This is a genomic window from Streptomyces sp. NPDC028991, from assembly GCF_055564775.1.
Window position 1 is genome coordinate 57672 of record NZ_JBVHVP010000003.1, and the last position, 57671, is coordinate 115342.

Here is a 57671-nt window from a genome sequence, read left to right on the forward strand (position 1 = left end):
TGGCGCGGTCCTCGGGGTCGAGCGTCTTGGTCACGGTGTCGGCGAGCACCACCGCTATCCGGCGGTAGCCGCCCGACAGCAGGTACTTGGCGCCGACGTCGAGGGCGAAGGTGCCGCCGGGGCAGCCGCCGCTGTTGATGTCGAACGCCGGGGTGCCGGTGAGGCCGAGTTTGCGGGCAATGGCCACCGCGGCGGCGGGCAGCATGTGGTCCGGGGTGAAGGTGCCGCAGATCAGCAGGTCGATGGAGTCGGGGCGGACTCCCGCCCGGTCGCAGGCGTCGCGCAGGGCGGCGGTGCCCAGATCCGAGGTCTGCTCGCCGGGAGCGGACCAGCGCCGCTCCCTGATGCCGATGTGCTCCTCGATCCAGGCGTCCGTGGTGTCCAGCGTCCGTTCCAGGTCGGCGTTGGTCACCACGCGCTCGGGCACGTATCCCCCGATGGCCCGGATGCCTGCCCCGTAGGGGGTGTGGGTGGTCGTTGTCATGAGACGGAGATCCCTTCCGGTCGGCTGTGCCCGCACGCAGCCGGGGCCGTCAGGGCGCCGCACCGCCGTGTGGCGCCGGGCGGCGCGGGCCGGGACGGGCGGCCTCCCGCCCGTCCCGCCATCGCCCGCTGCCACGTGTCCGGCCGGGTACGGGCGGGCCGGGTGCAGGCCGGGCCCGGTCGGCTGTTGGCGGCCAGTCTGTGCGGCGCCGGCCCGCGCCACCTCCGGGGCCGACCCCAGCACGACCCCAGCGCGCCCGCGCGGTTCGGGACGGGATCCCCCGTTCAGGACAGTCGGGCCATCCGGCTCTCGTCGTACCGCTCGCGCCAGGTCTCGATCAGCGCGTTCATCTCCCGGCGCATGAAGGTGTAGAAGTCCTGCATCTCGTCGAGGCGGTGACCGGCGGGGCTGTCGACGTCCGTGACCTTCAGTCCCTCGGACGCCGCCTCCATCATGACCGCGAAGACGGCGTTCTGGTTGCCCAGCAGGGTCGCCCAGGCGTTCTCCCGGAACCGGTAGTGGTCGCGGCGGCTGCCGGGGGCGGGGACCCGCTCGATCATGTTGATCAGTATGAGCTGCTTGACGGCGCCGGAGACGGCGCCGGAGCTGATCCGGAGTTCCTCGCACAGGTCCCCGGCGGTCATCGTCTTCTGCTGGCTGAAAAGGAGCGCTGTCATCACCCGCGCCATGGTCTTCTGCATGCCTCCCTGGGAGAGCGACAGGGCCAGCTTCTCCGCGATGGCACGCAGCTCGGTCTCTGACTCGTTGTGCTCCAAAGCGTGCTCCTTGTGCCGGATTTCGGTGGATGAGTGGGGAGGGCGACGTCTCTCAGTGTAACGACAGCTCTCAAATCTCTCTGTGTTTACAGATCTCTGAATGCTTAGTAACGTCAGGATCATGACGAACGCGATCGAGCTTCGGCAGCTCACCAAGACCTACGGCACCCGGCGGGGCTTAACGGGTCTCACGCTGGATGTGCGGGCCGGAGAGGTCTTCGGATTTCTCGGGCCGAACGGCGCCGGCAAGACCACCACGATCAGGCTGCTGCTCGACCTGATCCGTCCCACGTCGGGCTCCGCCACCGTCCTCGGCCTCGATCCGCTCGCCGACGGTGTCGAGCTGCGCCGCCGTGTCGGCTATCTGGCCGGTGACTTCGTCTGCGACGGCCGTCAGAACGTCCGCCGCTATCTGCGCTTCCTCGGCGCGCTGCGCGGCGGGGTGCCCGAGGAGCGCATCGACGGCCTCGCCGAGCGGCTCGGCCTGGACCAGTCCACCAGCATCAGGAAGCTGTCCAAGGGCAACCGGCAGAAGGTCGGCCTGGTCCAGGCCCTGATGCACACCCCCGAGGTGCTGATCCTGGACGAACCCACCTCGGGACTCGATCCGCTGGCCCAGCAGACCTTCCTCACCCTGGTCTCCGAGGCCGCGGCGAACGGACAGACCGTCTTCATGTCCAGCCACATCATGAGCGAGGTGGAGGCCGTAGCCGACCGCGTCGGCATCATCCGCGACGGCGCCCTGGTCGCCCTGGACACCGTGGCCCACCTGCGCGCCGACGCCGTCCGCGACATCCACGTCACCTTCGCCGCGCCCGTGCCCGCCGACGCCTTCGCGCAGGTGCCCGGCGCCGACGGGCTGCGCCTGGACACCGAGGGCACGGCCCTCAGCGGCCGGCTCTCCGGCAGCCCCGACAGCCTGATCAAGGCCCTCGGCCTGCACACCGTCACCGGTCTGCGCGTGACCGAACCGGCCCTCGACGACCTCTTCCACGCCTACTACGAGGGCACCGACGCCAGCGCCCGCCCCGACGCGGTCCAGGCAGCCTCCTGATCCCGAGCACCACCCCCCGCAGACCAGGCTCCCCCTCAGTAGGACCGGAAGGACCGCCCGTCATGCGCACCGCCACCGCCATCTACCACAAGTCGCTCAGCGACAGCCGCCGCAGCCTCCTCGGCTGGGTGATCGGCTGCGCCTTCATCGGCATGGCCTACGCGAGCGCGTATCCCAGCCAGAAGAACAACCTCGGCAACATCCCGGACAACCTGCGCGACGCCATGAACATCGACAACTCGGCCGCCGGTTATCTCAACGCCGCCGAGTTCGGCCTGGTGCTCCCGCTGCTGCTGCTGATCTACGCCATCTCGGCCGGGCACCGCGCCACCGCCGGCGACGAGGAGTCCGGGCAGCTCGACCTGCTGCTCGCCCACCCCATCACCCGCGACCGGCTGATGCTCCAGCGCTTCGCCAACCTGGTCACCGGCGCCTTCGCCATCTCGTTCGTGGTCTGGCTGGTCCTGCTGGCCGTACGCGGCAGCGCGGAACTCACCAGCATCAGCCCGGCGCAGTTCCTCGCCCAGTGCCTGGCGCTGGCCCTGCTCGCCAGCACGTTCGGCGCCGTCGCGATGGCCCTCGGCGCGGCCACCGGCCGCCGCAGTGTCGTACTGGCCGGTTCCGCCGCCGTCGCCGTCATCACCTACGCCCTCAGCACCCTCGCCGAGCCGATCGACGCGGAGTGGCTCGCCTACCTGTCGCCCTTCCACTACTACATCGGCGGCGAGCCGCTGCGGAACGGCTTCCAGTGGGGCGACTACGGCGTCCTGGTGCTGCTGTCCGCCGTGTGCCTGGCCGTCGGCCTGAACCGGCTCAATCACCGCGACATCAACAGCTGACGCGGCTGACCGCGGCCCATGCCCGACGAGGGGCGCACCGGACGATCCGGTGCGCTCCTCGCCCTCTGCGCGTACCCGGCCGCCGATGGCCGGGCGGCGACGCGGGTCAACGGTCGTAGTACCAAGCCATCGGGGAGTCGGCGGCTCCGGCTGAGGCCGCGGCGCGGGCCGCGCTGGGGACACGGCCCGCGGGCGGTGCGGTGCGCGGGACCGGGGCGGGTGGGGTGGCGGGTCCGGCGAACCGGGCGCGCAGGGCGTCGAGGCGGGGCAGGGCGTCGAGCACGGTGGCGAAGGGCAGGCCGAAGTCGACCATGCAGGCGATCTCGTCGACACCGGTGTCCCGCGCCCGGCGGACCACGGCCGCGCACTTCTCCTCGGTGCCGAGCAGGGAGCGGCGTTCGTAGAAGTCCTCGGCGACCACCCTGGCGAGCTCCTCCTTCTCGGCCGGGGTCATGGCCTTCGCGGCGGCGTCGTTGCTCTTCTGGGTGAGGAAGGTGTCGATGTAGCGGCGTACGGGATCGGCGACCAGGGCCCGCACCTCCTCCTCTTCGTCGCCGACGTAGGTGTGCATGCCTACGGTCACGATGCCGGTGCGAGGGTCGTGGCCCGCCTCCGCACGGGCCTTGCGGTAGGCGGCGATGTTTCCTTCGAGGCGCTCCCAGCTGTCCACCAGGGCGAGGACGTTGGTGCCGAGTTCGCCGGCGGTGACCCAGGTCGCCGGGTTGGAGGAGTGCACGATCCACAGGGGCAGTTCGGCGCGGTGCGGGCGCGGATAGGTACGCACCGGCAACATCCGCCCGCCGGGGCCGGGGAACTCGACGGCCTCCCCGGCCCACAGTCTGCGCAGTACGGGGATGGTGGCGAAGGCGACTTCGCGGCGCCGTTCGAAGTTGTCGGGGTAGAAGACGAAGTCGCCGCTGTGCCAGCCGGTGGCCACGCACAGCCCGGTGCGGCCGCCGGAGAGCTGGTCGACCAGCGCCCACTCCTCGGCGACCCGCACCGGGTGGTGGTGCGGCAGGACGACGCTGCCCGCGCGCAGTTCGAGCCGTTCGGTGGCGACGGCGAGGGCCGCGCTGAGGACGGACGGGTTGGGGAAACTGCCGCCGAACTCCTGGAAGTGCCGTTCCGGTGTCCAGATCGCCTTGAAGCCGAGCGGGTCGATGGCCCGGGCGACGTCGAGGATGAAGCGGTAGCGGTCGCGGAACGGTCTGTCGTCGTTGGCCGCGAAGAAGTAGACGCTGAATTCCATGGTGCCCTCCCGGTCGCTCACTGGATCAGGTCGCCGGCCTCGGGTGCGGGGGGTCCGCCCAGTGCCGGGGTCATCAGCCGGGCCATGGTCCGCAGCCCCGCGTCGTGGACGATGGTGAAGTGGTCGGCGTCCACGTCGTGCACGCGCAGCGGCTTGCCGACGAACCGCCCGAAGCCGTTGGTGCGGTCGCCGTCGAGGCGCCGCATCGCGGGCAGCCCGGCCGGGTTCCGGGCGCCGACGAAGCCCTGGGTGGCATGGAAGAAGGTGACGTCGGCGGGTTCCGGCAGCGGCTGCGGCACGTACTCGGTGAGCAGCCTGACGTTCTGGTTGAAGGCGTCGTTGGTGCGCCGCAGCAGCGTCAGGACGTTGTCGGGGGCGAGTTTCGCCGCCGCCTTGTCGACGACGTGCCGGGCGATCAGCCGCAGTTGTTCGTCGATGTCCTTGCCGAGCAGCGACTCCAGGCTGACCAGTTCGGTGATGTTCCACCGGTGGCAGTAGGCGTTGCCGAGCATCATCAGCGGCAGGCTCTCCGACTCGTCGTCGGTGAGCGAGGACCAGTCGACACCGGCCCAGGCGGGCGTCGTCGGCATGATGCCGTCGGCGATGACGAGGGAGTGGACGCGTTCGCCGTGGTGCATCAGCTGGCGGGCGACCTCGTAGGCGACGACCCCGCCGAACGACGAACCGGCCAGGGTGAAGGGGCCGCCGGGGTGGTCGGCGCGGATCGCGGCGGTGTACGCGGCGCACATCTCCTGGAAGGTGCCGAAGCGGTGCAGCCGGGAGTCGAGGTCGATCTGCTCGACCCCGAGCAGCGGGTACTCGGCGCCGAGGTAGCGCGACAGGTACAGGCCGTAGCTGACGTCGCCGTACATGTGGTGCATCCAGTACGACCGCTGCCGGTGCCCGGCCCGGTTGATGCCGGTGATGAACTTCCGCCCCTCGCGGGCCGCTTCGGGCTCCGGCCGCCGCAGCCTGCGCAGGTCGACCGCCGCACCCGCGGAGACCAGGTAGTCGGGCCGGCTCGGCAGGTCGAGGGTCCGCGGCGGCACGTCCAGCCAGCGCGCCCAGTCACCGGTCGTGGGCCGGCCGTCCAGCAGCGCCCGTACGACGGTGACGCGGGCCGGTCCGGACAGCGGCCGTGGGGTGTACGACGCGAGGGCGGTGTGCAGCGCGGTGCGGTGGGCGTGGGCCTCGCGCAGCCATTCGGCGAGCATCGCCTCGCCCATCGGCGGGGCGGCGTGGGTGGTGAGCACCCGGGCCGCCTCGGCGTGGCCGCCGTCTCCCACGCCGTCCGGGACGTCCCCGTCGAGCCACCGGTAGCCGCCCCAGACGGTGCCGAACGCGCCGGTAAGCGCGTCGAGGCCGGAGGGGACGGGGTCGCCGGGCTCGGGGGCGCCGATGAGGAGGAGTTCGTCGACCCGGTGTCCCTGTTCGAGGAGCCTGCGGGCCGTCTCGAAGGCGAGGACCGCACCGCAGCCCTGGCCCGCCAGGCGGTAGGGGCCCTCGGGCCGGCCGGCGAGGACCGCGGCCGTGGCGGCGTCCGCCAGTTCGGCGATCGAGGACAGCGGGGACAGGCCGGTGCGGAAGCCGGGCGGTTCGACGCCGAGGACGGGGCCGTCGTCGGCGAGAGCCGTCTGCACATGGGTCAGCCAGCTCAGCTCGCCGGTGTCACCGGGCATGCAGTGCACGGGGACGCCGGCGCCGTCGGGGACGAAGGGGACGACGCGGGCTGTCGGACGCTCGGCGGCCGGTTCCGGCACGGCAGTGGCGGCGGAATCCGGCACGGCAGTGGCGGCGGAATCCGGCACGGTGGAGGCGGCGGGTTGCGGGCTCAGGGTGGCGATGTGTGCCACCAGGCGCTCCAGCGTGGACTGTTCGAAGATCGCCGCCATCGGGATCTCCTCACCGAACCGCGCCTGGACCCGCTGCATTATTCGCAGCGCGACGATCGAGTCGATCCCGTACGCCGCGAAGTCCTTGGCGGGGTCGATCTCCTCCGGCGCCAGCCCCACCCCCTGCGCCACCAGCTCTCTGACGTGCAGGGCCAGTTCGGAGGTGTCGTCGACAGGTGCCGGCTCCGGCGGTGCGGGCTCCTGCGCCCGGGGGGTCCCGGGTGCGGTGGCGGTGTCCTGCGGACGCTGCGGCGCGGCCTCGGGCAGCCAGTACCGTTCCTCGGCGAACGGGTACGTCGGCAGCGGCACCCGCCGTCCGGTCGGGCCCTCGAGCCGGGACCAGTCGGTCTCCTTGTTCCGGACCCATCGGATGGCCAGCTCCCGCAGCGGGCCGACGCCTTCCGGTTCGCGTGGCCCGGAGCCCGCGGCCCAGGCGCGCAGCCGGGCCACCAGCTCGGGCAGCGTGTCCGCGATCACCGCCAGCCGCTCGGTGAGAGCCGGCCGCCCCACGCGCAGGGTGTACGCCACGTCGGCGGGACGGCACGCGCCGCGCTCCAGGCTTTCGGCCAGGAGTTCCGCGTACCGGCGCAGCCGCTCCTCGGTGAGGGCGCTCAGCACGAACAGCTGAGGGCCCGCGGCGTCGGCGCCGGACCGGTCGGGCTCGGCAGGCTCGAATTCCTCGACGACCACATGGGCGTTGACGCCGCCGAAGCCGAAGGAACTCACCCCGGCCCGGCGCGGCGGCTCGCCGCCGGCCCGGCCGGCCGGGCGGTGCCACGGCCGGGCCTCGTCGACAAGGTGGAACGGGGTGCCGGTGAGGTCGATGAGCGGGTTGACGCGTTCCAGGTGCAGCGACGGCGGCAGGGTGCGGTGCTGGAGCGCCTTGATCACCTTGACCAGGCCCGCGATCCCGGCCGCGGTCTCCAGGTGCCCGACGTTGGTCTTCACGCTGCCGAGGGCGCAGTAGCCGGTGCGGCCGTCGCCGCCCAGTTCGTGGAAGGCGTCGACGAGGCCGTTCACCTCGATCGGGTCGCCCAGGGCGGTGCCGGTGCCATGGGCCTCGACGAAGGTGACGGTGTCGGCGGTGACTCCGGCGGCGCGGTGGGCGCGCACGATGACGTCGGTCTGCGCCTGCGGGTTGGGCGCGGTCAGGGAGTTGGCGCGGCCGCCGTGGTTGACGGCGGTGCCCCGGATGAGGGCGTGGACGTGGTCGCCGTCGGCGAGGGCGCGGCCGAGCGGCTTGAGGAGCAGGGCGGCGACGCCCTCGCCGCGCACGTAGCCGTCGGCGCGGTGGTCGAAGGTCTTGCAGCGGCCGTCGGGAGAGAGCATCCCGGACTTGCCGAAGGCGAGATAGCCGGTCGGGGACAGGATGACGTTCACTCCGCCCGCCACGGCGGCCTCGCACTCCCCCGCGCGGATCGCCTGCACGGCCCGGTGCACGGCGGTCAGCGAGCTGGAGCACGCGGTGTCGACGGGCTCGCTGGGGCCGTGCAGTCCGAGCAGGAAGGAGACCCGGTTGGCCAGGACACTGTGCGCGTTGCCGGTGGCGGCCTGCCCGTCGATCTCGACGCCGCGGCCGATCAGCATCTGCGCGTACTCGGAGGAGCCGACGCCGACGAACACTCCGGTGCGGCTGCCCTCGAGGGAGGCCGGGTCGTGGCCCGCGTCCTCGATGGCGTGCCAGACGGTCTGGAGGAACAGCCGGTGCTGCGGGTCCATCGTGCGGGCCTCGCGCGGGGAGATCCGGAAGAAGTCCGCGTCGAAGCGGTCCACGCCCTCCAGGAACCCGCCCCGACGGGACGGCACCCGGTGCGGGTCCTGGCCCGGGGCGCCGTGGATGTCCCGCCAGTCGAAGCGGTCCTCCGGCACGTCACCGACCAGGTCCCGGCCCGCGACGAGATTCTCCCAGTAGGCGTCCAGGTCCGGGGAGCCCGGGAAGCGGCCCGCCATGCCGACCACGGCGATGGGCTCGGCGGCCGGCTCCCCGGCGGGGCGCGCCGGGGCGGCGGCGGCGACCGGTTCGGGTGCCGGCGGCACCGGCACCCGTGCGGCGAGGGCCGCCACGAGCGAGGCGACGTCGGTGTGCGCGTACAGCTCGGGAGCGAGTACGCCCACGCCGAGCCGGTCGCCGAGCACCGCCGCGAGTTCGGTGAGCGTGACGGAATCGAAGCCGAAGTCGCTCAGGTGCTCCTCGGGGCCGACCTCCTCGGTGGGCAGGCCGAGGACGCCGCTGATGGCAGCGGCGACGATGTCGTACACGTCGCCGGTGGGGGCGGTGGCCGGTGCGGCTTCGGGTACCGGGGCCGTGATCGGCTCGGCCTCGGACTCAGCCTCCGGCTCGGGCAGCCAGTACCGGTCGCGGGCGAACGGGTAGCCCGGCAGGGAGACGACGCGACCGGTGCCGTCGAGGTCCCGCCAGTCCACGTCCTCGCCGTCCGTCCAGCGCCTGGCGGCGGCCGCCCACTCGGGCGGCAGCGCCGCCAGGTCGGGAGCGGATGCTGGGCCGCCGCCGGCCAACGCGTCGAGCCCGTCGGCCAGTTCGGGCAGATCACCCGCGACCAATACCGTGCGCGTCCGCAGCGGCTCGCGCCCCACCCGCAAGGTGTGGGCCACGTCGTCGAGGGCGGCGTCGGCGCCCGGGCCGCGCAGGAAGTCCCGCAAGCGGGCCGCCAGCCGGGCCAGTTCGCCGGGCCTGCGGGCGCTGAGAGGGACGAGCCGTGGTCCACCGGTGTCCTGGGCGGGTTCGGTCGGCCGAGGCGGGGCCGCCACGATCAACTGGGCGTTGGCGCCGCCCACCCCGAAGGAGCTGACGACCGCGTGCCCCGCCGGGTGGCCGTCGTCGCCGGGCCAGGGCTCGGTCCGGCGGACGAGGGCGAGCGGGGAGCCGTCCGCCGAGAACGCCGGAACGGGGGTGGTGACGTCGAGGGTCGGGGCGAGCCGGCCGGTCCGGAGCTGGAGCAGCACCTTGGTGAGCTGGGCCATGCCGGACGCGGCCTCCAGATGGCCGATGCCGGGCTTGAGGGAGCCGACGCGCACGGGGCCGCGCCCGGCGTCCCGGTGGCCGAAGACCTCGCGCAGGGCCTCGGCCTCGACCGCGTCGCCCACCGGAGCGCCGGTCGCGGCGGCCTCGACGTACCGGATGTCGTCGGGGCCGAGGCGGGCTCGGCGCAGGGCGCGGCGCAGCAGTGCGGCCTGCGCACCGGCGTCGGGGGTGGTGTAGGTGTCGTCGCCGGCGTTGTGGTTGACGGCCGAGCCGACGATCAGGGCGTGCACGCGGTCCCCCGCCCGCAGCGCCTCGGGCAGCGGTTTGAGGACTACGACGCCGACGCCCTCACCGGTCACCATGCCGTCGCCGTCCCGGTCGAAGGCGCGCGCGTGGCCGTCGCCGGAGAGCATCCGGGCGCGCGCCAGCTCCTCGTGGTGGGCCGGGTGCAGGATCAGGTTGACGCCGCCGACCACCGCCGCCCCGCAGTCGCCCCGGTGCAGGGACTCGCAGGCCAGGTGGAGGGCGGTGAGCGAGGACGAGCAGGCGGTGTCCACGGTGACGCTGGGGCCGGAGAAGCCGAAGCAGTGCGAGAGGCGGTTGGCCAGCGACCAGTGCGCGGAGCGGGCGTCGGGCCGCTCGCCCCGGGCGCGGCGGTCGGCCGCCAGCGCCTGGTAGGGGGTGTGCATGGCGCCGGTGAAGACTCCCACCCCGGTCCCGGACGCGTGGACCGCGTCGGCCTCCAGGCGGGCCCTGGTCGCTCCCGCGTCCTCCAGCGCGGTCCAGGCCGTCTGGAGCAGCTGCCGTTCCTGGGGGTCCATGGTGGCGGCCTCGCGGGGCGAGATGCGGAACAGCAGCGGGTCGAAGCGGTCGACGTCGGTGAGGAAGGCGCCCCAGCGGATGCCGGACGCGGCGCCCTGCGCGTCCGCGTCCCAGCGGTCGGCCGGGATCTCGCCGATCGCGCGCCGCCCGTCGCGCAGGTTGTCCCAGAAGGTCCACAGGTCGTCGGCGCCGGGGTAGCGCCCGGCGACACCGACGACGGCGATGGGCACCTCGTCCGGCGGCTCCTGCCCGGGCTGGTCCGCCGCCCGCCGCACGACCGGCGCGGCGGACGCGGCGGACGCCTCGGACGCCTCGGACGCCTCGGACGCGGGCACGGTGACGCCCTTCGCGAGCACCAGGTCCGCCACCTCGGTCAGGGTGAGGCCGGTGAGTGGTTCGTCGAGGACGACACGCTGTCCGAGGTCCTTGCTCAGCGCCTCGGTGGCCTCCATGACCACCAGCGAGTCGACGCCGTAGTCCAACAGCGGGGTGTGCGCCTCCAGTTCGCCGGCGTCGAGCCTGAGGCTCGCGGCGAAGCGGGTGCGCAGGCGGTCGACGAGCCAGGTGCGGCCGTCGTGGTCCTGGTCGGCCGGCATGGTCGGGGCCTCCGTTACGGCGGTGACGGGCGCGGGTTCCGGCTCCGGTGCCGGAGCGGCACCGGCTTCCGGGTGGGCGTCCTGGGGGCGGATGGTGCCGCGTTCGGCGAGTACGAGGCTCTGGTCGGTGTGCGCGCCGGCGTCCTCGGTGGCGGCCAGCGCCCGTACGTCGCGCAGCCCGGCCTCGGCGAGCAGCGCGCGCCAGTCGTCGGCCGCGAAGAGCGGTGAGTGCGGCAGCCGCAGCGCGCCGTCGCCGTACAGCCACCAGCCGTCCGTGAGGCCGAAGACGAGGGTGACGGCGTCCAGGACGGCGGTCGACTCGGTGACGGCGAGCAGGGCGCCGGGGCGCATCAGGGACGCGACGTGGTGGAGGGTGGCGCGGATGTCACCGGTGGCGTGCAGGACGTTGGCGGCGACGACGATGTCGTACCGCTCCCCGGCGAAGCCCTGCTCGGCGGGGTCCGCGGCGATGTCGAGGGTGCGGAAGACGGCCTCGGGGTGGTCGGGTCCGAGCCGTTCGGCGGTCTGGCGGACGAGGGCGGGTGAGATGTCGGTGCAGACGTAGGCGGGTGCTCCTCCTTCGCACCGCCGGAGGGCGGCGAGGAGGGGGCGGGTGGTGCCGCCGGTGCCCGCTCCGATCTCCAGGACGCTGAGGGGGCGGCCGGGTTCGCGTCCGCGCAGCTCCGTCGCCCGGCGGGCGACCGCGGCGGCGCACATCGCGTTGAAGTGCCGGGAGCGCGGGTCGTCGTGGTAGAGGGCGGCGATCCGGTGCTGGGAGCCGCCGGGGAAGAGGACCTCCAGTCCCCGGCGGCGGTCGGTGAGGACGTCGGGCAGGGCCGCCGCGCAGTCGGCGATCAGTTCCACCGTGGGCGCGCAATGCGGGTGGTCGGCGACGAGCCGCTCGGTCAGCCTGGTGCGGTCGTCCGCGCCGGTCGCGGAGTACGGGTCGGTGGGGAAGCTGAGGCGGCCGTCGTCGTCCCGGAGGAGACCGGGGCCGCGCAGCATGTCGAGCAGGGCGTCGAAGAGGCGCCGTCGCCCGGGGGCGACGCCCAGGTCCGCCGCGAGGGCGGACGGCGTGCGGGCGGCGTCGGCGGGGCGGGGGGCGCCCATCCGGTGGAGGGCGGCGAGGACCTCCCGGCGGGCGAGGTCGTCCAGGCGGGCGAGGTAGCCGGACGGTACGCAGGAGTCGCGCCGGACCTCGGTGGCGCCCGCCACGGCCGCCCGTACCGCCTGTCCGTCGCCGGGGGCGTCGAGGGTGTCGGCGGGGGTGTCGGTGACGCCTTCGAGTGCCTGGTCGCCGGTGGTCTTCAGGACGGTGGCCTGGGTGAGCGGGGCGCCCAGTACGCGGCGGAACGCCTCGACACCCTCCTCGTCGGTGAGACCGGCCACGCCGAGGCGGGCCACCCGGCGCCGGTAGTCCTCGGAGGCGACGGAGCCGCTGTCCCCCCACAGGCCCCAGTTGAAGAGTCTGACGGGCAGTCGGGTGCGGGCGGCCAGATGGTGGGCGTAGGCGTCCTGGAAGGTGGAGGCCGCGCTGTAGTTGCCCTGTCCGGCGTTGGCCCGGTGGGAGACCGCGGACGAGAACAGCGCGAAGAAGTCGAGTGGTTCGCCCGCCAGGGCCTCGGCGAGGACGACGGTGCCGTGGGTCTTTGCGTGCAGGGCGGCGCGGAAGGTCGCCTCGTCCATGCGGTGCAGCAGGCCGTCGGCGAGGGTGAAGGCGGCGTGCACTGCTCCGTCGACGGAGCCGAAGCGGGCGCGGACCCGAGTGAGGAGCGCGCCGACGGCGTCGCGGTCGGTGATGTCGGCCTGTTCGTAGACGGCTTCGCCGCCCGCGTCGCGCAGCTCGGACAGCAGGGTGTCGGGCAGTTCGCCGAGGGGACGGCGGCCGACGAGGACGAGGCGGGCTGCGTACTCGCGGGCGAGGTACCGGGCCACCGCCCGCCCCAGGCCACCCGCGCCGCCCACCAGAAGACAGGTACCGCCGTGCCGGAGCGGCAGCCCGGTGTCCGGGACGTCGGGGAGGGTGACGGGGCGCAGTGTCCTGCCGAGGCGGATACGGCCGCGCAGGGCGACCTCGCGCACCGGGAGTTCACCGGGTTCGGCCGCCACGGCGGCGGCCAGCCGGTCCGGTTCGGCGCCACCGCGCGTCAGTGCGCGGCGGTCCAGGTCGAGACAGCTCACGGTGACGAACGGCAGCTCGCGGGCGAGGCACTTGGCGAGGCCGATCAGCGCGGCGGCGTACGGGTTGCGGGCCGGGACGGCCTCGTCGGTCTGCTGGCTGTCGCTGGTGACGACGGACAGCCGCAGCCCTTCGGGGCGCCGGGCGGCGAGCCGTCCCGCGAGCCGGAACAGGGCGAGGCAGCCCTGGTCGAGGGCGGTGTCGAGGTGGGCGAGGTCGTGGCTGCCGTAGAGGCGGTCGTCGATCCCGCCGAGGAAGTGCAGCACGCTGTCGTCGTCCAGGGCTTCGACGGCGGGGCCGAGGTCCCGGTACGCGTCCGCGGTGTCGAGGCGCAGCACGCGGGTGCGGGGCGAGCGCGCGGCCAGGGCCTGGCCGAGGCCGAAGTCGCGGGCGGTGGTGAGGATCAGGGTGTGGCCGGTGTGCGGGGCCGGCGCGGGGACGGGGGCGTCGAGGACCTCCCAGGCGGTGCGCAGATGGCGGACCGCGGCGGACTCGGGGCGCGCGGCGGGACGGGCCACGCGCAGGTCGTGGATGGCCGCCACGGGTACGCCGTCCGTGTCCGTCAGCGTCGCATCGGCGCGGGCGGTGCCGCGTTCGGGGTCGTGGTCCAGCAGCCGCACGTGCACATGCCGGGCGTCCCCGACGCGCCCGGTCAGCTCCACGCGGGTCACGGACGCCGGGAGGAACGGCGCCGCGCCCTCGGCCGGTTCGGGGAGCACCCCGTGCAGGGCGTGCAGGGCGCCGTCCAGGGTGCCCGCGTCCACCGCCCAGTCGGGCGCGGACGTACCGGGCGCCGGCGTCAGCTCGCCGAGGGCCTCTCCGCCGGGGCCGCTGTGGACGGCCGCGAGCCGCCGGAAGAGGGGGCCGTAGGCGAGGCCGCCGTTCTGGGCGCGGTCGGTGTAGAAGGCGGGGCCGTCGTGGCGGGTGGTGCAGCGGGCGCGGATCGCGTCGAGGTCGAGGGCGGGGGGCTGTTCGGCCGGGTCGGAGCCGGGATGGAGGGTGCCGGTGGAGCAGGGACGCCCGTCCCGGACGCCGATCGCGTAGTCGAGCCCGCCGTCCGCGGCGGCGGTGAGGGCGACGCGGACCGTGGTGCCGCCGTCGGGTATCTCGACGGGGGTCCGCCACCGTACGTCGGTGATCTCCCGTACCCCGCCGCGCCCCAGCCTCTCGGCGGCGGTGGCGGCCAGCTGGAGCTGGGCCACTCCCGCGAGCAGGGCGCGCCCCTGGACGAGGTGGTCGGCCACGATCCGGTCGTCCCGCGCGAGGGCGGCCTCGTGGACCAGTCCGTCGAGGGCCGGTACGACGCGGTCGAGGGACCCGGGCGGGGCGGGGCGCGCGGTGCCGCCGGGGTCGAGGGGCGGGGTGGTGGCGACCCAGTGGCGGTCGCCGGCGAACGGGTAGGTGGGCAGCGGCACGCGCCTGGCGCCGTCGAAGGCGCCGGCCCAGTCGACGGAGGCGCCCCGGGTCCACAGCCGGGCGAGCGCGCCGAGGTCGCGGGCGGCGAGCAGTGGGGCGGTGCGGACCGGACCGGCGGGGGGCCCGGCGGCGGGGTCGACGCGCCCGGTGACCAGTCCCGGGGCGGCGCCGGTGGCGAGGAACTCGCCCAGCCTGTCGCGGAGTTCGGCCCGGGTGCGGGCGGTCACGGCGAGTCTGCTGTCCAGTTCGTCGCGGCCGGTGGCCAGGGTGTGGGCGAGGTCGCGCAGGATGGGCCCGGGGCCGGGCTCGAGGTGCCGGTGCAGCCGTCGTACGACTTCGCGCAGCCGTTCCTCGGTCTTCGCGGACAGGACGACCAGCTGTTCGGTGTCCGCCCCGGCCGCCGGGCCGGGGTGTGGGGTGTCCGGGGGTTCCTCCAGGATGACATGGCCGTTGGCGCCCCCCGCGCCGAAGGAGCTGACGGCGGCGCGGCGCGGGAGGTCCGGGCGCAGTCGCTCCCAGGGGGCGGGGTGGCGTTGCAGCACGAACGGCGACGCCGAGAAGTCGATCTTCGGGTTGGGTTCGTCGGCGTGCAGGGTGGGCGCGAGCCTCCGGTGGGCGAACTGGAGCAGCACCTTGGTGATGCCCGCGACGCCCGCCGCCGACTCGGCGTGCCCGATGTTGGACTTGGCGGAGCCGATCGCGCAGTAGCCGACGCGGTCGGTGTGCTCGGCGAAGGCCCGCCGCAGTCCCTCGATCTCGATGGGGTCGCCGAGCGCGGTGCCGGTGCCGTGCGCCTCGACGTAGCCGATGGTGTCGGCGGTGACCCCGGCGCCGCGCAGGGCGGCCGAGATGACCTGGGCGTGGGAGCGGGGCGAGGGAACGGTGTAGCCGTTGGTGCGGCCGCCGTGGTTGAGGCTGGTGGCGAGGATGACGCCGTGGATGTGGTCGCCGTCGGCGCGGGCCGCGGACAGGGGTTTGAGGACCAGCGCGCCCGCGCCCTCGCTGGGCACGAACCCGTCGCCGCCGGCGCCGAACGCGCGGCAGCGGCCGTCGGTGGACAGCAGCCGCATGTCCGCGAGCACACCGTACTTGATGGGGTGGGTCTGGATGTGCGCGCCGCCGGCGATCGCCATCGCGCACTCGCCGCGCCGCAGCGACTCCACGGCCAGGTGCAGCGCGGTCAGCGAGGACGAGCAGGCGGTGTCGACGACGAGGCTGGGGCCGTGGGCGTCGAGGAGGTAGGAGAGCCGGTTGGCGATGGAGAAGTCCATCGAGAGGGCGATGACCCGGTGGCCGCGGCCCCACTCCTCGGCGCCGATCAGCTTGTAGGAGGTGGCGGTGGCGCCGACGAACACGCCCACGGCGTGCTGCTCGCCGCGCCGGGTGCGCTCGTGCAGCAGCCGCCGTGAGTAGCCCGCGTCCTCCAGCGCCGACCAGGCCACTTCGAGGAAGACCCGTTCGGTGGGGTCGGCGCGCTCGGCGTCGCGGGGCGAGATGTTGAAGTAGCGGGCGTCGAACCGGTCGGCGTCTTCGATGAACCCGCCCCACTTGGCGTACACCGTGCCCACGCCGCGCTCGCCGGGGTCGTGGTAGCGAGAGTGGTCCCAGCGGTCGGCCGGGACCTCGGTGATGGCGTCCTCGCCGTCGCGCAGGGTGCGCCAGAAGGCGTCGAGGTCGCGGCCACCGGGGTAGCGTCCGGCGACGCCGACGACGGCGACGGGTTCGCCGGCCGGGGCCGTCGCCGGGGTGCTGGGACGGCGGTCCGGCGCGGTCCGCCCGGAGGTCCGTGCGACGGCCGTGTCCGGAGCGAGCAGGCCGCGCAGTGTCACGCCGTGCTCCGCCGCGAGGTGGTGGGCGAGTTCGCCGACCGTTCGGTACTCGAAGAGGAGGGTGGCGGGCAGCGGGCCGAGCCGGTCCTCCAGGACGGTGTGGATCTTCTTGATGAGGACGGAGTCGACGCCGACGGTGGACAGTTCCTGGTCGGCGCGGAGCCGGCCTTCGGGCAGCCGGAGGAGGTCGCCTACGAGGGCGAGCAGGTACCGCTCGACGGCCGGTTCGAAGTCGTCGCCGCCGGTGGAGGGCTCCCGGCGGCTCTCCTCCGCACGCTCGGCCAGGTGCCGGGCCACATGGGCGCGGACGCGTTTCGCGTCGCCGTGCACCGCGTACACCTCGGGCCGCCGCGCCGCGAGCGCGGTGCCGATGGTGTCCAGGAGGGCGTCGGCGGGCAGCGCCGTCATGCCCTGGAGGTCGTGGACGGCCCGCTTGTCCCGCTCGCTCAGGTCCATGCCGCCGCCCTCGGTCAGCGGCAGCGCGAGCGCGACGGTGGCGCCGGGCCGGCCGGCGTCCGCCGCACGTGCGGCGGCGAGGGCGCCGAGGGCGCGGTTGGCGGCGGCGTAGTCGCTCTGTCCGGGGCCGCCCGTGTAGGCGGCGACGGAGGAGAGCAGCACGAACGACTCCAGCGGTTCGGCCGCGGTGGCCTCGTCGAGCACGGCGGCGCCGGTGATCTTCGGCGCGAGCACCCGGCGTACCGTCTCCGGCTCCTTGTTGACCAGATACGCGTCCTCGTTGACGCCCGCCGCGTGCAGCACGCCGGTCAGCGGCCCGAACTCCTCGTGGGCCCGCGCCACGGCACGCCGCACGTCGGCGCGCCGGGTGACGTCGCCCTGGACGTACACGGCCGCGCCGCCCGCCTCGCGCAACCGGTCGAGGAGCCGGTCGACGCGCGCCGTCGGCGCCGAGCGGCCGAGCAGGACCAGACGCGCCGCGTGCCGGCGGGCGAGGAGCAGGGCGGCCTGGGCGCCGACGCCGCCCGCGCCGCCGGTGACGAGGTGGACGCCACCGTCGCGCCACGGAAGGCCGGCGGTGGGCTCGATGGGGGTGAGCGTCCTGGTGGCCCGCCCGCCGGGCCCGTGGCGGACCTGGCGGGAACCCGGGGCGGGCAGGGCCAGTTCGACAGCGGCGAGTTCGAGGTGCGTACGGCCGCTGCCGTCCCCGGCGGGGTCGACGCTGTGTACGGCGACGGCGTGGACGCGGCGGACCTCCTGGGCGGCGATCTGGCACAGCCCTCCCAGGGCGTCGGCCGTCACCCGCTGCCCGGCCCCGGCCGTGAGCACGGCGAGCGCGACCGGCTGCCGGGAATCGTCCTCGACGACCGTCCTCAGCAGCGCGAACGCGGCGTCGAGGGCGGCAGCGCCGGACGCCTCGCGGACGTCGAGCACGACTCCGGGACCACCGCTGACCGCACGCCAGGCGCCCCGCCAGTCCACGGGGGCGTCCGCCGGGATCACGAGCCGGCCGGAGTCGTCCGGGTCCCGGGCGTCGGTGCCCGGGCGCAGGACGAGGACGCGGACGTCGGCCGGACCCGTGTGCGGGATCGGCGCGGGCGCCGTCCAGGTGGCCTCGTACCAGACGGTGGCCGGCTTCTCCGCGGTGACGCGGCGCAGCAGCGCCGCGGCCTGCCGGGCATCCAGTTCGCCCCGGCTCACCCGTGCCAGGATCTCTCGTTTGGCCTCTTGCAGACCGGTTCTCATCAATGGCCCCCGTCCCCGAGAACAAGCATGTCGTCGACCTCTTCGACCGACCTGGCGCCGTCGCGCAGGTCGTTGAGCAGTTGCAGCAGTTCCTCGTCGTCGTCCGGCGGGGCCGTGGCCCCCGGTGGCTCGTCGGCCCAGTGGCGGGTGGGCTCGAACGGGTAGCCGGGCAGCGAGACACGGCGGGGTGCCGGGTCCGTGCCGTCCGGGTGCCGGTCGGGCAGGCCGCCGCCCGCCACCCAGTGCCGGGCCAGCGCCTCGGGACCCGCCATGGGCGGTGGGCTCGACGCGGGGGGTGCGGTCGCCTCGCCGTGGAAGACACCGGGGCGGTCGAAGGCACCGTCCGCGCAGGAGCGCAGCCGGTCCAGCAGTTCGCCGGTGCCGGCGACCAGCAGGGCGAGCCGCCACGGCATCGGGTCCCGGCCCACCCGCAGGGTGAACGCCAGGTCGTCGAGGGGCAGATCGGGCTCGTCGTCCGCACGGCGTGCGGTCAGCCGGGCGGCGAGCCGGGCCGCCGTGGCGCGCAGCGCGGGCTCGGTGCGGGCCGACAGGACGATCAGCCGGGGACCGCCGGTGGCCGGCCGTGCGGGGCGCGGCGGCGGTATCGACTCTTCCAGCACCACGTGCGCGTTGGTGCCGCCGAAACCGAGCGAGGTGACGCCCGCCCGGCGCGGGATCTCCGCGCCGGTGTCGTCGGTGAGCCGGGGCCACGGGCGGCGCTCCGCGACCACCTCGAACGGGCTGCCTGCCAGCTCCAGCAGCGGGTTCGGCGCGCCGAAGTTGATGCTCGGGGGGAGTTCGCCGTGGCGCATGGCGAGCAGCGTCTTGACGGTGCCGATGAGTCCTGCGGCGGCCTCCAGGTGCCCGGCGTTGGACTTGACGCTGCCCAGACCGCACCAGGGCGGCACGGGTTCGTTCTCGGGGCGGCCCAGGAGGTCGGCGTAGGCCTTGCGCAGCGCGCGGACCTCGATCGGGTCGCCGACGTGGGTGGCGGTGCCGTGCGCCTCGATGTAGGTGACGGTGCGCGGGTCCACACCGGCCCGCCGGTGGACCGCCGCGATCAGCTCGGCCTGGGCGACCGGGTTGGGCACGGTCATCGAGGTCACCCGGCCGCCGTGGCCCACTCCGCTGCCGCGGATCACGCCGTGCACGGTGTCGCCGTCGGCCAGTGCCCGGGACAACGGCTTGAGGTAGAGCGCGCCGACGCCCTCGCCGCGCACCATGCCGTTCGCCGCGCTGTCGAACGGGCGGCACACGCCGTCCGGCGACATGACGCCGAGCTGGCCGAGCGCCACGAACAGCCGCGCGCTCAGGTTGAGGTGGACGCCGCCGACGATGGCCCCGCCGCACTCGCCGTCCTGGATGGCCCGGACGGCGCGGTGCAGCGCGCTGAGCGAGCTGGAGCAGGCGGTGTCCACCGTCTCGCTCGGGCCGTGCAGGCCCAGCTGGTAGGAGATCCGGTTGGACAGGATGCAGTGGCCGACGCCGAGGCTGGCGTGCGCCTCGCGGTCGCGGCCGATGCGGATGAGGTGCTCGTCGTAGTCGTGCGAGGTGGCGCCGACGAAGACGCCGGTGTCGGTGCCGTTCAGGCCGCCCGGGCGGTGCCCCGCGTCCTCCACGGCCCACCAGGCGCAGTGCAGCAGGAGCCGCTGCTGGGGGTCCATGAGCCCGGCCTCGAGCGGCGAGATGCCGAAGAACTCCGCGTCGAACTCGTCGACGCCGTCGATGAAGGCGCCCCAGCGGGTGTCGGTCTTGCCGGGTTCGCGCCGCGGGTCGCCGTAGACGGGCCGCCAGTCGAAGCGGTCCGGCGGGATCTCGGTGACGAGGTCGGCGCCCTCGCGCAGCCGCCGCCACAGGGTGTCGCAGTCGGGGGCGCCCGGGAAGATCCCGGCCATGCCGACGACGGCCACCGGATCGTCGTCGGGGGCGGGCGCAGGGGCGGGGGCGGGCCCAGGGGCGGGGGCGGCCACAGGGGCGGGGGCGGGCACAGGGGCGGGGGCGGGCACAGGGGCGGGGGCGGGCACAGGGGCGGGGGCGGGCACAGGGGCGGGGGCGGGCTGCTCCTGCTGCCCGGGTTCTGGGGAGGCGGACACGGTCGCCGTCACCGCCGCACAGGCGGCGGGCGTGTTCTCCAGCAGATAGGCGGCCAGTTCCGCCACCGTCCGGCACTCGTACAGCAGCACCTTCGGCAGGGCCCCGAACGTGCCCTCCATCGTGCGGACCATCTGGATGGCCCCGAGGGAGTCGAGACCGTACGTCGCGAAGGGGGTGGTGTCGTCGACCGTCTCGGCCGGGATGGACAGGAACTCCGCGAACTCCTGGCGCAGATGGCGTGCCAGCGCCGCGGGCGTGTCCTCCGTGACGGGAGCCGGGGGTGCGGCGGGTGCGGCGGGTGCGGTGGCGGGTGACGTCGTCGACGTGCGCTCCACGGTCTCGACGTCCGTACCGGACGTGCCCGGGGCCGCCCGGCCCACCAGCACGCACTGGTCGGCCTCGGACTCGTCGACGTCGGCTGCGCCGAACACCCACACCGGTTCGAAGCCGCCCGTGGCCAGCACGCGCCGCCAGCCCGCCGCGTCCAGCAGCGGAGAGCCGGGCAGCCGTCCGTCCTGGGGCGGCTGCCAGCCGGGCACCATGCCGAACATCAGGGTCAGATAGTCCAGGGCCCGGGTCAGCTCGTTGAGGGCGAACAGGCCGCCGGCGGCGAGCAATCGGCGGATCCGGACGACCGAGTCGGCCACGACACGGGTCACATGGACGACGTTGGTGGCCACCACGGCATCGAAGGAGCCGGGTTCGAAGCCCTGCCCGGCCGGGTCCGCCTCCAGGTCGAACGCGGCGTACCGCACCGCCGTACGGGCTCCGGCGAGGCGCTTGCGGGCGACGCGGAAGAACGCGGGCGACACATCGGTGAAGTAGTAGGTCACGGTGTCCTCGGGCAGGCCGAGGGCGTCGAGCCGGCGCAGGACGCGCTCGGTGGTGGCGCCCGAGCCCGCGCCGATCTCCAGGACCCGCAACGGCTCACCGGGGCGGCGGGCGTGCTGTTCGCGCAGGTGCGTCGCCACGGCGCGGGCGATCAGGTCGTTGAAGTGGTTGGCGATGCCGGTGTTGCCGTAGACACGGGCGATGCCCTGGTCGTCGCCGTCACCGGGGAAGTACAGCTCCAGCGGGTTCACGCGGTCGGCGAGGACGTCGGGGAGCCGGCCGGACCAGGCCACGACCAGGTCGACGTGGGGTTCGATCTCCGGGACGGCGCCGGCGAGTGCACGCATCCGGGCGGTCAGGCGGGCCTGTTCGGCCTCCTCCCCGTCGGCGGGTGGCTCGCAGGTGCGCAGGGCGCGCTCCAGGAACTCGGTGAAGTGCTCGTGCCCGGGCGCGATCTCCGTCCCGTCGGCGAGGCGGTCGTCCGCGTCGTACCTGCCCCGGCCGGTGTGGGCGCGCAGGACGGAGGCGGCGAGCGCGCGCCCCAGGTCGCTGAACTCGACGAGGGCGTCGAGGACGCGCGCGCCACGGTAGCCGCTCTCCGCGACCTGGGCGGCCAGTTCCGCGGCGAGGGGTTCGGTGGCGTCCGCCTGCGGGGACGGCGGCTGTGGGCCGGCCGGGGGTTCGCGCAGCCAGAAGCGCCGGGGTTCGAACGGGTAGGTGGGCAGCGGCACGCGGGGCTCCGGGCGGCCGTCGGGGCCGGTCGGCCAGTCGACCGCCTCGCCGTCCGTCCAGCGCCGGGCGAGCCGGGCCGGGTCGTCGGCGGGCCGCGCGTCGTGGGCGGGCCGCGCGTCATGGGCGGGCCGCGCGTCATGGGCGGGCCGCGCGTCATGGGCGGCGGCGCCCGTCATGTCGTACACCCGGCCCGCGCCGTCCGTCTCGTCGGCCGCGAGCAGGGCTTCGAGGCCGCGGACCAGTCCGGCGCGGTCGTCGGCGATCACCGCGGCGCGTACGGCGGCGGCCTCGCGGCCGTGCTGCAAGGTGGCCGCGATCCCGGTCGTGGGCAGACCGCAGCCGGGGCCGAGGACGTCCAGGTACCGCCGTGCCAGGGCACGCAGCCGGTCCGGGGTCCGGGCGGAGAGCGGGAACACCAGGGAGCCGTCGGCGGAGCGTGCCGCCTGCCGCACGGGGGGCTCTTCCATGACGACATGGGCGTAGGAGCCGCCGAAGCCGAAGGAGCTGACGCCCGCGCGGCGCGGCACGCCGGGCGGCGGGTTCCAGGGCACAGGTTCCCGGTTGACGTACAGCGGGCCCTCTTCGAGGCGGCAGTAGGGGTTCGCTTCGTCGAACGACGGCATCGCCGGGATCAGGCCGTGCCGCATGGACAGCACGGTCTTGACGACGCCCACCAGGCCCGCCGCGCCCTCGGTGTGCCCGAGGTGGGACTTGGCGCTGCCGAGCACGATGCGCGGCTCGCCGTCGCTGTCGCGCAGGGCGCTCTTGACGGCGTCGACCTCGATGGGGTCGCCGAGCCGGGTGCCGGTGCCGTGCGCCTCCAGATAGGTGAGCGTCGCCGGGGCGATGCCCGCCTCCCGCCAGGCACGACGCAGCAGCGCCTCCTGGCGGGCCTGGTTGGGCGCGGTGGCCGAGCTGGCGTGTCCGCCGTGGTTGACCGCGACGGACTTGACGACGGCGTGCACGGGGTCGCCGTCGGCGAGGGCCCGGCGCAGCGGTTTGAGCAGGACGGCGGCGACCGCCTCGCCGGGGACGTAGCCGTCGGCGCGGGAGTCGAAGCTGTAGCAGCGCCCGCCGGGTGACAGTGCGCCGATGGCGGAGAGCTTGAGGTAGTGGCGGGGGCTGGCGATGAGGTTCGTCCCGGCCGCGAAGGCCATCGCGCACTCGCCGCGGCGCAGCGCCTGGACGGCCAGGTGGAGCGCGGTCAGCGAGGACGAGCAGGCGGTGTCGACGGTCAGGCTCGGGCCGCTGAGGTCGAAGTAGAACGACGGCCGGTTGGCGGTCATCGACATCGCGGCGCCGATCGGGTCGTGCACCCCGACCGTGCGGCCCCGCGCGATCATCTCGTTGTCGTAGTCCTGGAAGCACTGGCCTACGAAGACACCGGTGTCCGAGCCGCGCAGCGCGGGCGTCGCGCCCGCGTCCTCGGCCGTGGCGTAGAGGACTTCGAGCAGCAGCCTGAGCTGCGGGTCCATGCTCTCGGCCTCACTGGGCAGGATGCGGAAGAACGCCGCGTCGAAGGTGTCGACGGCGTCGATGAAGGCACCGTGACGGCAGTCCGTGGTGCCGGGCGTGGTACCGGTGGGGTCGTAGTGGCGGCTGTGGTCCCAGCGGCTTGCGGGCACCGGGGTGACCAGGTCGTCACCCGCCGCGAGCCGGGCCCACAGCGCGTCCGGTCCGTCGGCGCCTGGGAACCGGCCACCGATGCCGATGATCGCGATGTCGTCGTGGTCCGGCATGGCCGGCCCGGTGGCTGTGTCGTCCTCCTCGGAGCCACCCTCCGGCCGTCGGGCCGGTGCGTGTCCCGCGACGGCGGGCTCCCGGCGGCGGGCCGTACCCCCGTTGCCGGTGGGCGGGTCGACGGTCCGCCCCGGGCCGTCGTGGGCGGCCCGCCAGCGGGTCAGCTCGGCCTCGTACTCGTCGACGAGGTAGCGGGACAGATCCGGCACGTTCGGGTGCCGGAACAGCGCCGTGGGAGGTACGGCGACCCGGAACTCCTCGTCGAGGGCGGCGTTCAGCTCGATGAGCGTCGCCGAACCGAGGCCGAGTTCCATGAAGTTGTGGCCGTTGAGCTCGCTCGGCGCGGTTCCCGCCGGGCCGGGCAGCAGCGCGGCCACCGCGGCGGCGACGCGTCGGGTCACGGCCGGCAGCAGGGCGGCGTCGGCGAGGGGGCGCGCGAGGCCCGGCTCCGGGTCGTCCAGCCAGTGGCGCCTGCGTTCGAACGCCGTCACCGGCAGCGGCGTGCGGGACGGGCGGTGGCCGGGCGGGGCCTGCTCCAGCACGACGTGCGCGTTGGTGCCCCCGAAGCCGAACGAGGAGACACCGGCGCGGCGCGGCGCGGAGCCCTCGCGCGGCCAGTCGCCGCCGGTCAGCACCGGGCGGAACGGGGTCCGCTCGAACCGGATCCGCGGGTGCGGCTCGGCGCAGTGCAGCGTCGGCACCAGGCGGCCGTGGTGCAGGCCCAGCACCACCTTGATCAGAGAGGCGACGCCTCCGGCGTGCAGCAGGGCGCCGATGTTGGTCTTCACCGACCCGACCCCGGCCGGCCGGGTACGGCCCTCGACCTGGTACGCCTCCGCGGCGGCGGAGATCTCGACCGGGTCGCCGAAGCCGCTCGCGGAGCCGTGCGCCTCCAGATAGCCGACGGTCGCCGGATCGACGCCGCCCGCGCGCAGTGCGGCGCGGATGACCTCGGTCTGGGCCTCGTGGCTCGGGGTGGTCGGTCCGACGGTGCGGCCGTCGTTGTTGACGGCGGAGCCGACGACGGTCGCGAGGATGGTGTCGCCGTCGCGCAGCGCCCGCCCCTCCTCCTTCAGCAGCACCAGGCCCGCGCCCTCACCCGGCACGAACCCGGCCGCGTCCCGGTCGAAGACGCGGGACCTGCCGTCCTTGGACAGCGCACCGGCACGGTCCAGACCCACGTACACGAACGGATCGAGCAGCAACTCGACGCCCCCGGCGACGGCCGCCTCGCACTCCCCCGCCAGCAGGCTCTGCACGGCCCGGTGCAACGCGACCAGCGAGGACGAGCATGCGGTGTCCACGGCCATGCTCGGGCCGCGCAGGTCGAAGGCGTGCGAAAGGGCCGCGCCCGCCATGTTCGGCAGCGAGTCGGCGAGCAGCCGGGGCGGGGTCGGCAGCCCGGCGAGGAAACCGCGCCGGGTGTAGTCGTTGGGGCCGACGCCGAGGAACACGCCGGTCGCGCTGCCCGCCAGCTCGGGGCGCCGGTATCCGGCGCGGTCGAGGAGTTCCTGGGCGACCTCCAGGCAGATCCGCTGCTGCGGGTCCATCCAGCGGGCCTCTTCGTCGTCGACGCCGAAGCGGGCGGCGTCGAACTGGTCGACGCCGTCGATGAATCCGCCCCAGCGCGCGGCGGCGACGACATCGGTGCCCGCGTGCCGCAGCCACTCCCCGGGCCAGCGCCCGTCCGGCGCCGGGCCGACGCAGTCACGGCCCTGGACGAGGTTGTCCCAGAAGCTCTCCAGGCTGGGCGAGCCGGGGAAGCGGCAGGCCGCGGCGACGACGGCGATGCGGCTTCCGCCCGTGGACGGCGGCGCCGCGGCGGGGGCGGTGGTGGCACGTGCCGGCGGCGCGGGCACGTGCGCGTCCCGCAGCACCTCGGTCGCGAGATGCCCGGCGAGCGCCTTGATCGTGCGGTGGCGCAGGAGCAGCGACGGCGGGATCGGTACGCCGTACTTCTCCTCCAGGCCGGTCAGGGCGCGCATCGCGGCGACGGAGTCCAGGCCGTAGTCGGACAGTTCGTCGTCCACGTCCAGTTCGCTCTGGGGGAGTTTGAGGACGTCCGCGACGACCTCCCGCAGTTCCCGTACGAGGGTGCCCGGGTCCGGCCCCGGGCCCTCGTTCGCGGCGGGCGCGGGCGCGGCGGGCGCGGCGGGCGCGGGCGCGGCGGGCGCGGCGGGCGCGGGCGGGGGCTGCTCCTCGCCCGGGTTCTCGACCACTGACCTCATCCGTGCCTCCAGCCGGGCCGGATCGCCCTGGAGCACGACCAGTTGCGGCTCGTCGAGGGCGAGCGCGGCGTGGAAGGCGGCGAGGCCCTCCGCGGTGTCCATCGGCTCGAGACCGGCCCGCACCAGCACGTCCTGCTCCACGTCGGGGTGGATGCGCATCCCGCCGTCGCGCCACATCGGCCAGTTGACGGACAGGGTGCGGCCACGGGCCTCGCCCCGGGCGCGCAGCGTCTCGCGCCGTTCGGCGTAGGCGTCGAGGAAGCGGTTGCCCGCGGTGTAGTCGGCGGCGCCGACGCTGCCGAGGACGGCCGAGGCGGACGAGAAGAGCACGAAGTAGTCCAGGTCCTCTCCCCGGGTGGCCAGGTCGAGGGCGCGGGTGCCCGCCAGCTTCGGCGCGAGCACCCGGCGGACCGAGTCCAGCGGTTTGGTGATGAGCAGCCCGTCCTCGGTGACGCCCGCCGAGTGGATCACCCCGGTCAGCGGTCCGAAGCGGGACCGGGCCTCGTCGACGACCCGCGCCATGTCGGCCGGGCGCACCGTGTCGGCCTGGAGGTACACGGCGTCACTGCCCGCGCGCCGGATCTCGTCGACGGCTGCCTGCTGGTCGGGGCCCGGCGCGGAGCGGCCGAACAGGACGAGGGAGACCTTCGCCCGCGCCGCCATGTGCCGGGCCACGTGCCGGCCGAGGCCACCGGTGCCGCCGCTGATCAGGTAGACGCCGCCGGCGCGGGCGAGTGGGGTGCCGACGGCGGCCGCAGGGCGGCTGCGGGTGAAGGACAGGACGGCGCGGGTCGCGCCGGTGTGGCGGACCTCGATGTCGTCGTGGCTCGCGGTCTCGGCGAGGAGCAGGGCGGCGAGTTCGGCGGTGCCGCGGCGGCCCCGGACGTCGACGACCTTGACGGCAAGCTTGGGCTGTTCCAGGCGCACGCTGCGGGCGAAGCCGCCGACCGAGGCGCCCGTGGGCAGGTCGCGGTCGCCGTCGAAGGCGTGGACGACGGGCAGCGTACGGTCCAGGCCGACCATCGAGGCCTGGCAGAACAGGAAGACGGGCACGAGGGCGGCGTCGAGGCCGTCCAGCGGTCCGTCGGCGGGCGTCGGGCCGTCCAGCTGCCACAGGTGCAGCACGGCCGAGGGCGTGACCCGGTCCGCGCGCAGCGCCGCCAGCAGGGCGCGGTGGTCCTCGGCGCTGTCGGGGGCGATGTCGTAGTCGTCCGGGGAGAGCCGGGTGTACTCCGTGCCGGGCCGCACCCACACCACGCGCCCGTGCCGGGAGCGCAGTTCGGCGACGCGTTCGGCGGAGGTGTCGAAGACGAGCAGGGTGCCGGTGACGGAGTCGCCCTCGACGGGGCGCGGTGCCCAGACGGGGCGGTAGAGCAGGGTGCGCTCGTCGAGCGGGGCCGGCGGCTCCGCCGCCGCGGCGGGCGCGGGCTGCGGCTCCGGCCCCGGCCCCGGCTCGGGTTCGGGTTCGGGCGGCGCCACGGGTGCCGGGGGCGGGATGGCCGACGCATCGGCCTGCGGCACGCGCACCGCGCCCGGCGGTACCGCCCTGGCCGCCATACCGCCGAGGCCGGGGACCCAGCAGCGCTGCCGGGCGAAGGCATAGGTGGGCAGGGAGATCCGGCGTGCCGTGGACGGCACGGTGTCCTGCCAGGGCACGTCATGGCCGCGCACCCAGCGTTCGGCGACCGACTCGGTGGCGAGCGGGGCGCTCGTCCCCTCCGGGGCGGGTGCGTGCTTGGCGCGGCCGGACCAGCGGCGCGCGGTGCCGTCCCGTCCGGTGAGGAAGTCGTCGAGGGCGCCGATGAGTTCCCCGGTGTCGCGCGCCGCGAGGGCGAGCCGTGACTCCATCGCCCGACGGCCCGCGCCGAGGGTGAGGACGATGTCCTCGATACGGAGCTGGGGGTGGGCGCGCAGGTGGTCCACCAGGCGTCGAGCCTGGTCCCGCAGTCTGCTGTCGTCGCGTCCGGACAGCGGGACGACGTACGGGACGACGGTGCGCGGTCCGCTCCGCGCGGTGCCGGCCGCGACAGCGGCCGGTTCCGGCAGGTACTCCTCGACGAGCACATGGGCGTTGGCGCCGCCGAAGCCGAAGCTGCTGAGCGCGGCCCGGCGCGGGGCGAGGGCTCCGGTGCGCGGGTCGGTCACCCGCTCCCAGGCCTCGGTGCGCCGGGCGACGTAGAACGGGGTGCTGGAGAAGGGGATCTCGGGGTTCAGCTCGTCGGTGTGCAGCGAGGGCACGATCAGCCGGTGGCGCAGCGACAGCAGCACCTTGGTCAGCGAGGCGATGCCCGCGGCGCCCTCCAGGTGGCCCACGTTGGACTTCAGTGAGCCGATGGCGCAGAAGCCCTGCTCCCGGGTGTAGCGGCGGAACGCCTTCGCCAGGGCGGCGATCTCTATCTGGTCGCCGAGGGTTGTGCCGCCGCCGTGCGCCTCGATGTAGGTGATGGTCTCAGGCGGCACCTGGGACTTCTCCAGGACCTCCAGGACGACCCGGGCCTGCGCGTCGGGGCTGGGGACGGCGAAGCCGCTGGTGCGTCCACCGTGCTGGGCCGCCGAGCCGCGGATGACCCCGTAGATCTGGTCGCCCTCGGCGATCGCGTCGGCGAGCGGACGGACGAGGACGGCGCCGACGCCCTCACCGGGGACATAGCCGTCGGCGCCGCGTCCGAAGACCCGACAGCGGCCATCGGTGGACAGCAGGTTGCTGTCGGCGAGGCGCAGGTACTTGTACGGGTGCAGGGACAGGTTGACGCCGCCGGCGACGGCGGCCCGGCACTCACCCCGCCGGATCGACTCGCAGGCCATGTGCAGGGTGAACAGGGAGGAGGAGCAGGCGGTGTCCATCGCCACGCTCGGGCCCTGGAAGTCGAAGGTGTAGGCGACGCGGTTGGGGATCAGCGAGGAGGTGGAGGCGACGACCTGCGGGGTGCCGTGCTGCACCGACTCCAGGCCGTAGAGCTGGTAGTCGTTCCACATCACGCCCACGAACACGCCGACCTTGGCGCCGGTGGCGGCACCCAGGGTCTCGGGGGTGTGACCGGCGTCCTCGATGGTCTCCCAGGCGGTCTCCAGGAAGAGCCGTTCGTGCGGGTCCATCAGTTCCGCCTGGCGCGGTGAGATGTTGAAGAACAGCGGGTCGAAGCGGTCGACGCCGTCGAGGAAGGCGCCCCATTTGCTGTACGAGCGTCCGGTGGTGCCGCGGCGCGGCTCGAAGTAGTCGCGGTAGTCCCAGCGTTCCTGGGGGATCTCGGTGACGCAGTCCTGACCGTCGCGCAGCACCTCCCAGAAGCGGTCCACGCCGGCGGCGCGCGGGTAGCGCCCGGCGAGGCCGACGATGGCGATGTCGTCGTCGGTGGCGGCGGGTTCCGGTGCGCTGACCCGGACCGTGGAAGTGGAAGTGGAAGTGGAAGTGGGAGTCGAAGTGGGAGTGGAGGTGGGAGTGGGGGCGGGGGCGGGGGCCGGGAGTTCGGGCTGCGGCTCGGCCACGGCGTCGGGCTGGGGTCGCGCCGCGGCGGGGCCCGGCTCCACGCCCTCCTCGCGCAGGTAGGCCGCCAGTTTCCGCACGGTCGGGTACTCGAACAGCAGCGTGGGATAGAGCTCCTGCCCGAGCCGTCTCTCCAGCTTGCCCGCGATGGCGAGCAGGTTGACGGAGGTCAGGCCCAGGTCGTAGAAGCCGCGGTCCTGTTCCACGCCGTCGTCGCCGCCGAGTATCTCGGTCACCAGCTCCGTGATCACCTGGTCGAGGGAGGCGACCGGGCCCTCGGGCGGTACGGGCGGCTCGGCCTTGGGGGCGGCGGGCTCGGGATCCGGCTCGAACGGGGAGACGGTACGCGCGGGTACCGCTCCGGCGAACTTGGTGATGTGCTCGGCCGACCGCACCCGTTTGCAGGTGAAGCCGTTCATCGAGGCGATGACGCGGCCGTCGGCGCCGCAGATGGTGATGTCGCCGGTCACGGTGTCGCCGTCGGCCATGCGCTGGGAGAGAGCGGGCACGTACACCCTGCTGTCCCGGGCCGAGGACCCGGTGGCCCGGAAGGACCGGATGAAGATGGGAATGAACGGCCGGGTCAGCGCGGCCCGTTGGTCGCGTCCGAAGTGCAGGAACGGCACCAGGGTGGAGAAGTCGAGGACGACGGGGTGGATGTGGAAGTGGTCGAGGTAGGCCGCCGCCGCGTCACCGAGCGAGATCTCGGCGAGCGCGCCGACCGGCCGGGTCCTCAGGCGTCCGCTGACCTTCATGAAGTCCCGGTGGTGGATGGAGAGCTGGCGGGCGAAGGCGTACAGCTCCTCCGCGTCGCCCTCCTCGGCGGCGGGGCCCGTCAGGTCCGTCGGATCGAGGGCCGGGTTCTCCACGGGCAGACCGAGCCGGACCTCGGCCTGGAAGTTGCGCTCCCAGGTGTCGCCGACGGGGGTGCCGCCGATGAGGGGGCGGCTCTCCACGTGCACGGGAACGGTGTCCGGCCCGGTGCGCTCGCCGACGACGATCCGCAGTTCCTTGTCCATCTCCGCGGTGGCGACGACGGGCGCGATGAACAGGCAGCGGCGCAGCTCCGCGGTGGCCGGGTCGATGCCCGCGCGGCGCAGCAGCCTCAGCGTCAGGTCGAGGTGGAAGACGCCGGGCAGCACCGGCACGTCGTGGACGAGGTGGCCGCGGACGATCTCGTCTCCCGCCGTCACCACCGAGCGGAGCCGACGGCCCTCGACGGCGGCGACGTCGGCCTCGACGGCCTCGACGGCCGTGGGTCGGTGGGGTGCGGTCATGACAGCTCCTCCAGCTGGAGTAAGGGCCGGTGTGCGGGGACGCGGTGGGGTGCGGCGCCGGCGGGCTCGTCGTCCTCGGCCAGCTCCAGGTAGCGGCGGCCGTTGTGCGTGGGCACGACGGTTGCGGCGCCGGGCGCGGCGGCCGGGCCGGCGGGCGCCGGGTCGGTCCAGTGCCGGGCCCGCCGGAAGTCGGCGGGCGGCAGCGCCGTACGGACCGTCGCGCCTCGCTCGTCGGCGTACGGTTCGCGCAGGATCGCGTGGCAGTTGGTGCCGCCGAACCCGAAGGAGCTGAGGCCCGCGCGGCGGGTGCCGCCGCCCCGGGGGATCCAGTCGCGCAGTTCGGTGTTCGGGTGGAAGGGCGAGGTGCCGAAGGCGAAGCGGGGGTTGGGGGTGTCGCAGTGCAGGGTCGGCGGCAGCTGGCGGTGGCGCAGTGCGAGGACGACCTTGTGCAGACCCGCCATACCGGACGCCATCAGCAGATGGCCGATGTTGGACTTCACGCTGCCGATCGCGCAGAACCCGGGGGTGAGGGTGTCGCCGTCGAACGCGCGGGTGAGGGCGCGCAGTTCCATCGGGTCGCCGATCATGGTGCCGGTGCCGTGCGCCTCGACGTACGACACGGTGTCGGGGGCGGCGGCGGCCATGCGCAGCGCGTCGCGGACGACCCGTTCCTGGGCATCCGGGTTGGGGGTGGTCAGGCCCATGGTGCGGCCGTCGTTGTTCATGGCCACGCTCTCCAGGACGGCGTGCACGCGGTCGCCGTCGGCGAGGGCGGCGGCGAGCGGTTTGAGGAGCACCGCCCCGGCGCCCTCCCCGGGCACGAACCCGTCGGCGTCCTTGTCGAAGACCCGGCAGCGTCCGGTGGGCGAGAGCGCCTCGGCGGCGCTGAGCTTGAGGTAGGGCGTCTGGTCGAGCAGCAGGTCGGCCCCGGCGACCAGGGCGAGTTCGCACTCGCCGGTCAGCAGCGCCTGCCGGGCCAGGTAGAGGGCGGTCAGGGACGACGAGCAGGCCGTGTCCACGACCAGATTGGGTCCGCTGAAGTCGTAGACGTGCGCGATGCGGGCGCCGATGAAGTTGGGGTTGAGGCCGGTGACGGTGGCGCGGCGGGGCTCGGGGATGCGCAGGCCGTAACCGGTGGTGCCCGCGCCCGCGAAGACCCCGACGCGGCGGCCGGCCAGCTCGTGGCGCTCGTACCCGGCGTCCCTGAAGGTCTGTTCCGCGCACTCCAGGACGAGCCTGATCACGGGGTCGACATGGGCGGCGTCCGCCTCGGGGATGCCGAAGTAAGCGGGGTCGTACTCCTCGATGCCGTCGACGAAGCCGCCCCATTTGCTGGTCGAGCGGCCGGGGGTGGTGGTCGGCGTGTAGAGGCGGGAGCTGTCCCAGCGGGTGGCCGGGATCTCCCGTATGGCGTCCTGGCCGGTGCGCAGCAGCTCCCAGAAGGCGTCGGTGGTGGGGGCGCCGGGGAAGCGGCCGGCCATGCCGATGACGGCGAGGGCGGTGGATCCCGTGGAGCCCCGGCCCGGGTCCTCCCGACGCGGTCGTGGGGCGGGGGCGCCCCGGGTCGGTGTCACCGCGGCCGCCGTCTCGCCGCCGCCCCGCGCCGTCGCGGTCGGCAGCCGGTCCGCCGCCCACGCGGCGACACCTCGCGGATGCTCCTGGAGCAGATGGGCGCCGAGTGCGGCGGCCGTGGGGTACTCCAGGACCGCGGACGGGGCCACGGGCTCGCCGGTGAGGGCCTCCAACTTGGTGACGACACCGGCGAGCAGGATGGAGTCGACGCCGAGGTCGCTGAAGTGGACGTCGGGGGTGACGCGTTCGCGGGGCAGCAGCACTTCGCCGGCGATGAGGTCGCGCACGGCGTCGACGACCAGGGGCAGCGGTTCGCCGCGGGGCTCCTCCGCGGTCACGGTCGGCTCGGGGCCGGCGGCGGCGGTGGTGTCGCCGCGGCGGGCCAGGGCGATGACGGTCGGTCCGGGGTCGCGGCGCAGCGCCTGTTCGAGGAGGCCGATGCCCTCGGCCGGGGTGAGCGAGGTGAAGCCCTGTTCGGTGTAGCGGGGGCTGCGGACTTCGCCCATGCCGATACCGGACCAGCCGCCCCAGGCGACGGACAGGTAGCGGGTGCGTGAGCCGCGGCGTGCGGCGCGGGCGGCGAAGGCGTCGAGGTAGGCGTTGGCGCTGCCGTAGTCGGACAGGCCGGTGGAGAGGGCGGGCAGGGCGGCGGAGAGCGAGGAGTACAGGACGACGTAGTCGGGTTCGTCGGCGGCGAGGAGGGCGTCGAGCACGACGAGCCCTTCGCCCTTGGGCTCCCAGGTCCGGGCGATGTCCGGCCAGCTCTTGCGGAGGAAGACGGGGTTGCGTCGGTCGACGGAGCCCGCGCAGTGCACGAGGGCCGCGATCGGCCCGAGTCCGGCGCGTACCCCGTCGAGGAACGCCCCGAGGGCCGTCCGGTCGGTAAGCGGTCCGCCGTACGCTGCGATCCAGGCGCCCCGGTCCCGCAGCTCGACCAGGTCGGCCATGCCGTTGGGGAGTTCGCGGGCGGCGTGGTCCGCCGTCCACTCCTCGACCGGGGGCAGGGGGCGGCGGCCGGTCACGGCGAACCGGCGGGCGCCGCGTGCGAACAGTTCCCGGGCGAGGGCGGCGCCGAGGCCGCCGGTGCCGCCGGTGATGACGTAGACGCGGTCGGGGTGCACGGCGAAGCCGCCGAACGTGCCCGGCACCGGGGGCTGCTCCGGTTCGCCGGGCAGGTCGGTGAGCCGGGGCGCGTGGCGGACGTGGCCGCGTACGCACACCTCGGGCTCCTCGCCCGCCGTGTCGATCTCCCGCAGGGCCCACGGCAGTGCGTCGGCGGGGCCGGTGCCGCCATCGAGGTCGAGGGTGGTGGCGCGGACCGCCGCGTACTCGCCGCCGACGGCGCGGACGAGCGCCGCCATCCTGGCGCCCCTGGTCGCCGGCCGCGGGTTGCGGTGGTCGGCCAGGCACCGGGTGACGTGTACGACGGCCAGGTCCGCGCCGGCGGTGCGCGGGGCGCCGGAGTCGGTGCCGGTGGCGTGCCGTACCAGGGCCTGCAACAGGGCGACCCGGCCCGCCTCGTGTCCGAGGCCGGAGTCCTCCTCGGCGCCGGGCGCGTCCGGTGCCGCGAGGTCGGCGAGGTCGAGTACGGCGTCCACCCGGGGGTGTCGGGCCAGCAGCGCGGCGGCGGCCTTCTCGCCGTCGGCGTGGTCGTCGTGGTCGAGTTCGTACTCGTACTCCGGTGGCAGCAGCCGGGGCAGTCCGCCGCGTTCCCGCAGCACGATCCAGTCGATGCCATCGGGCAGGGCGCCGATCAGGCCGAGACTCTCGGGGCCGCGCAGCACCAGCAGGCAGGTGAGGCGGCGGTGCGGGGCGCGCGGTGTGGTGTGCAGGGGGACCCAGTGGCGTTCGACGAGGACCGGGTGGTGGCCGCCGTCGGTCGCGGTGGGCACGGGTGCCGGGGGCGTGGTGTCCCGGTCGGGCCCGTGGCGCCGGGTGTGGTCGAAGGGGTAGGTGGGCAGGGGCACCCGGCGCCGGGGGCGGCCCGCGTGCGCCGCGGCCCAGTCGACGGTGCCCCCGGCGGCCCAGGCGGCGGCCGGCCGGGCCGTGTCGGTGTCCGTGGTCGCGGACCGGCGTGCGGAGTCGTCGCCGTCCGTGTGCACGCCCGGCCCGTCGCCCGCCGTCAGGAACCGGTCGAGGCGGTCCCGGAGTTCGTCGACCGACTCGGCGACCAGCGCCACCCGGCTGTCCAGGTGCGGGCGGCCCGTCTGGGTGGTGTACGCCAGGTCGGCGAGGGCGGGCAGATCAGTCTCGTCGGGGGCGGCGAGGGTGTCCCGCAGCCGCTGGGCGTAGGCGCGCAGGCGTTCCGGGTCGCGGGCGGACAGGGTGACGGTCTGCCTGGTGGGCTCCTCGATGGCGGGGTCCGGTGTCGACGGCGGTTCCTCCAGGACCACATGGGCGTTGGAGCCACCGAACCCGAAGGAGCTGACGCCCGCCCGCAGCGGCGGCGCGGCGCCGTCGGCGCCGGCCGGGGGCTTCCAGGGCTCGGCCGCGTCGAGCGGCCGGAAGGGGCCGTCGGTGAGGTCGAGATGGCGGTTCGGGGGGTCGCCGTGCAGGTTGGGCGGCAGGGTGCGGTAGCGCATGGCGAGCAGCACCTTCAGCAGGGAGGCGATGCCCGCGGCCGATTCCAGGTGGCCGATGTTGGCCTTGACCGCGCCGAGGGCGCAGCCGCCGGTGGGGCCGCCGGTGGCACCGAGCCGGTCGAAGGCCTCCTTGAGGCCGCTCACCTCGATGGGGTCGCCGAGTTCGGTGCCGGTGCCGTGGGTCTCGACGAAGGTGATGGTGTCCGCCGGTATGCCCGCCGCGGTGACCGCCTCGACGACCACGTCGGCCTGGGCGGAGGGCTGCGGCGCGGTCAGCGAGTGGCCCCGGCCGCCGTGGTTGACGGCACTGCCGAGGATCACGCCGTGCACGGTGTCGCCGTCGGCGAGCGCGGCTGACAGGCGTTTGAGGACGACGGCTCCGACGCCCTCGCCGCGCACGTATCCGTCGGCGGCGTCGCCGAAGGTGTGGCAGTGGCCGGTCGGCGAGAGCATCCCGGCCTTGGCGAGGGACTCGTACACCTCCACGGAGAGCAAGGCGTTGACGCCTCCGGCGAGGGCGAGGTCGCACTCGCCGGAGCGCAGCGCGAGTACCGCCCGGTGTACGGCGGCCAGCGAGCTGGAGCAGGCGGTGTCGATGGCTTCGCTGGGCCCGCGCAGGTCGAGCAGGTGGGAGACCCGGTTGGGGACGATGCTGTGCACATTGCCGGTGACGGTGTGCGCGGCGGGCGGTTCGTCGCTGCCGCGCAGCACGTCGAGCCAGTCGTGCAGGGTCACCCCGGCGAAGACTCCGGTGCGGCTGCCGGACAGGGAGCGCGGGTCGCGTCCGGCGTGTTCCAGGGCGGACCAGGCGGTCTCCAGGAAGAGCCGCTGCTGCGGATCCATGGTGCGGGCCTCGCGCGGTGAGATTCCGAAGAACTCGGCGTCGAAGGCGTCGATGTCGTCGAGGAAGCCGCCGTACCGGCAGTGCTCCCCCGCTGCCGAGGCCCGCCAGTCCCAGCGGGCGGGGTCGACCTCGGTCACCGCGTCGTGGCCCGCCAGCAGCCGCTCGAAGTAGGTCTCCAGGTCGGGGGCGCCGGGGAACCGGCCGGCCATGCCGACGACGGCGACGGGTTCGGGCCCGGCCGGTGCGGGCGCGGGCTCCTCGGCGGTGGGCCGTTCCCTCGGTACCGGCCGGACCGCCTCGTTCGCGGCGAGCGCCGCCGTCAGCCGGGCGAGGGTGGGGTGCTCGTAGAAGACGACCGGGGTGAGCGCGGTGCCGAAGGTGGTGTTGACGCGCTGGCAGAACTGGGTGAACAGCACGGAGTTGAATCCGAACGCCCCCCACTCCGTGTCCGCGTCGATCTCGTCGCGGGGCGCCTTCAGCAGGTCGGCGGCGAGGTCGAGGAGGGTGTCGCGCAGGGGCCGCGCCGCCGGGGCGGGGGAGGCTGTCGCCGGGGCGGGGGAGGCTGTCGCCGGGGGCGTACCGGCGAACGCGGCGATGAAGCGGTCCCGGTCGCCGATCCCGACGACGGTGCACCCGGGCTCGCCCGAGAGGACGACGTCCAGGGCGCGCAGGCCGGTCTCGGTGTCCATGGGCCGCAGCCCGGTGGTGGTCTCGGCGAGGGCGAGGGCGCCCGCCGGTGCGGTCATGCCGCCGTCGCGCCAGTGCGGCCAGGCCACCGAGACGGTACGGCCGTGGCGTTCGCCCGCGGTGACACGGGCGGCGCGCCACAGCGCGAAGGCGTCGAGGTGGCGGTTGGCGGCGGCGTAGTCGCTCTGCCCCGCGTTGCCGAGGGTGCCGCTGACGGACGACATCAGACAGAAGAAGTCCAGCTCTCGGTCGGCGGTGACCTCGTCGAGCAGCCGGGTCCCGGTCGTCTTCGGGGCGAGGACGCGGGCCGTCGACGCGTCGGACTTGTCGCGCAGGGCGGCGTCCTCGACGACGCCCGCGGCGTGCAGGACGCCGTTGAGCGGGCCGAAACGTTCCTCCCCGGCGGCGACGGCGGCGGTCAGTGCGGCCCGGTCGCCGACGTCGGCGCTCATGTACAGCGCCCGTCCGCCCGCTTCCTCGATACGGCGGACCAGTCGCCCGGTGCCGGGTCCGGACGGGCCGCGGCCGAGGAGGATCAGGGAGGCGTGGTGGGTGCGGGCGAGCCGCTCGGCCAGGATCCGGCCGACTCCCCCGGCACCGCCGGTGACGAGGTAGACGCCCCCCTCCCGCCAGGGCGCGGCGCCCGCCCCGAGCGCGGCGTCCGGTAGGGGCTCCAGCACGCGCGTCCAGTACCGCCCGTCGGCGAACCGCGCCTCCGTGCCGGGGCCCTCGGCGGCGGCCAGCAGCTCCGCGGTGCCGGGGACGTCGGCCACCTCGACGCGTACGCCGCGGAAGCCGGGGATCTCCTGCTCGGCGGAGCGGGTCAGGCCGGGCACGGCCGCGCCCATGGGGTCCACGGCGGCGGGGAGGGACAGTCCGGCGTAGGTGACCGGGACGCGGTGCGTGGCGCAGGCCCTGGCCAGGGCTGTGGGCAGCCGCAGCGGGTCGTCGCCGAGCGCGTCGGGGTCGAGACGGCGGCCGTCCAGGACGGTCACACGGGTGCCCGGGGCGGCTTCGGCGACGGCGCGCAGCACCTGGTCCTCGTTCCCGGCGACGGTGACGGCCGGGTCGTCGGGCCGCCAGCCGCCCCCGGTCAGGGCCAGCACGCGCGACCGGTCGGGACGCGTCGGGGCGGGCAGCGGGGCCGTGCGCCAGGCGGCGCGCAGGTACCACTCCGGCGCGGCCCGGTGTTCCGGCCCGGGTGTCGGCGCCGTGATCCCCAGATGGGTGCCCTCCAGCCAGTACCGGGTGGCCCGGAAGGGGCGAGGCGGCAGCGGTACGCGGCGCCCGTCGGTGTCCGCGAACAGCGTCCGCCAGTCGACGGCGGCCCCGCGTGCCCACAGCCGTCCGACCCGGTCCGGTTCGCCTGCCGCGACGAGGCGGGCCAGGAAGTCGGCGGTCTCCTCGCCCTCGGGGAACACGTCGGCGAGGGAGGCGGCGCCGTCGGCGCGGCCGTACGCGATGCCGGGTGCCTCCCCGGGACCGGCGAGGGCGGCGAGGCGCTCGGCCAGTTCGGTGCGGTCCGAGGCCGTGAACGCGGCCCGGTGGGTGTGGGGGTCACGGCCGACGCGCAGGGTGTGCGCGATGTCCGCGAGCCGGGCGGCGCGGCCCGGCCCGGACGTCACATGGGCGTGGAGTCGGCGGGCGTAGGCGCGTAGCCGCTCGGCGTCGGCGGCGCTCACCACGATCAGCTCGGGGCCGCCGCCGGTCCGGTCGGTGGGGGCCGTCTCGGGCGCCTCCTCGACGACGAGGTGGGCGTTGACGCCGCCCGCCCCGAAGGAGCTGACTCCGGCGCGCAGCGGCAGCGGGCCGGCGGGGCCCGCCGGGCGCCGCCAGGCGGCCGGTGCACGCTGGACCCGGAACGGCGTGCGGTCGAAGTCGATGCGCGGGTTGAGGGTCTCGGCGTGCAGGGTGGGCGCGAGGGTGCGGTGGCGCAGTTGGAGCAGCACCTTGGTGAGCCCGGCGATCCCGGCGGCCGGTTCCAGGTGGCCGATGGCCGACTTGACGCTGCCGATCGCACACCAGGCGTCGGCGGTCTCCCCGCCGAACGCCGTCGTCAGGCCGCGGATCTCGATGGGGTCGCCGAGTTCGGTGCCGCTGCCGTGCGCCTCGACGTAGCTGACGGTGCGCGGCGGGACATCGGCGTCGGCCAGGGCGCGGGAGACCAGATCGGCCTGCGCCCGCGGGTTGGGCACGGTGAAGCCGCTGGTGCGGCCGCCGGAGTTGGTCCAGCTGCCCTTGATGACGCCGTGCACGTGGTCGCCGTCGGCGAGCGCCCGGGCCAGCGGTTTGAGCAGGACGGCGCCGACGCCCTCGCCCATGACGAACCCGTCGGCGCCCTCGCCGAAGGGGCGGCACCGGCCGTCCCGGGACAACATGCCCATCTGCGCGTACTGGATGTGCCGGGCGGGGTGCAGGACGAGGTTGACGCCTCCGGCGACGGCCGCCGTGATCTCACCCCGGCCGATCGCCTCGCACGCGAGGTGCACGGCGACGGCGGAGGCGGAGCAGGCGGTGTCCACGGCGAGACTGGGTCCGGTGAAGTCGTAGAAGTACGAGACCCGGTTGGCGATCTGGTAGTTCTCGGCGTACGGGAAGGGACCGTGCCCGGTGACGGCCGCGGAACGGCTCAGCGCCGCGTAGTCGTTGGCCATGACGCCGACGTAGACACCGACGTGCGGGCCGAGGCTGGCGCGGGTGTGTCCGGCGTCCTCGACGGCCTCGTGGGCGACTTCGAGGAAGAGTCGCTGCTGCGGGTCCATCGCCTCCGCCTCGCGCGGGGCGATGCCGAAGAACTGCGCGTCGAACCGGTCGACGTCCGCGAGCAGGGCGGCCCAGGCGGAGTAGGTGGTGTCGGGACCGCCGTTCACGGCGAAGTGGCGGCTGTGCTCCCAGCGCTGCGCGGACAGCTCCCGCACCGCGCTGCGGCCCTGTGTGAGGAGTTCCCACAGCTCGTCGACGCTCGCGGCCTGCGGGTAGCGGCCGGCCAGGCCGATCACCGCGACGGGTGCGCGCCGGTCGGCGGCGCGCGGCGGGACGACGGCGGCGGGGGCCGCGGGCGCCGCCTCCCGGACCGCCGCCGCCTCGGGCACGCCGGCGAGGCTGCGGGCGAGGCCGTCGACGGTACGGTGCTCGAACAGCAGCGCCGACGGCAGCTCGCGGCCCAGCCGCCGCTCCAGCGCGACCGTGAGGTTGACGATGTCGAGCGAGGTCAGCCGCAGCGCCTCGAAGGTGGTCTCGGGGGTGACGGGGACCTGGGGGCGGGCGAGGGTGCTGGTGAAGGTCTGGCGGACGAGGGCGCGTACGGCGTCCAGCCGATCGCCCGCGGCCGGGGACGGGGCGGACGGCGCGTCCGCGGCCGGCCGCGGTTGGCGTCGTACCCGGGCGTGCAGGTCCGTCAGGTCGGTGATGTCCTCGGCGAGTTCGGTCAGCGCGGCGAGCCGTGCCGGGTCGGCGGTGGCCGTGCGCGGGTCGGGCCGCTCGGCGCCGCTCTCCGGCGCCTGGTGCTCCTCGGGGCGGAAGGCGACGGCCGCGGCGTGCGCGACCGGCATCCGGTGGACCACACCGCCGTCGTCGCGCGGGGTGCCGGGTGCGGCGGTGACGGACTCCAGGAAGGCGCGGGCCGGTTCGTTGCGGGGCGTGGGCAGCCAGACGGCTTCGAGGTACTCGGCGCCGTCGTCGCCCGCGGCCTTCCCCAGGTGGCTGAGCAGGGCGTGTTCGGCGCCTCGGCCCAGTACCCGGCAGCTCATCAGGAAGGTGTCGACCACGACGGTGTCGCCGCCGTGGCTCCGCCGGGTCAGGGCGGCGGCCACGATGCCGTAGTCGCCGAACCGGTCCCGGACCTCGGCGACCCAGCACCGTACGTCCTCGTCCTCGGCGGCGAGCAGGGCGCGCAGTTCCGCCTCGGTGCGGCGGACGGTGGTGAAGTTGAACTGGTTGGTGCGCTGGGTGAGCTGGGAGACGCGCGGCAGGTCCGCCTCGGCGGCCGGGCGGACGTCGACGACGAGCCCGAGGCTCGCGATGAAGTCGGCGAAGGTGAGCACGGAGTCGCGCAGCCGGTCGCGGTGGCGGCGGGCCGTGTAGTCGGCGGCGCGGCCCCGGTCCTCCGCGGTCACCTCCGGGCGGTCGAACGCCCAGATCCGCTCCAGCATCCCGGGCAGCCGCTCGGGGCGGTCCGCGGGGAAGGTGAGCGCGAGGACCTGCGGGCAGGCGGCGCGTACGGCGGCGATCTCGACCGGGTTGTCGTCGAGGAAGACGAAGCTGTCGAGGCCGAGGCCGAGTTCGCGGGCCAGGGCGATGAGGCCGTCCGGCTTGGGGTCCCAGCCGATCCGCCAGGCCGCCAGGTGCTCCCGGCGCAGTGGCATCTCGGTGCGGCGCCGGAACACCTCGAAGACCGCGTCCTCGTCGTTCTTGCTGGCGAGGCAGAGCAGGATCCCGCGCTCGCGCAGGCCCAGCGCCCACTCCTGGAGCGCCAGATGAGCGTCGTCGAGGGCGATGCCGTCCGGGCCGTCCTCGCCGCAGACGCCCCGCCACAGGGTGTTGTCGCAGTCGAGCACGAGCACCTTGAACGGCGGCGCGAGCAGACTGTGCGCGGCACGCGTCAGCGCCGTCCCCACGGCGGTGAAGGCGGGGTCGGTGTAGGGGATGTGGGCGTGGGTGAGCCGGGCGCGGTCGTGGTGGTCGTCGGTCTCGAAGCCGCCGCCCCAGTGCGCGCCGCCGCCCAGGTGCACCCCGCGCAGCCCGGCCAGTCCCCGGGTGACGAGGTCCGTCGTCTCGTCGAGGACGCGGCGGCGCTCGGCGTCGGCGCCGGGTGCGGGCGGGCAGAGGTGCACGATCAGCTGGGCGCCGCCCTGCCGGACGTAGGTCTCGACGGCGGCGACGAAGTCGGCGGCGGTGCCGCCGGGGCCGCTGTCGCCCGCCGGCCAGTCCTCCAGGCGCAGCAGGACGGCGTTGCAGCCGGCGGTGTTGCGGTGGAAGGCGCTCGCCGGGTCCAGCAGTTCCTGGAAGACCTGTCCGTACGGGGCGAGTTCGAGGCGCAGGCCGAGCCCGAGGCGCTCGTTCCAGTGGGCGAGGGCGGGCAGCAGCGGGTCGGTGGTGAAGGTGGCGGCGACGACCAGTGCGGGCCCGGCGGCCTGCTCAGGGGGGTCGTCCTGGTCGAAGGTGTCCACGATGTGGGCCCGGCCCGGTTCCAGGTCCCGGTCGCCGATACGGCGCACCAGCGCGGCGGCGACCGGTTCGACCGGGGCGCCCGCGTCCTGCCCGGCGATGCCCCCGGACAGGGAGGTGGCGAGCCGGGGCGGGCGGGCCACCAGGAACCGCACCGAGGGGTACTCGACGGCGGCGCCGCGCACCAGGCCCTCGACGGCGGATTTGGCGGCGACGTAGTGGGCACGGCCCGAGGGCGGCTCGGTCACCCACTGCGAGGAGAGCGCCAGTACGCTGCCGCCGGTGCCGGCCAGGTCCTCGGCGAAGCGGGACAGCGGGCCGCGGACGAGGGCCAGGCTGTCCATGACGTACGCGTCGACCCGGTCGGCGGCGGCGGGGTCGAGGCCGAGGGCGGTGACGGGCGGGCAGGCGGTGAGCACCAGGACGTCGAGCCGCCCCTGTTCGCGCAGCAGGCGTTCGCGCGCGACGGCGCACCACCGCGGGTCGGACCAGTCGCCCTGCACCAGGTGCAGCCGGTCGGCGGCGTCGCCGAGGTCCCGGCGCACCGCTTCGGCCTCCGCCCTGCTGCGGTGGAAGCCGCCGTACACGGTGGCGCCCTGGAGGACGAGGGCCTGGGCGAGGGCCGCCCCGAGTCCCCGGCTGGCGCCGACGACGAGGGCCACCTGCCCGGTGAGGGCGGTGCCGGCGCCCCCCAGCAGCTCACGGACGCGGTCCGGTTCGGGCACGGGCGCCTCCTCGCGCACCAGTGCCTCGGCCTCGACGGTGCCGGCGAGTCCGGTGCCGGTGACGCGCCCGGTCAGTTCGACGCGGCCGAAGCGGTGGTCCACGGCGGAGATCCGGGCCGTGGCGCCCGGTGCGTCCGAGGTGTCCGCGGTGGACAGGCGGACCGTGTAGCCGGCGGCGAGCGCACGGCGGCCGGGTGCCTCCATGCCGACCAGGTAGCTGGCCCAGCCGAGCAGCGCGGCCAGTTCGACGGTGACTGCGGCGGTGGCCGCTCCGGTGCTGTCGAGGAGCCGGGCGTAGGCGGCCTCGTCCGGGTCGTAGGCGGCGTCCAGGTCGCCCTCGGTGAGGTCGCCGAGGGGGCGGTCGGCGGCTTCGGCGCGACGGCGTACGCCGGTGGCGGGCAGGGTGCCCGGGGGCCGCGTGCCGTAGTCGAGTTCGAGGTCGAGGAGCGGGCGGGTGCCGTCCAGGACCCGGACGGTGGGCCGAGGTGCGTCCGGTTCGGCGGTGGCGGTGTAGTCCTGGCCGGTGAACAGGGGGGCGTGGAAGCGGGCGCGCACGGCGACCGGTACCCGGCCGTCCGGCGGTGCGGGCAGCGCGGCGAGGGCGTGCAGCGCCCCCAGGGCACCGTGCACGACCCGCTGCCCGAAGGACGTGCGCCGGGCGTAGGCGTCGTCCATGTGCAGGGGGCTGTGGTCCCCGCTGGCCCGCCCGAACGCCTCGATGTCGGCGCGGGTCACATGGAACCGGCTCGCAGAGGTGGATGGCATTGCCTTGAGTCCTTCCGGGTCAGCCCTTCCGGGTCAGCTCGACGCAGCGGTGAGGGCGGGACGCCCGGCGCGGATCTGGGCGATCAGGCCGGTGAGCACCTGGCCGGGCCCCAGCTCGTGGAACTCGGGCTCCGGCTGATCGAGGAGGTACTCCACCGACTCCGTCCACCGCACGGGGCTGGTCAGCTGGCGGACCAGGAGCGCGGCGGTCTCGGTGTCGTCGTAGGGACGGGCCGTGGCGTTGGAGACGACGGGGATGCGCAGCGGTGCGAACCGGTAGCCGCGCAGGAAGCGTTCGAACCGGGCGGCGGCCGGGGCCATCGGCCGGGCGTGGAAGGCGCCGCTGACCTTCAGCGGGACGACGGCCCTGGTCTCCTTTCCGAGCAGCTTCATGGCTTCGGAGATCATGTCGGGCGGGCCGGAGACGACAGTCTGCTCGGGGGCGTTGAGGTTGGCGATGTCGACCGCGGGCGCGCCGCCGCGGGAGAGGATCTCCCGTACCCGGTCCGCGGTGATGCCGAGGACCGCGGCCATGGCGCCGGGGCCCGCTTCGGCCATCGCGGCGGCGCGCTCGGCGACGAGTTCCAGCCCGGTGACGAAGTCGAAGGCCCCGGCCGCGAACAGGGCGACGTACTCGCCGAGGCTGTGCCCGGCGAGGAAGTCCGGCAGTCGTCCGCAGGCGCGGACCTGGTCGACGTAGGACAGCGCGCCGACCACGTACATGGCGCATTGGGTGTAGCGCGTGTCGGACAGGCGTTTCTCCGGGCCGGTGAGGCACAGCTCCTCGATGGAATACCCGAGGACCGCGTCGGCCTGCCGGACGAGGTGCGGGTAGCTCTCGAAAAGCTGCCGTCCCATACCCACGTGGTGTGCGCCCTGGCCGGGAAAGACATGGATGACCGTCACTTGCGACCTCTCTGCGGGGGCTGGGGCGGGACGCGCCCTAGATGGCGTCGGCGGGGCGGGGGGTGTGTTCGGGCAGCCCGAGGTTGGGGAGCCTGAGGTAGCGGACATTGAGGCGCAGCAGGGGCTGGATGAGCACGTCGACGCCGACGAGGAAGCAGACGGTGCCGACGCCGACGGGGCCGCCGAGCAGCAGCCCGGTCGTCATCAGCGCGACCTCGACGAGCCCCTTGGTCGCCCAGAACGGCCGGCGCCACTTGCGGGTCATGGTGATGGCGAGCACGTCGATGGGGCGGATGCCGAAGCCGCCCATGATGACGAGGGCGGAGCCGTAGGCGCACAGCAGGGTCGCCGGGGCGAGCAGCGCCGGCCCGTCGACGCCGAGGCGGCCCGCGGGCTCCGTCCACATCAGCAGGTCGATCACGCTGCCGCAGAGGAAGAAGGTGAACAGCGGTGCGAGCAGCGGCCGGTGCCGGTTCCAGAGGGCGGACAGGCCGAGACAGACCACCGCCACGGCGGCCTGGGCGAGGCCGACCGTGATGGTGATGTGTTCCTTGAGGCCGAGCGCGAACACGTCCAGCGGGTCGGTGCCCAGGTCGGAGTGGATGAACAGGTACGCGCCGGTCGAGAACGTCAGGCAGCCGATCGAATAGAGCAGCGGGGCGCGGCGACGCTCACGCTGGGCGTCGGTCACAGAATCGTTCCTTCCGGTACGGCGTCCTCTCCGTGGGCGGCGGTCTCCTCCAGACGGCGCTGCCACAGCCGGGCCGCGCCGTCCATGAGGAGATCGGCGAGGTCGTCGACGTGTCGGGCGCGCCAGTCCTCCCGCGGGGTGCCGCGCAGCAGGCTGTTGAGGGCGCCCAGGGAGGGACCGCAGGGGATCTGGTAGTCCACGCGCTGTTCGGGGGCGCCGCTCATCGCGAGCCGGGCGGAATGCACGAAGTACCACTTGAAGGTGAGGATCATCCGCAGCTTCGGGTCGCGTTCGGCGGCGGCGAGCTGGTCGGGGTCGGTGCGGGCAAGGTGCTCCGCGGTCTCCCGCCACACCTCGTCGAAGGTGCGGTGGAAGTACTTGTCCTGGATCTGCCGGGCGGTCCGGTCGTCCAGTTCTTCCAGTGAGTTCAGGCGCACGGAGAGTTCGTAGAGCTTGTTGGCGCGGGTCGGGAAGAGCAGTCCCCTGCGCAGCACCTGCGCCTTGGCGCCGATCTCCAGCATGTCCCCGGCGGGCACGATCGCGGTGTCCTGCACGCCCGCCTGCTGGAGCATGTCCTTGGCGGCGTCGCTGGTACCGGCCTCGACGGTGCACTGGTTGATGCTGCCGGTCAGCACGAAGTCCGCGTTCAGCATGAAGGCGGCGGCGACGGCCTCGGGGGTGCCGATGCCGCCCGCCACCCCGACCCGGACGGCCGCGGCGCCCGCGAAACGCTCCGCGGCGACCCGGTCGCGCAGTCCGACCATGTCCGGCAGCAGTGTGATCAGCGGCCGCTGGTCGGTGTGGCCGCCCGAGTCGGCCTCCACGCACAGGTCGTCGGCCATGGGGATCCGGGCCGCCAGCTCCGCCTCCTCGGCGGTGACGCGGCCCGCGCGCAGCAGGTCCCGTACGACACCCGCCGGGGGCGGGCTGAGGTAGGCCTCGGCCGTCTCGGGCCGGGACACCTTGCCGAGCACCTTGTGGGGGACGTGGACGCGGCCGTCGGGGGCGCGGTTCAGGCCGGTGATCCGGTAGCGGACCAGGGCGGGCGACATCCGGATGAACGCCGCCGCCTCCACCCGCCGGACGCGGCGGGCCAGCAGCAGGTCGACCAGCTCCTCCTCCTTGCGGGGCACGCCGGGTGAGGACAGCAGGTTCATGCCGTAGGAACGGTCGCCGCCGAGGGTCGCGTCGAGGGCGCGGATGACCGACTCGACGCGTTCCGGGCGCAGTCCGCCGGTACCGAAGTAGGCGAGCAGGCCGGCCCGGGCCATGCGGACGACCATGTCCTGGGAGGCCGTCGCCTTGAACATCGATCCGGCGACGTACGCGTAGCGCACACGGTGGTCGCGCCGGAAAGCGGCGGACCCCAGGTGCTCGGGCCGCACCCGGCAGGCGGTGGTGAGTGTGGGGGCGAAGGCGGCGTCCTGGTCCATGGGTGGGTATCCGGCTCCTACTTGGCCGTGGCGGTCTCGAACCGGTCGAAGACCGCGGGGATCTCCACGGCGAGGTGGCGGTAGAGGTGCTCCAGGGTGGCGATCCGCTCTCGGCGCTCCGGAGGGGCGTCCGCCAGGACCTCCAGGCCCCGCTTGAGGACCTCGTGGAACCTGGGCATGTTGACGAGGGAGTAGCGCACGGCCTTGGGCCAGTTGCCGTCGGGCAGCCACATCAGGAAGTCGTCGCTGCCGGGCTCGTCGCGGCGTTCGAAGACGCCCGGGGTGACGAGGAGCTGCGACACGCGGTCGACGTCCTCCCGGGTCACCCCGAGTGCCTCGACGATCCGGCTCGCGCGCTGCTGGACCGGGGTGCAGATCATCAGGTAGCCGAAGACGTAGCCGTAGTTCCAGGCCATGTTGTCGGTGTTGCGGTAGTGCTGGGCGACCTTGTGGACGAAGCCGCGTTCGCCCTCGGTCAGACCGGGGGTGGGGGGCGGCTGGTCGGTCTGCTCGATCCGGTCGATCGCGTCGGGCTGTGCGGTGCTTTCGCTCATGGCTGTCCTTCGGGCGGGTCGGGGGCGGGTCACTTCAGGCGTGCCGGGGGCTCGTACCGGTCGAAGACGGCGGGCAGTTCCTCGCCGAGGTACCGGAAGAAGCGCTCCATGTTCAACAGGCGGCGACGGCGTTCCTCGGGCTCTCCCCGCAGGACCTCGAGGCCGTGCTCCATCACCGAGTGGAAGGAGGGCACGGCGAGCATCGAGTGCTGCACGGTCTTCGGCCAGACGTCGAGGCTCATCGCCAGCGCGTACTCGCCGCCGGGCAGTTCCTCGCGGGTGAGCACGCCCGGCGGCACGAGGAGCGCGTCGATGTGGTCGACGGACTCCCGGCGTACGCCGAGCGCCTTGCACAGCTCGCCGGCCGACTGCTCCACGGGGTCGCAGATCATCAGCCAGCCGATCAGGAAGCCGTGCTCCCAGGCCATGTTGTCGGTGTCGCGGTAGTGCTCGGCGACGCGGTTCACGTAGTCCCGTTCGCCCTCGGTGAGTCCTGGAGTCGGCGGCTTCACGTCCACGGGTGCGGTCATCGGGTGGCCCTTTCGCCGGAGATCCTCGGGTGTTGGCGACCTTGAGCCTCGCCCCTGTGACCGGAACCGGGCACCAGGGGACGCCCCCAGCATTCCCGGCCCGGGTACCGGCCGGCGGGGTGGCGGGGTGGGACGGGTGTCCTGGGGGCGTGGGGTGGGGAGTCCGGAGTGCGGGGAGGGTGGGGTGGGTAAGGGGCGGGGTGGGCAAGGGGCGGTCGGGCGGTGCCGGACCAGCGGGCGGGGCCGGCCCGGTCAGGAGCTGCGCCGCACCGGCGGTCCGTCGAGGGCCAGGGCCCGGGGCAGTTCCGAGCGCTTGGCGATGCCGAGCTTGGCGTAGACCTGGCTCAGGTGCCATTCAACGGTCTTCACGGACACGTAGAGCTCGCGGGAGATCTCCTTGTTGCTCAGTCCCTCGGCCGCCTTCTGCGCGACGCGTTCCTCGGCCGGGGTCAGGGCCGTGGAGAGCCCGTCGCCGACTCGGGACAGGCGGGTACCGGCGAGCCGCAACTCCGAGCGGGCCGCCGCGGCGACCGTGGCCGCGCCGATGCCGTGGGCCAGCTCCAGGCCCTCTGTGAGCGGCTGCCGGGCCTGGGTGCGATGACCCGCTCGCCGCAGTGCCGAACCGAGTTCGACCAGGGTACGGGCGCGCTCCAGCGCGTCGGGCAGTTCCTCCAGCAACCGGTCGGCGTCCACCAGGCGGGCGAGCCCCTTGTCGCCGGTGACGCTCGCCAGCGTCCGCAGGGCGACCGCGAGGGGCCGGGCGGCACCGAAGGCGCGGCAGCGGTTGACCTCCTCCAGGACGAGGGCGCGGGCGGCGCGCACACTGCCGGTCACGGCGAGGGCGCGGGCGGCGTCCGTGAGGTACTCGGTGGTGGCGGACGGATAGAGCCAGCCCTCGGCCAGCGCCAGGGCCCGGCAGGCGAGGAGTTCCTGGAGTCCGTCCTCGTCCCGGGCGAGTCGGATGCTGAGCCGTCCGCGGGCCAGGCGCAGCGGGACGAACGGCGCGGCGTCGGGGAGCGTCCCGGCCAGGCCCGTGGCCTTGAGGAGTTCCTCGGCCTCGCCGGGCCGGTCGGTCTCGATGAGGCAGTGCACGAGGACGGCGGCGGCCACGGGGACGCCGACCGGGGTGAGGGCGGTGGTGTGGTGGTCGCGCAGTACGGACCCGGCCACGGCCTCGGCCTCGGCAAGCCGTCCCGTGTCGAGCAGGACCCGGGCGCGCATGCTCTCGGCCGTGGTCGCGGTGAGCAGCCGCCCGTGGCGGGACGCCTGGCGCGCGACCCAGGTGAGGACCTGTTCGGCGGCGGACAGGTCGTCGCACTGGGCGAGCATCCAGGCGGCGAGGGACACGGGCGGCAGTTCCATGTCCTGGTCGGGCAGGCGTACCCCGTCGGCGACGGCCGCGCTCGCGAAGCGGGCGACCCGGCCGACGGGCAGCCCGCGGCTCCACGCCTCGACGGCGGCGTGCGCGCGTACGCCCCCGGGGGGCAGGTCGTACGCGGGTGTGGTGGGGCTGCCGCCCCTGGACATCCGGGTCAGCACGCGTTCGATGAGGCGTGCCCGGGTGGTGACGGTGTCCTCCGGCCCGTCGGCGGTGCCGCAGGACTGGCGTGCGACGTCCGCCGCCTCCGGGTAGCGGCCGCTGGCGGCCAGGGCGAGGGCGAGTTCGGGGCGTACCGCGCGGATGACCTCGCGGTCGCGGGAGTGGTGGATGGCTTCCGCGAGGTGGCCGACGGCCGCACGGTCGCGAGCCAGCAGTTCCGCGGAGCCGAGCTGGGCGAGCAGGTGCGCTCGGGAGGGGTCGGGCGTGGGCTCGGTGAGGGCGCGCCGCAGGTACCGTACGGCGGTGGCCGGCTGGCCGGTCTGGGCTGCCTGGCTGGAGGCGGAGCGCAGCACGCGCACGGCCCAGGAGGGAACCCCGGGCCCGGTGCGGCAGACGTGCTCGGCGACCGCGGCGGGATCGGCGTCCGCCGCGTGCAGGCTGGCCGCGGCCCGGCGATGCGCCTGGTGGCGTTGTTGCGCGGTCATGTCGGCGTAGACGACGTGGCGGGCGACGGAACTGTGGAAGGCGTACGGCGTTCCGGAGCGCAACAGCCCGGCGTCTCGCAGGTACTTGGCGGCCTCGTCGGCCCCGCTCTCGTCGAGGCCCGCGACGTCGGCGCTGTGCTGGGGCGCGGCGTGGGTGTCCAGAACGGCGGTGGCCTGGGCGAGGACGACGGCCGGTTCGGGCAGCCGGCCGATGCTGCGGCGGATGTCCCAGGCGATGGAGGTGGGGCTGAGCAGCCGCAGACCAGGTACCGCGGACGCCGTCGGCCGCAGGCCCCGTGACGTCATCTCCTTGGCCAGTTCGGTGAGGTGCAGGGGGTTGCCCTCGGTGATCTCCATGCAGCGGTGGACGACGGAGTCGTGCGGGGCGGTGCCGAGTTGGGCGGTGAGCACCTCGCGGGCCGCGTCCTCGCTGAGCGGGGCGAGCCGGGCGACGGTGGCCAGGGGCGAGGCACGGGCGGACATGATGAGGTCCTGGGCGGTGTCGGGCGCGGAGGGGGCCGGCGTATGGGCGAGGGCGACGAGGACGGACTCACCCTCCAGCCTGTTGATCAGGTAGCTGATGAAATGCAGGGAGAAGCGGTCGGCCCATTGGGCGTCGTCGACGACGAGTAACAGCGGCTGCCGGGCGGAGAGATTGCAGCACAGCCAGTACAGGCCGTGCACGGTCGCGTAGAGCTCGTCCTCGCCGAGCGCCGCCAGGCCGCCGGGGTGGTGTTCCTGGTTGTAATCGAAGAGGGACCGGATCAGCGCGGCGCGGCCGGTGAGCGCGGCGCCGTCGCCGGTTCCGGCGGGATCGGCGGCCAGGAGGCGTTCGAAGAGCTGGCGTACCACGGTCCAGGGAAAGTCGCGTTCCAGTTCGCTGCCGCGCGCGTGCAGCACCGTGAAACCCTGGGTCTGCGCGGCGACGCGGAGCGACCGGAGAAGGCTCGTCTTGCCGAGGCCACCAGCGCCCTCGAAGGTCAGGACGGCGCCGTCGCCGCTCATGGCGTGCTGCAGCGCCGACTGCACGAAGCCTAATTCGCGATCTCGTTCCAGTAGTCGGTTTTCTCTACGCACGAACTCATCCTCCTTGGACTCACGGCTACGGACGTGACTTCGAACGGAGACAGGCCGATCTTGCGGCGCGAGCTGCTGCGGAATGGCGAGAGGAGACCTTCGCGAATGGACACGAGAAGCCGGAACAGGAAAGTTCAACGACTACCGAAGCACAAAAAAAGCCCCCCGCTTTGTTTTGCATTGGCAATGGATTCGCCGGTGATGAATCCATCAAAGGCATCGGAATGCCGTCGGACGTTCAGCATTGAACCCCGGTGCGCAGATGCCAGGCAAGGATTGCCGGCAGCCCTGGCCGATCAGCAGCACTTGACACGTACGGTCCTGACACTGCCGGGCCGGCTCTCCATGCGGTCCCGGTGTCGCCAGTATCGTCCGCGCACCTCGGTGACGACAGGGGTATGCCCCCGGCATCGCCCCCCGGTCCAGGCGCCGGTGCCCGTGCCGGGGGCACCCCCGGTGGACAGGCACCGTTACGCACGGGACCCTGCACCCAGGAAGCGGGGGGACGGCGTCCGGACCGTGCGGAACGGCCGCGCCGGGAGGTCGGATCCGGATGCGACGCCGTCTGCCTCCGTCTCGTCGATCGCGTGCATGGCCTCTGGTGGGAAGAACCCGGGCGGGACGCCTCGGCGCGCCCCGGGGCGGCGAGGCCGGGCCCGGTCCCCGGGGGTGCGCTGGGGGTGACCACTGGGGTGGCAGCGCCCGGCGGTGAGCAGACTCCGTCGTGCCCCAACCGCTGCGCCCCGGAGGTGTGCCCACCCATGTCCGTCCCCTCTAACCCCCTCAGCAGGCGCCGCGCCATGGGCATGGCGGCGGCCGGTGGCGCGGCACTGTCACTCCCGCTGCTGAGCGGATGCAGCGACAACGACACCGGCGAGGCGGCCACGCCCCGCGCCGGCACGCCCGCCGGACCGCGGCGCGGCGGCGCGCTCACCGCCGCCCTGGCCGGGGGTGGCCCGGCCGAGTCCCTCGACCCGTTCTCCGCCGCCAGCCCCGCCGACTTCGCCCGCAACCGCGTCATCTACGACGTCCTGTTCTGGTCGGCGCATGACCAGGTCCAGCCCGGCCTCGCCCTGTCCGCGACCACCGCGCCGGGCGGCACGTCGTTCACCCTCAAGCTCCGCAAGGGCGTCGTGTGGCACGACGGTTCTCCGTTCGGGGCCAAGGACGTCGCCTTCACCCTGCGCTACGTCACCTCGCCCGAGCGCACGTACCCGAGCGAACTGTCCGGCTACCTCGACCCCGGGGGGATCGACGTCCGGGACGACCACACGCTCGTGGTGCCGCTGAGCCGCCCGATCGGGGACCCGGCGGGCCTGCTCGCGGCGAACCAGATCTTCGTCCTGAAGGACGGCACCACGGCCTTCGAGGCCGGCAAGGTCATGGGCACCGGACCGCTCAAGGTCACCGACTTCGCCCCCGGCCGCTCCAGCACGCTGCGCCGCTTCGACGACCACTGGGACGGCGCCCCCTACCTCGACGAGCTGGTGGTGCTCAGCCTCAACGACCCGCAGGCGCGCGTGAACGCGGTCCGCTCGGGCCAGGCCGACTTCGCCGCCGCGCTGCCGTACACGGAGGCCGCGAAGGGGCGCGGCGCCGGGGCCACCGTCGTCCACAAGGGCACCCGCAACGAACGCACCGGCTTCGGGTTCATGCTCTCCACCGGCCGCCCGCCCTTCGACGACCCCCGGGTACGCAAGGCCGTCCGCCTCGCCGTCGACCGCCAGGCCCTCGTCGACACCGTCCTCCTCGGATACGGCGAGGTCGGCAACGACCTGTACGGTGCCGGGGCACAGTACTACGCCGACGATCTGCGGCCCCTGGCCCGCGACCTGGACCAGGCCCGCAGCCTGCTGCGCGCCGCGGGCGCGGAGGGCGCCGAGATCACCGTGCGGTCGGCGGAGATCGAGACCGGCTGCAACGCCTCGGCCGAGCTGTTCGCCGAGCAAATGAAGGACATCGGCCTGAAGGTGAAGGCCCAGACGGTCAGCGCCGCCGAGTTCTTCGACGTCAAGGCGATGGAGTCGGTGGACGCGGTCACCTTCGCCATCTACGCCTTCCCGCTGCAGGCCATCTACACCCGCACCGCGCTGCGGCCCTCGCTCTCGTTCGACGACGCCCGGTTCAAGCGCTCCCTGGCCGACGCGATCGCGGCGCGCGGGGCGGACGAGCGGCAGCAGGCCTGGCGCCGGGTGCAGATGGCCATGCACGACCGGGGCAACTGGGTGGTGTGGGGCTTCGCCGACACCCTCAGCCTCGCGCGTGACCGGGTGCAGGGCATCACCGGCCGCGGCACCGCCAAGTTCCCGTACCTGGGCAAGGCCTGGCTGGCGTGACCGGCGGCCTGCTGCGGTTCGCCGCCCGGCGGCTCGGCGTCTGCGCCGTGCTGCTCGCACTGCTCAGCCTGGTGGTCTTCGTCGGCGTGGACCTGCTGCCCGGGGATCCGGCCACCAGCCGCCTCGGCGACCGGGCCACCCCGGAGCAGCTCGAAGCCGCCCGGGACCGGCTCGGCCTGGACGAGCCGCTCTGGCAGCGGTACACGGAGTGGGCCGGCGGTCTGCTGCGGGGCGACCTCGGCGCCTCGATGCTCAGCGGGGTGCCGGTCCGCTCGCTGATCGCCGACCGGCTCGGCAACTCGGTGCTCCTGGCCGGGCTCACGCTCGCCGCCGTCGTACCGCTGTCGCTGCTGCTCGGCGTCTGGGCCGGGGTGCGGCGCGGGCGGCTGCCCGACCGGACGGTGTCGACCGTGGCGGTCATCCTGGTGGCGCTGCCCGAGTACGTGGTCGCGGGCGTCCTCGTCCTGCTGCTCTCGGTGTGGCTCGGCTGGTTCCCGGCGGTGTCCGTGACTCCGGCGACCGACGGCCTGCCGCTCGATCCGCGGCTCCTCGCGCTGCCGTTGCTGAGTCTGCTGTCCCTGTCGCTCGCCCATGCCGTCCGCGTCATCCGGGCGGCGACGGCGGCCGCCCTGCGCGCCCCGCACGTCGAGACCGCCGGGCTCAACGGAACGCCCCGGCGCGTCGTCCTGCGCCGCGCAGTGCTGCCCGCCGTGCTCCCGGTAGCCGTGCAGATCTGGTGCGTCCTCGGCATCGGCCTGGTGGGCGGTGCCGTCCTGGTGGAGCGGGTCTACGGCTACCCGGGGATCGGTGAACTCCTCGTCGGCTCGGTGCAGTCCGGCGACATTCCCGTCGCCCAGGCCCTCGCCGTGCTGCTCGGTGGCGCGACGCTCCTCGCGCTGGCCGCCGCCGACATCGCCGTCACCCTCACGACGCCCTGGAAGAGGACCACCACCGCCCGGACGCGCACCGCCATGCCTCGCACGAGGACCGCCACGCCCTGGAAGAGGACCGCCACGCCCTGGAAGAGGACCGCGCCATGACCTCCCGCACCACGCACCGGCCGTCCCGGAGCTCGGTCGCCGCCTGCGCCGTGCTGACCGCCGTCATCCTGCTGGCCCTCGTCGGACCGTGGCTGGCGCCGCACTCCCCCACCGAGATCGTCGGACGGCCCTACGCGGCGCCCGGTCAAGGGCTCCTGGGCACCGACCAGTTGGGCCGCGACGTGCTCTCCCGGGTGCTGCACGGCGGCCGCGGCGTGCTGCTGACCGCCACGGTCACCACCGCCGCGGGCGCCGTCCTGGGCGCGGCGGTGGGCCTGACCGCCGCGCTCGCCGCGGTGCGCCGCCCCTGGGTGGACAGCCTGGTCATGCGTCCCATGGACGCGCTGCTCGCCATCCCGCCGCTGCTGCTGCTCCTGCTCTTCCTCACCGCGGCCCCCGGCCGCTGGAGCATCGTCGCGGCCGTCGTCGTGGTCAGTCTCCCGCTGTCCGCGCGGGTCGTCCGGGCGGCGGCGGGGCCGGTCACCCGGCGCGCCCATGTGGAGGCCGCGGTCGCCCGGGGCGAACGGCTCCCGTGGCTGGTCGTCCGCGAACTGCTGCCCTTCGTCGCGGGACCGCTGCTGGCAGACGCCGCCGTCCGCTTCGTCCTCAGCGTCTATCTCGTCGCCGCCGCCGGCTTCCTCGGCCTCGGCACGGGCACCGCCGACTGGGGCGTCCTCATCGCCGACGCCCTGCCCGGCGCGGAACTCCAGCCCTGGGCGCTCGCCGCGCCCGTGCTGCTGGTGGCCCTGCTGGCGGTCGCGGCCAACGTCCTGTCCGACGACATCGCCCGCCGCTCGCGGGCACTCCAGGCATGAGCGCCGGGCAGCGGCCCCTGGTGGCCGTCGAGAAGCTGACCGTCACCGCCGGAGAACGGGTCGTCCTCGACGAGGTGAGCCTGACCCTCGCCGAGGGGGCCGCGATGGGCCTCATCGGGGCGTCCGGCTGCGGCAAGACGACCACGGCCCTCGCCGTGGTCGGCCATCTCCGCGAGGGCATGCGGCGCTCGTCGGGCACGGTACGCGTCCAGGGCACCGAGGTCTTCCCGGCACCACCCTGGCTGCGCGGCCGGACGGTGGCGTACGTCCCCCAGGACCCGGGGCACGCACTCAACCCGTACCGGCGCGTCGGCGCGGCGCTGCTGGACTCCCTGCCGGTGCCGCCCACCCGGCGCGAACGCCCCCGAGCGGTCGCCGAACTGCTGGCCCGCGTCGGGCTGCCCACGGACCGGGACTTCGCCCGGCGCTACCCGCACCAGCTCTCAGGCGGGCAGCAGCAACGCATCGCCCTCGGCATGGCCCTCGGCCGCGCCCCCGCCCTGCTGATCCTCGACGAGCCGACCACGGGCCTCGACCCGGTCACCAAGGAGGGCATCGTCGGCGAACTCCGGCGCATCCACCACACCGGCACGGCCCTGCTGTGGATCAGCCACGACGTCGACACCCTGGCCCGCTCCGTGGACCGGGTGGTCACCATGGTGGCCGGGCGCGTGGAGAGCGACCGGCCGTCCGCCGTACGGGACGGGCGGCGCGGGCCGGTCACCCTGGTCACTCCGCCCGCCGAGGCCCCAGGGGACCCGGGCGACGCACGCCCGGCGGCCCCCGCCCCGGCCGCCCGCACCGGCGAACCGGTGCTCCGCGCGCGGGGCATGACCACCGGCTACTCCGGTGCCCACCCCGTCCTGTCCGACGTGGGCCTCGACGTGGCACCGGGCGAGTGCGTGGCCGTCCTGGGGGTCTCCGGCACCGGCAAGACCACCCTCGGCCGCTGTCTGGCCGGGCTGCACCAACCGCGCGCCGGGACCCTGTCGCTGGACGGCGAGCCCGTGCCGTGGGACGCGCGCCGCCGCGACCGCGCCCAGCGGGCGGCCCTGCAACTGGTGGCGCAGAACCCTGCCGAGGCGCTGCACCCCCGGCAGACCGTGCGCACCGCCCTGGTCCGTCCGCTGCGGCTGCTGCGCGAGACCACCGACCGCGAACGGCTCGCCGCCCAGGTCGACGACCTGCTGCGCACGGTGCGGCTGCGCCCCGAGCACGCGAACCGGCTGCCCGGTGAGCTGTCCGGCGGCGAACGGCAGCGGGTCGCGCTGGCGAGGGCCTTGGCGGCCGGCCCCCGGGTCATCGTCTGCGACGAGAGCACCTCGGCGCTGGATCCCGGCACCGAGGCCGAGATCCTCACGGTGCTCGACGACGCCCGCCGGGAACTGGGCCTGGCGGTCATCCTCATCACCCACAGCCTCGAGGTCGCCGCCCGCGCGGATCGCGTCCTCACCGTGGCCGCCTGCCGCATCACGGAGGGCACCGCACCACCGCCCGGCCTTCACCTTCCCGTGACCGTCCCGTCTCGTCCGGTCCGGGCGGACGGCGGCCGGGCGGACGGTCGCCCGCGGGACGCGGCCGACGGGCGATGGTGAGACCGGTCCAGAGCGTGCGGACGTCTGCCCGTAGTCAGCGCCGAACCAGCACGGGAGTCGGCACCGCACCGTCGAATCCCCCCGGACCACCCGTCCCGGACGGAACGCGTTCCGCCCACCACCAAGCCCCTGAACCGCCGTTCCGCACCCCCCGGCAACCTCAAGCGCATCGTCGCCGCCTCCCTCATCGGCACCACCGTCGAGTGGTACGACAACTCATCCGATCAGGGCTAGGACCTGCGGGTTTCCATGATTCCGGCCTTCGAAGTCAGCACGGCACCAACGCCGTCGCTTCTGGACACCGCAACACCCTCGGCGTCATCTTCCGCAACGCCCGCTGAGTCCGCCTCCGGCCGCATGACGGCACCCGAAGGCTGAAGACCCTCGAACGCACCCAGCTCCGCCCCCTTACGGGGGGGGGCGGAGCGACTTCCTCGCCCGGGTTCGACCTGCGGAACCGGTCAGGATCGCTCCGCCGTGGCGAGGAGAGCCAGGGCGGCCTGGCAAGCCAGCTCACCCGCCCGCGCGGAGCTGTGATGGTCGGCCACGACGGTGGCACCCTCCGCAAGAATGAGCAGTTGCAGCGCGAGGCGGTGCGGGTCGTCGGCGCCGGCTCCCTCGGCGATGCCGATGAGCAGCTCGAGGTAACGCTCGACGTGGCGCGCGGCGATGGCGCGGACGGCGTCAGTGTGGTGCTGCGTGGCAGCGTTGATCAACGCGCAGCCGCGGAATTCAGGACCGTCGTACCATCCCTGAAGAGCCCGGAACAGGGCCGTGAGCTGGTCGGCAGGACGGTCTCCGCTCGATGAGACCGTATCCGTCAGCCAGTGGATGACCCGGTCGCTTCGCGTGTCGAGCACCGCGTGCACCAGCCCGTCCTTGGTGCCGAAGTGCCGGTAGAGCGTCTCCTTGGACACGCCAAGACGTGCGCAGAGCTCCGCCACCCCGATGCCGTCCAGCCCTCGCTCGTACAGCACCTGGGTGGCCGCGTGCACGATCGTGGCGCGGGTTCGCTCGGGATCGATGGTCGAACCTTTGGCAACAGGCATGAGGTGATGGTACCAACCGGTTCGATCATCGTGCTAGCCTCAGATGGTACTGATCGGTTCGATCCCTGGAGTGGGTATGGCCACCGCCGCGCCACTGGCCTGGACCGCCCTTCTGTGCGCCGGCCCGGCCGTGCTTTCGGCGATCCCGGGCAGGCCGGAACCCCGCACAGCTGCTCTCGACGCTGAATAACCGTGCGGTTCTCGCAGCACCACCGTGGGAGGAGAAGAGCCTATGACGACGAATCTTTCGCACTCGCGGCCCCAGTGGCACGAGGGTGAGGAAGCCATACACCGGCTTCTCGAGGTGCCGTACGAATTCAATCCCACAGCTCCCGGGCTGCCCGTGGAGTACGTGCCCTGGATGACGCAGAGCCCTCTCATCGCACTGGGGGCGGTCGACCGGAACGGCCGCGTATGGACAACAGTGCTCGGCGGGCAACCAGGTACCACGCTTCCCTTGGCCAGAGGCGTGTTGAAGGTGACTTCGCTGGCTCACGTCGCACACCAGCCCGGGGGACAAAGTGCGGGCACGCTCGGATATGACCCGACACTGGAGGCGCTTTTCTCCGACGATGACGGCCACATGCACCGAGCAAACAGCGAGGAGCAGGACAGGGACGAGGAAGGGCGCGACCGCGACGGGATCCTCGTCAGGCACGAGGACGGGGGAAGGCTGGCCGCCGGCCTGGTGATCGACCTGGAAACCAGGACACGGGTCAAGATTGCCGGGAGGGTGCTCGGCGGAGCTGTTCTAGCCAGGCCGTCGGAGAAAAATACGGTGGCCTGGAGGGCCAGGGGGCCTGCGGAAGTGCAGGTCGCCCTCGCCGTGGACGAGACGCTGGGGAACTGCCCGAAATACCTCAACAGGAAAACAGTCCAGCCTCATGAGGCATCTCCTCACCTGGTCAGCGACCGGCTCCCACTGCCGCCCGAGGCGGTGCAACTCATCGCCAAATCCGACCTATTTTTCATCTCAAGCAGGCACGGCGCTGAGAGCATGGACACCAACAACCGAGGCGGGGCTCCCGGGTTCGTGCGAGTACACACGAACTCCGACACAGACGGTGTCGTCC

The 57671-nt window shown here is 74.3% G+C and carries 20 protein-coding genes (2 of these 20 cut by a window edge); 7 read left to right on the forward strand and 13 right to left on the reverse strand.

Annotation, left to right across the window (positions count from 1 at the left end):
- Nucleotides 1–484, reverse strand: the 5' end (the start) of a protein-coding gene (locus ACZ4V1_RS07985) for a 3-oxoacyl-ACP synthase III family protein (protein WP_468331099.1). 560 nt of this gene lie to the left of the window's left edge; the window shows 484 of its 1044 coding nt (coding positions 1–484); its start codon is at nt 482–484; the stop codon falls past the left edge of the window.
- A 284-nt stretch (nt 485–768) separates the two neighbouring features.
- Nucleotides 769–1260: a GbsR/MarR family transcriptional regulator gene (locus tag ACZ4V1_RS07990; RefSeq protein WP_468331102.1), complete on the reverse strand. Its 492-nt coding sequence runs from the start codon at nt 1258–1260 to the stop codon at nt 769–771.
- Nucleotides 1261–1381: 121 nt separating this feature from the next.
- Between ACZ4V1_RS07990 and ACZ4V1_RS07995 the strand changes: the two genes are divergently transcribed.
- Entirely contained in the window at nt 1382–2314 is a 933-nt protein-coding gene (locus ACZ4V1_RS07995; protein ID WP_468331105.1) for an ABC transporter ATP-binding protein, read from the forward strand.
- Nucleotides 2315–2376: 62 nt separating this feature from the next.
- The gene (locus ACZ4V1_RS08000; protein WP_468331108.1) at nt 2377–3153 is read left to right on the forward strand and encodes an ABC transporter permease subunit; all 777 of its coding nucleotides are present in this window, start codon (nt 2377–2379) and stop codon (nt 3151–3153) included.
- A gap of 106 nt (nt 3154–3259) precedes the next feature.
- On the opposite strand, the gene ACZ4V1_RS08005 is transcribed toward ACZ4V1_RS08000, so the two are convergent.
- From ACZ4V1_RS08005 to ACZ4V1_RS08050, 10 genes are all read right to left on the reverse strand, one after another.
- Nucleotides 3260–4402 (reverse strand): MupA/Atu3671 family FMN-dependent luciferase-like monooxygenase, encoded by a 1143-nt coding sequence (locus ACZ4V1_RS08005; RefSeq protein ID WP_468331111.1) that lies wholly within the window; start codon nt 4400–4402, stop codon nt 3260–3262.
- A 17-nt stretch (nt 4403–4419) separates the two neighbouring features.
- Nucleotides 4420–17820 (reverse strand): SDR family NAD(P)-dependent oxidoreductase, encoded by a 13401-nt coding sequence (locus ACZ4V1_RS08010; RefSeq protein ID WP_468331114.1) that lies wholly within the window; start codon nt 17818–17820, stop codon nt 4420–4422.
- On the reverse strand, nt 17820–30206 hold the full coding sequence (locus ACZ4V1_RS08015; protein ID WP_468331118.1) for an SDR family NAD(P)-dependent oxidoreductase: 12387 nt from the start codon (nt 30204–30206) through the stop codon (nt 17820–17822). The genes ACZ4V1_RS08010 and ACZ4V1_RS08015 overlap by 1 nt, the downstream gene beginning before the upstream one ends.
- Complete coding sequence (locus ACZ4V1_RS08020) at nt 30203–42547, reverse strand: SDR family NAD(P)-dependent oxidoreductase (protein ID WP_468331121.1); 12345 nt, start codon at nt 42545–42547, stop codon at nt 30203–30205. The genes ACZ4V1_RS08015 and ACZ4V1_RS08020 overlap by 4 nt, the downstream gene beginning before the upstream one ends.
- 33 nt (nt 42548–42580) lie before the next feature.
- The gene (fabD, locus tag ACZ4V1_RS08025) at nt 42581–43561 is read right to left on the reverse strand and encodes an ACP S-malonyltransferase (RefSeq protein ID WP_468331124.1); all 981 of its coding nucleotides are present in this window, start codon (nt 43559–43561) and stop codon (nt 42581–42583) included.
- The gene (locus tag ACZ4V1_RS08030; RefSeq protein WP_468331127.1) at nt 43491–44144 is read right to left on the reverse strand and encodes a YczE/YyaS/YitT family protein; all 654 of its coding nucleotides are present in this window, start codon (nt 44142–44144) and stop codon (nt 43491–43493) included. Before ACZ4V1_RS08030 ends, fabD begins: the two co-directional genes overlap by 71 nt.
- Nucleotides 44141–45577, reverse strand: a complete 1437-nt coding sequence (locus tag ACZ4V1_RS08035; protein ID WP_468331130.1) for a PfaD family polyunsaturated fatty acid/polyketide biosynthesis protein — start codon at nt 45575–45577, stop codon at nt 44141–44143. Before ACZ4V1_RS08035 ends, ACZ4V1_RS08030 begins: the two co-directional genes overlap by 4 nt.
- Nucleotides 45578–45594: 17 nt before the next feature.
- Complete coding sequence (locus ACZ4V1_RS08040) at nt 45595–46131, reverse strand: hypothetical protein (RefSeq protein ID WP_468331133.1); 537 nt, start codon at nt 46129–46131, stop codon at nt 45595–45597.
- A gap of 29 nt (nt 46132–46160) precedes the next feature.
- Nucleotides 46161–46661 (reverse strand): hypothetical protein, encoded by a 501-nt coding sequence (locus tag ACZ4V1_RS08045; RefSeq protein WP_468331136.1) that lies wholly within the window; start codon nt 46659–46661, stop codon nt 46161–46163.
- A gap of 252 nt (nt 46662–46913) precedes the next feature.
- Complete coding sequence (locus ACZ4V1_RS08050; RefSeq protein WP_468331139.1) at nt 46914–49763, reverse strand: ATP-binding protein; 2850 nt, start codon at nt 49761–49763, stop codon at nt 46914–46916.
- 761 nt (nt 49764–50524) lie between these two features.
- On the opposite strand from ACZ4V1_RS08050, the gene ACZ4V1_RS08055 reads away from it, so the two are divergent.
- The 4 genes from ACZ4V1_RS08055 to ACZ4V1_RS08070 are packed head-to-tail and all read left to right on the forward strand — an operon-like array spanning nt 50525 to nt 55549.
- Entirely contained in the window at nt 50525–52099 is a 1575-nt protein-coding gene (locus ACZ4V1_RS08055; RefSeq protein ID WP_468331142.1) for an ABC transporter substrate-binding protein, read from the forward strand.
- Nucleotides 52096–53139: an ABC transporter permease gene (locus ACZ4V1_RS08060; protein ID WP_468331146.1), complete on the forward strand. Its 1044-nt coding sequence runs from the start codon at nt 52096–52098 to the stop codon at nt 53137–53139. Before ACZ4V1_RS08055 ends, ACZ4V1_RS08060 begins: the two co-directional genes overlap by 4 nt.
- The gene (locus ACZ4V1_RS08065; RefSeq protein ID WP_468331149.1) at nt 53136–53954 is read left to right on the forward strand and encodes an ABC transporter permease; all 819 of its coding nucleotides are present in this window, start codon (nt 53136–53138) and stop codon (nt 53952–53954) included. The genes ACZ4V1_RS08060 and ACZ4V1_RS08065 overlap by 4 nt, the downstream gene beginning before the upstream one ends.
- Complete coding sequence (locus ACZ4V1_RS08070; protein ID WP_468331151.1) at nt 53951–55549, forward strand: ABC transporter ATP-binding protein; 1599 nt, start codon at nt 53951–53953, stop codon at nt 55547–55549. Before ACZ4V1_RS08065 ends, ACZ4V1_RS08070 begins: the two co-directional genes overlap by 4 nt.
- Nucleotides 55550–56010: 461 nt before the next feature.
- On the opposite strand, the gene ACZ4V1_RS08075 is transcribed toward ACZ4V1_RS08070, so the two are convergent.
- The gene (locus ACZ4V1_RS08075) at nt 56011–56598 is read right to left on the reverse strand and encodes a TetR/AcrR family transcriptional regulator (RefSeq protein ID WP_468331154.1); all 588 of its coding nucleotides are present in this window, start codon (nt 56596–56598) and stop codon (nt 56011–56013) included.
- Between the two features lie 232 nt (nt 56599–56830).
- On the opposite strand from ACZ4V1_RS08075, the gene ACZ4V1_RS08080 reads away from it, so the two are divergent.
- Nucleotides 56831–57671: the start of a hypothetical protein gene (locus ACZ4V1_RS08080; RefSeq protein WP_468331157.1), read on the forward strand. The gene runs 1235 nt beyond the window's last position; 841 of the gene's 2076 nt are visible here — the first part of the coding sequence; its start codon is at nt 56831–56833; its stop codon lies beyond the right edge, outside the window.

Coding starts and splice junctions, on each gene's coding strand:
- ACZ4V1_RS08070 (WP_468331151.1), top strand. CDS start 53,951: ATGAGCGCCGGGCAGCGGCCCCTGGTGGCCGTCGAGAAGCTGACCGTC.
- ACZ4V1_RS08015 (WP_468331118.1), bottom strand. CDS start 30,206: ATGACCGCACCCCACCGACCCACGGCCGTCGAGGCCGTCGAGGCCGAC.
- ACZ4V1_RS07995 (WP_468331105.1), top strand. CDS start 1,382: ATGACGAACGCGATCGAGCTTCGGCAGCTCACCAAGACCTACGGCACC.
- ACZ4V1_RS08005 (WP_468331111.1), bottom strand. CDS start 4,402: ATGGAATTCAGCGTCTACTTCTTCGCGGCCAACGACGACAGACCGTTC.
- ACZ4V1_RS08000 (WP_468331108.1), top strand. CDS start 2,377: ATGCGCACCGCCACCGCCATCTACCACAAGTCGCTCAGCGACAGCCGC.
- ACZ4V1_RS08020 (WP_468331121.1), bottom strand. CDS start 42,547: ATGCCATCCACCTCTGCGAGCCGGTTCCATGTGACCCGCGCCGACATC.
- ACZ4V1_RS08075 (WP_468331154.1), bottom strand. CDS start 56,598: ATGCCTGTTGCCAAAGGTTCGACCATCGATCCCGAGCGAACCCGCGCC.
- fabD (WP_468331124.1), bottom strand. CDS start 43,561: ATGTCCGCTACCTCAGGCTCCCCAACCTCGGGCTGCCCGAACACACCC.
- ACZ4V1_RS08040 (WP_468331133.1), bottom strand. CDS start 46,131: ATGAGCGAAAGCACCGCACAGCCCGACGCGATCGACCGGATCGAGCAG.
- ACZ4V1_RS08010 (WP_468331114.1), bottom strand. CDS start 17,820: ATGAGAACCGGTCTGCAAGAGGCCAAACGAGAGATCCTGGCACGGGTG.
- ACZ4V1_RS08035 (WP_468331130.1), bottom strand. CDS start 45,577: ATGGACCAGGACGCCGCCTTCGCCCCCACACTCACCACCGCCTGCCGG.
- ACZ4V1_RS08045 (WP_468331136.1), bottom strand. CDS start 46,661: ATGACCGCACCCGTGGACGTGAAGCCGCCGACTCCAGGACTCACCGAG.
- ACZ4V1_RS08055 (WP_468331142.1), top strand. CDS start 50,525: ATGTCCGTCCCCTCTAACCCCCTCAGCAGGCGCCGCGCCATGGGCATG.
- ACZ4V1_RS08065 (WP_468331149.1), top strand. CDS start 53,136: ATGACCTCCCGCACCACGCACCGGCCGTCCCGGAGCTCGGTCGCCGCC.